This window comes from bacterium, from assembly GCA_021372535.1.
GTDB lineage: Bacteria > Latescibacterota > Latescibacteria > Latescibacterales > Latescibacteraceae > JAFGMP01.
This window is the reverse complement of record JAJFUH010000135.1, coordinates 1-57,671: the sequence shown is the minus strand read 5'-3', so window position 1 is coordinate 57,671 and position 57,671 is coordinate 1. Positions and strand designations below refer to the sequence as shown.

General features: G+C 48.4%; 37 protein-coding genes (1 of these 37 running past the window's edge). 14 read left to right on the top strand and 23 right to left on the bottom strand.

The features are described from left to right. From LLG96_12465 to LLG96_12430, 8 genes are all read right to left on the bottom strand, one after another. A protein-coding gene (locus LLG96_12465) for an ABC transporter permease (GenBank protein ID MCE5251024.1) crosses the window boundary here: on the bottom strand, positions 1–679 show its 5' portion. Its footprint begins 170 nt before the window's first position; 679 of the gene's 849 nt are visible here — the first part of the coding sequence; its start codon is at positions 677–679; its stop codon lies off the left edge, out of view. Between the two features lie 17 nt (positions 680–696). Then, positions 697–1,356, bottom strand: a complete 660-nt coding sequence (locus LLG96_12460) for an ATP-binding cassette domain-containing protein (GenBank protein ID MCE5251023.1) — start codon at positions 1,354–1,356, stop codon at positions 697–699. Between the two features lie 36 nt (positions 1,357–1,392). Next, positions 1,393–2,175, bottom strand: coding sequence for a class I SAM-dependent methyltransferase (locus LLG96_12455; protein MCE5251022.1), 783 nt, complete (start codon positions 2,173–2,175; stop codon positions 1,393–1,395). 57 nt (positions 2,176–2,232) lie between these two features. Further along, positions 2,233–3,576 (bottom strand): peptidylprolyl isomerase, encoded by a 1,344-nt coding sequence (locus LLG96_12450; protein MCE5251021.1) that lies wholly within the window; start codon positions 3,574–3,576, stop codon positions 2,233–2,235. A gap of 14 nt (positions 3,577–3,590) precedes the next feature. Continuing rightward, positions 3,591–4,439 (bottom strand): peptidyl-prolyl cis-trans isomerase, encoded by an 849-nt coding sequence (locus LLG96_12445; GenBank protein ID MCE5251020.1) that lies wholly within the window; start codon positions 4,437–4,439, stop codon positions 3,591–3,593. 68 nt (positions 4,440–4,507) lie between these two features. Continuing rightward, positions 4,508–7,921 carry a transcription-repair coupling factor gene (gene mfd, locus LLG96_12440; protein MCE5251019.1) on the bottom strand — a complete coding sequence of 1,138 codons (3,414 nt, stop codon included), beginning with the start codon at positions 7,919–7,921 and terminating at the stop codon, positions 4,508–4,510. Between the two features lie 88 nt (positions 7,922–8,009). Beyond that, positions 8,010–8,978, bottom strand: coding sequence for a hypothetical protein (locus LLG96_12435; protein ID MCE5251018.1), 969 nt, complete (start codon positions 8,976–8,978; stop codon positions 8,010–8,012). A 618-nt stretch (positions 8,979–9,596) separates the two neighbouring features. After that, entirely contained in the window at positions 9,597–10,412 is an 816-nt protein-coding gene (locus tag LLG96_12430; GenBank protein MCE5251017.1) for an RNA methyltransferase, read from the bottom strand. A gap of 385 nt (positions 10,413–10,797) precedes the next feature. On the opposite strand from LLG96_12430, the gene LLG96_12425 reads away from it, so the two are divergent. Next, positions 10,798–12,078, top strand: a complete 1,281-nt coding sequence (locus tag LLG96_12425) for a fibronectin type III domain-containing protein (GenBank protein MCE5251016.1) — start codon at positions 10,798–10,800, stop codon at positions 12,076–12,078. 38 nt (positions 12,079–12,116) lie between these two features. On the opposite strand, the gene LLG96_12420 is transcribed toward LLG96_12425, so the two are convergent. The 12 genes from LLG96_12420 to LLG96_12365 form a co-directional block, all read right to left on the bottom strand. Beyond that, positions 12,117–12,899 carry a hypothetical protein gene (locus LLG96_12420; protein ID MCE5251015.1) on the bottom strand — a complete coding sequence of 261 codons (783 nt, stop codon included), beginning with the start codon at positions 12,897–12,899 and terminating at the stop codon, positions 12,117–12,119. Positions 12,900–12,977: 78 nt separating this feature from the next. Beyond that, positions 12,978–18,773 carry an Ig-like domain-containing protein gene (locus LLG96_12415; protein ID MCE5251014.1) on the bottom strand — a complete coding sequence of 1,932 codons (5,796 nt, stop codon included), beginning with the start codon at positions 18,771–18,773 and terminating at the stop codon, positions 12,978–12,980. 90 nt (positions 18,774–18,863) lie between these two features. Next, positions 18,864–20,129, bottom strand: a complete 1,266-nt coding sequence (locus LLG96_12410) for a hypothetical protein (protein MCE5251013.1) — start codon at positions 20,127–20,129, stop codon at positions 18,864–18,866. A gap of 14 nt (positions 20,130–20,143) precedes the next feature. Continuing rightward, a complete protein-coding gene (locus LLG96_12405; GenBank protein ID MCE5251012.1) occupies positions 20,144–21,112 on the bottom strand; it encodes a pilus assembly protein PilP in 969 nt (322 codons plus the stop codon). Positions 21,113–21,130: 18 nt separating this feature from the next. Further along, entirely contained in the window at positions 21,131–21,778 is a 648-nt protein-coding gene (locus tag LLG96_12400; GenBank protein MCE5251011.1) for a type 4a pilus biogenesis protein PilO, read from the bottom strand. Between the two features lie 17 nt (positions 21,779–21,795). Then, positions 21,796–22,416, bottom strand: coding sequence for a PilN domain-containing protein (locus LLG96_12395; protein MCE5251010.1), 621 nt, complete (start codon positions 22,414–22,416; stop codon positions 21,796–21,798). 13 nt (positions 22,417–22,429) lie between these two features. Continuing rightward, entirely contained in the window at positions 22,430–23,479 is a 1,050-nt protein-coding gene (locus LLG96_12390; GenBank protein ID MCE5251009.1) for a pilus assembly protein PilM, read from the bottom strand. A gap of 301 nt (positions 23,480–23,780) precedes the next feature. Next, complete coding sequence (locus tag LLG96_12385) at positions 23,781–24,836, bottom strand: type IV pilus twitching motility protein PilT (GenBank protein MCE5251008.1); 1,056 nt, start codon at positions 24,834–24,836, stop codon at positions 23,781–23,783. A gap of 239 nt (positions 24,837–25,075) precedes the next feature. Next, positions 25,076–25,861 carry a prepilin peptidase gene (locus LLG96_12380; GenBank protein MCE5251007.1) on the bottom strand — a complete coding sequence of 262 codons (786 nt, stop codon included), beginning with the start codon at positions 25,859–25,861 and terminating at the stop codon, positions 25,076–25,078. 125 nt (positions 25,862–25,986) lie between these two features. Continuing rightward, positions 25,987–28,890, bottom strand: coding sequence for a hypothetical protein (locus tag LLG96_12375; protein MCE5251006.1), 2,904 nt, complete (start codon positions 28,888–28,890; stop codon positions 25,987–25,989). A 264-nt stretch (positions 28,891–29,154) separates the two neighbouring features. Continuing rightward, on the bottom strand, positions 29,155–32,829 hold the full coding sequence (locus LLG96_12370; GenBank protein ID MCE5251005.1) for a beta-galactosidase: 3,675 nt from the start codon (positions 32,827–32,829) through the stop codon (positions 29,155–29,157). 105 nt (positions 32,830–32,934) lie between these two features. Further along, positions 32,935–33,627 carry an SGNH/GDSL hydrolase family protein gene (locus tag LLG96_12365; protein MCE5251004.1) on the bottom strand — a complete coding sequence of 231 codons (693 nt, stop codon included), beginning with the start codon at positions 33,625–33,627 and terminating at the stop codon, positions 32,935–32,937. 733 nt (positions 33,628–34,360) lie between these two features. Between LLG96_12365 and LLG96_12360 the strand changes: the two genes are divergently transcribed. The 11 genes from LLG96_12360 (at position 34,361) to LLG96_12310 (ending at position 49,857) form a co-directional block, all read left to right on the top strand. Further along, positions 34,361–36,073: an FAD-dependent oxidoreductase gene (locus tag LLG96_12360; GenBank protein ID MCE5251003.1), complete on the top strand. Its 1,713-nt coding sequence runs from the start codon at positions 34,361–34,363 to the stop codon at positions 36,071–36,073. Positions 36,074–36,282: 209 nt separating this feature from the next. Then, positions 36,283–38,958 (top strand): valine--tRNA ligase, encoded by a 2,676-nt coding sequence (locus LLG96_12355; protein ID MCE5251002.1) that lies wholly within the window; start codon positions 36,283–36,285, stop codon positions 38,956–38,958. A 2-nt stretch (positions 38,959–38,960) separates the two neighbouring features. Next, the gene (locus LLG96_12350; protein ID MCE5251001.1) at positions 38,961–39,668 is read left to right on the top strand and encodes a PTS sugar transporter subunit IIC; all 708 of its coding nucleotides are present in this window, start codon (positions 38,961–38,963) and stop codon (positions 39,666–39,668) included. Next, positions 39,635–40,414: a PTS system mannose/fructose/sorbose family transporter subunit IID gene (locus LLG96_12345; GenBank protein ID MCE5251000.1), complete on the top strand. Its 780-nt coding sequence runs from the start codon at positions 39,635–39,637 to the stop codon at positions 40,412–40,414. Before LLG96_12350 ends, LLG96_12345 begins: the two co-directional genes overlap by 34 nt. 111 nt (positions 40,415–40,525) lie before the next feature. Next, complete coding sequence (locus LLG96_12340) at positions 40,526–40,789, top strand: HPr family phosphocarrier protein (protein MCE5250999.1); 264 nt, start codon at positions 40,526–40,528, stop codon at positions 40,787–40,789. 5 nt (positions 40,790–40,794) lie between these two features. Then, positions 40,795–42,585, top strand: a complete 1,791-nt coding sequence (gene ptsP / locus LLG96_12335; protein MCE5250998.1) for a phosphoenolpyruvate--protein phosphotransferase — start codon at positions 40,795–40,797, stop codon at positions 42,583–42,585. 34 nt (positions 42,586–42,619) lie between these two features. After that, positions 42,620–43,786 (top strand): methionine adenosyltransferase, encoded by a 1,167-nt coding sequence (gene metK, locus LLG96_12330; GenBank protein ID MCE5250997.1) that lies wholly within the window; start codon positions 42,620–42,622, stop codon positions 43,784–43,786. Between the two features lie 89 nt (positions 43,787–43,875). After that, complete coding sequence (ahcY, locus tag LLG96_12325; protein ID MCE5250996.1) at positions 43,876–45,126, top strand: adenosylhomocysteinase; 1,251 nt, start codon at positions 43,876–43,878, stop codon at positions 45,124–45,126. A gap of 353 nt (positions 45,127–45,479) precedes the next feature. Continuing rightward, a complete protein-coding gene (locus LLG96_12320; GenBank protein MCE5250995.1) occupies positions 45,480–46,568 on the top strand; it encodes a hypothetical protein in 1,089 nt (362 codons plus the stop codon). A gap of 23 nt (positions 46,569–46,591) precedes the next feature. Further along, positions 46,592–47,947, top strand: a complete 1,356-nt coding sequence (locus LLG96_12315) for a hypothetical protein (GenBank protein MCE5250994.1) — start codon at positions 46,592–46,594, stop codon at positions 47,945–47,947. Between the two features lie 386 nt (positions 47,948–48,333). Next, positions 48,334–49,857: a B12-binding domain-containing radical SAM protein gene (locus LLG96_12310; protein ID MCE5250993.1), complete on the top strand. Its 1,524-nt coding sequence runs from the start codon at positions 48,334–48,336 to the stop codon at positions 49,855–49,857. A 267-nt stretch (positions 49,858–50,124) separates the two neighbouring features. On the opposite strand, the gene LLG96_12305 is transcribed toward LLG96_12310, so the two are convergent. Continuing rightward, positions 50,125–50,961: an EF-hand domain-containing protein gene (locus LLG96_12305; GenBank protein ID MCE5250992.1), complete on the bottom strand. Its 837-nt coding sequence runs from the start codon at positions 50,959–50,961 to the stop codon at positions 50,125–50,127. A gap of 531 nt (positions 50,962–51,492) precedes the next feature. On the opposite strand from LLG96_12305, the gene LLG96_12300 reads away from it, so the two are divergent. Together LLG96_12300 and LLG96_12295 are read left to right on the top strand one after the other, a co-directional pair. Further along, complete coding sequence (locus tag LLG96_12300; GenBank protein MCE5250991.1) at positions 51,493–52,260, top strand: response regulator transcription factor; 768 nt, start codon at positions 51,493–51,495, stop codon at positions 52,258–52,260. Next, positions 52,253–53,659, top strand: a complete 1,407-nt coding sequence (locus tag LLG96_12295) for a HAMP domain-containing protein (protein ID MCE5250990.1) — start codon at positions 52,253–52,255, stop codon at positions 53,657–53,659. The genes LLG96_12300 and LLG96_12295 overlap by 8 nt, the downstream gene beginning before the upstream one ends. A gap of 52 nt (positions 53,660–53,711) precedes the next feature. Here LLG96_12295 and LLG96_12290 read toward each other — a convergent pair whose 3' ends face one another. Continuing rightward, positions 53,712–54,890, bottom strand: a complete 1,179-nt coding sequence (locus LLG96_12290; protein MCE5250989.1) for a PLP-dependent aspartate aminotransferase family protein — start codon at positions 54,888–54,890, stop codon at positions 53,712–53,714. Positions 54,891–55,151: 261 nt separating this feature from the next. Beyond that, positions 55,152–57,671 (bottom strand): hypothetical protein (locus tag LLG96_12285; GenBank protein MCE5250988.1); only part of this gene is annotated, 2,520 nt, incomplete at its 5' end.

Below are 57,671 nucleotides of genomic sequence, written 5' to 3'. Positions count from 1 at the left end.
AACCATACAACAGAAGGAATGCGGCAATACCGGAAATTATCCCCTGTATCAGGCCCTCATAGTAGAACGGACGGCGGATGAATCTGTTGGTTGCTCCGACAAGCTGCATGATTTCGATCGTATCGCGCCGGGCAAGAATGGTAAGGCTGATCGTATTGGAGATGATAAAAAGACAGGCGCAGCCGATGATAGTGAACAGAACCGTTTCGGCAAGCAGAAAAGCGATAAAGAAAATATCCATTTTCGCCATCCATTCCTGACCGTACTCGACCGACTCGACCTCTCCGATTTTCCGTATCCGCGTAGCGACACGTTCGAGGTCGCCGGACATACGATATCCCGAAGCCATGGTCACTATGATAGACCGCGGAAGGGGATTGGAATCGAGCCCCGTGAGAAGGTCCTCCTTGAAGATTCTCTTCAGCTCGCGCGCCGCATCCTCCTTGGTAAGGATTCTCGTCGATTCCACTTCGCTCATCGATGCAATGGTGGTCTCAAGGGCAAGCATATCGGCATCGGCCATCTCATCACTGATAAAAACGTTAATCTCTTCGCTTTTCATGACCGAATCGAGAAATGTATGGGCAAAAAGCGTGGTCAGCGCGAGAAGACCGAGCAGTATCAGGGCAATCGTAATGGTTGCAATGGATACGAAGGTCATGGAACGGGTATGAATCATACCCTTCAGGGCTTCCCTCAAGGCATACAACCCTTAATCCTCCCCTCCGATATCGAGAGCGTCCGTGAAGCGCCTCTCCCGGTAAATTCTGTCTTGTGTGTTGCCATGAGAACGGCAGTGCCGGCATGGTTTATTTTTTCCAGAAGATCGACAATCGCCCATGAACTGTCGCTGTCGAGATTTCCTGTCGGTTCATCCGCGAGGAGAATAAACGGCTCGAGCACAACAGCCCGGGCAATGGCGACACGCTGACATTCGCCTCCGGACAGGTCGCGCGGATAGTGTCCGAGACGGTGAGTCATTCCGACCGTATGAAGAGCCTGGAGCGCCTTCTGTTTTACAAAACGCCCCCTGGCACCGGTCACTTCGAGAGCGAACGCAACATTTTCATATGCGGTTTTATCTTTGAGCAGCTTGTAATCCTGAAAAATGAATCCTACCGAACGCCGTAAATACGGTATCTGCGAACGTTTAACCTGACGGGTATCGTTATTCTGAACCAGCACAGTCCCAACCGTGGGAAGAACATCGAAATGAATAAGCTTCAGAATCGAGCTCTTTCCAGCTCCGGACGGTCCCACCAGAAACACAAATTCGCCCTTGTTGACCCTGAAACTGATATCTTCAAGTATTTTCGTATTCGTCATCAACAGGCCGACATTTTCAAACTGTATCATTGAGGCTCCGTTCAGGCTGTCAACCAACAGAAGTGCTTATAATTTCTGCAGGACGAAATGAACGCGCATCGATTTTTCGGAACCATGCGCAAATGTCATGTCATCAAACCGTCCGAGTTCGGTAAACGGCATATCCGAAAACATGATGTCAATTTCTTCAAGAAGGTATATTTTCTGATAGTGACTTTCGTATGTCTTTTTCCCGCCGGAGCGCTCGATGATGAAATGATTCTCCTGAATCCGTTTACGCGGATCGAACCTGCAGGTCCTTTCGCATGTAATATCGCCGTAATGCTCGACCATGGTATGATTGGTAAAAAAAATTTCGGAATTTCTTACGGTGCAGATATCGAAAATGAAAAGACCGCCGGGCCTGATGACAGATGCCACCTCCCGTACCGCTTTTCTGAAATCGGCGGGATTCCGGACATAGTTTATCGAATCATAGAGACAGAGCACGGCATCGTACTGAAAATCGACGGGGATGGAAACCATGTCGCCGGCAAATACAGTCATCGGCATTCCGGCTTCTCTGAATTTCGCAGCCGCCCGCCTGAGCATGGATGGCGAGATATCCATACAGGTCATTTTATAACCGTATTTGAGGAGCTCGATAGACAGGCTTCCGGTACCGCAGGCTATTTCGAGGACAGAGCGGACATCCACCGAATAACGTTTGAAAATTGAATCGATATAAGCAGCCCAGGCGCTGTATTCCACATGGTCCATGAGAAGATCATAGATAAGCGCCAGCTCGGAATACGGGTGTTTTCGGCGATTATACACTTCACCGATTTTATCCTGTAATCTGCCGAACATGGTGCTCACGTGTCGAATACCTTTGAAAGTGTCATTTCCGGTAAGAGCCGAACCCCTTTATTCCAATCGTATATCGATGTATGTTTCATCGTTGAGACCGCTCAGAATACGGTCGAGCTCCTGCATTGTTTTTTCCTGGTTGAGCTGATTCTCAATGAGAGTCCGGTCTTCTTTGATCGTTACGACATGTTCGGGTTTGTACTCGTCAAGCTCAATAATATGATATCCGTATTTTGTCCTGAACGGTTCGGAAATCTCGCCGGGCTTGAGCTTTTTCGCCTCGGTATAAAATTGGGCCAAATCGATATTCTGAAGCGACTCCCGCGTCTGCCAGTTCAGTTTTCCTCCGAGGTCACGTGAATCCTTGTCATCGGAATACTGTTTAGCCATATTCTCAAAGGTGGATGCCCCCGAAAGGACTTCGCTCCGAATCTCGTTTAATTTCGCGATGGTGGCTTTTTCATCCTCTTCTCCGGGTTCAAGACGCAACAGAATATGCCGAGCCTTTACCTCTTCGCTCTGCTGTCCCCTGTCGTCGACCACCATTCTGGTCGTGTCAACCTTGACTATATGGAGGCCGTATATCGTTTTGACGACATCCGATATCATCCCGGGTTTGAGGGTAAATGCCACATCACTGAATTCCTGTATCATCACTCCGCGTCCGAAAAATCCAATATCACCGCCGTTCGGGCTGGTGACAGGGTCTTCGGAATACTGTTTGGCCAATTGGCCGAAATCCTCACCGGCGCGTGCTCTGTCACGAATGTCTTCGAGCTTTTTACGAACAATCTGTTCTTTTTCAGGCGTTACTTTCGGTGTCAGCATGATGTGGCTCAGTTTAAACTGTTCGGGAATCGTTGGCAAGGAATCCTTGTGGGCATTATACCATGTTTCCATTTCCTGGGGCGTTACCGAAATTCGCCGTTTGATGTCCTGAAGCAGCATCTGTTCGAGAACATTTTTTTCAGCCATGATCCTGAACATGTACCGTAACTGCTGTTCGGTGAAACCGTTTTCCCGAAGGGCTTCCTGATATGCTTCCTCGGTTCCCAGCTGCTGCTTGAGATTAGCGAGGTGCTCGTTCATGAACAGATCGATATCTCTCGGGTCCGCCACGATTGAATCACGGGATGCCTTTTCCAGAAGCAGCTTCTGGTTGATCATATCACGGAGTACTTCATGCTGGAGCTGACGGAGCACCTGCGGAGAGCTGTTCATGCTGAGATTACGGTTCATCATCTGAACATTCAGATTATGCTGGACATCGGACAACAGTATTATTTCATCTCCCACCACTGCGACGACCCTGTCGATCATCTGCTCCTCGGCTCCCGTAACACCATGCCGTATACACAGAACACACGAAACAAGCAACCAGAATAAAATCATTTTTTTCATAATATCGGACTCACTTATTTTACTGATTCGTAGGTTATTTTGGCTTTCTGACTCAACTGTTCAATAAATTCATTTTTGACTTCTTCACGTTTTTCAACAATATACATCTCGCGAACCTGGTCGCGGACGGCTTCGAACGGCTTGACACTACCCTGTTCGTATATCTCGTCGATAATGAGACACGCCCAGCCGCCACTCACACTGAACGGGTCGGATATCTTGACAATGCCCAGTTTTTTATAGGTAACAATGATTGCTTTCCATACTTCCGGTTCGATCATTTCTTCGCTTACTATCCCCAAATCGCCTCCATTCTGAAAACTGGGGTCTTTCGACATTTTCTGCGCCAGATCGGAAAAACTGCTCCCGAGCTTGACCTTTTTCCAGAAATCATCAACGATCTCTCTGCTGTCGAAAAGCGCATAGCGAATTTTATATTCATTATCGGGCAGAACAAAATAATCTTTGCGTTTATTGTAGTAATCCTTCAGTTCATCATCACTGGGGGCTTTAATATCAGCAAAAATCCGTTCAAGCAACTCATTCACGAGCAGATTCCGTTTCGAGTTTTCCAGTATCCGCGCAATCATGGGATCCTTATCAATGTTCCGCCTCAGGGCTTCCTGATAAAGAACCTCATTCTTCGCCCATCCCTTGACAACTTCGCTTTTGTGCATTTCGGTCATTTTATCATACACATCTCCGGGGACCAGCGCTTTCATATCCGACTCGGTCAACCGGGCGCCGTTCACCTTGGCATATACGCGTTCGCGGGTATCGCTTTTTTCATTGCCAGCGGAACAACCGCCGTAAATTATCACAAGAAACAGTACTTCAAATGCGAAAATCAATCGCATGTTCATTTTACTGTCCTTTTTACATGGGGTCATTTTACAAATATATCATCATTATTCCATGTATTAATAATAATTTATTTGGTTATTACCTGCAAGACCTTTTTAAAACCGGAAAGAGCGCCATCGTTTTCCTCGGGAAAAACAAACGAAACTGTCATCCCATCAGTGCCGGAGGAGAACAGTAATTTCACAGGCGATTTTTTAACCATCTCTTCTATGGCGCTGCGTGTCACCCCTATTCCCTCGGGCATAAACATGCTCACCTCATGATCCCTGAGCGTTACTTCCGACACATTGAGCAGAGAGGCATAATGACGGATATAGGTGATATCGAGCAGGTTTCTTACCGGATTCTCCGGACGACCAAAACGGTCCTTCAGCTCTTCCTCTATCGCCTCAACCTGTTGAAGTGTAACAGTTTCGGACAGTCTCCTGTAAAATACCACCCGTTCATTCGAATCCGGTATATAACTTTCCGGTATGAAAGAATCGACTTTCACTTTCATTTCAACTTCCGGCGGTTTACTAATTCTTTCACCTCTCAGCTCGGCAACGGTTTCACGTAAAAGCTCGGAATACAGATCGAAGCCTACGGAAGCGATGAAGCCGGACTGTTCCGTACCGAGAATATTTCCCGCGCCGCGGATTTCAAGATCACGCATCGCTATCTTGAAACCACTGCCGAGCTCCGCAAATTCCTCGATGATCCGCAGTCGCTGCCGCGCAATCTTGGAAAGGGGAACCTTCGGCGGAACAAGGAGATAGGCATATGCCCTCCTGTTCGACCGTCCAACCCTCCCGCGAAGCTGGTACAACTGGGAAAGACCGAATGTATCGGCCCGGTTGATAATAATCGTATTGACCGAGGGAATGTCGAGACCGTTCTCGATAATCATGGTCGAGACAAGAACCTGGAATTTGCCATGATGAAAATCGCGCATCACCCGTTCGAGTTCTTTTTCCGGCAGCTGACCGTGAGCCATTCCGAAGGTCACATTGGGCAGAAGCTTTATCAGATACCGTGTCATGGCCTCGATGGACCGCACCCGGTTATGAACGAAATATATCTGGCCGCCGCGGTCTACTTCTCTCATGATCGCTTCCACGATATGCCGTTCCTCGAAGGGTATGATTTCGGTATGTACGCTGTACCGGTCAGGAGGCGGAGTTGTGATAAACGAGATATCGCGGGCGCCGGAAAGGGATAAATTGAGCGTTCTCGGAATCGGCGTGGCGCTCATGGCGAGCACATCGACATTACGGCGGAGCTGTTTGATCCGCTCCTTGTGCCTGACACCGAAGCGCTGCTCCTCGTCGATTATGAGAAGTCCCAGTTTCCTGAGGTGAACATCCCCGGAAAGAAGACGGTGCGTTCCGATGATAATATCGATATCTCCCACCGCGAGACGGTTTAAAATGTCCTTCTGCTCCTTCGCCGAGCGGAAACGAGACAGAGAATCGACTTTAACCGGAAAATCGGCAAGACGTTCCCTGAAGGTTTCGTCATGCTGGTCCGCAAGAATCGTCGTCGGTACGAGGATAACAACCTGCATACCATCCAGCACGGCCATGAAAGAAGCCCGGACAGCGATCTCGGTCTTTCCGAAACCGACATCTCCGCAGATAAGCCTGTCCATGGGAGAGGAATTTTCCATGTCGGCGCGAACATCTTCCCATGACCGCTTCTGATCGGGTGTATCCTCAAAAATAAACGAACCGACAAGCTCCTGAAGCATCATCCTGTCGGGATTGAACGCATGACCGGAATACGCTTTCCGCTCGGCGTAAAGCCTGAGAAGGTCTTTAGCCATCCGTTCGATGGATTTCTTGGTACGCTCTTTGAGCTTGTCCCAGGCCGTTCCACCGAGTTTGCTGACTACGGGGAACACGCCCTCTTCGGAGGTGAATTTTTTCAGCCGCTTCAACTGATCCACGGGAAGAAAGAGCTTGTCATCGCCCTGATAGTGAATCAGGAGACAGTCGGATTCCGCTCCGCCGACCTGCAACCGTCTGAGACCCATGTATTTACCGATGCCATAATCGATATGGACAACGAAATCACCAATCTTCAGCGACCTGAAATCGGGTATCGGAACGCCATCCTTGAAACGACGGTAACGGATACGTCTCCTGTACCTGCTGAAAATTTCGTGATCGGTAAAGAGTGAGATGCCCGTTGCCGGATCGACAAATCCCCCCGAAAGCCGCGCAACAAATGCGGAATATTCACCCATCGAATCGTCGAGAAGCTCGTTAAGGCGATCGACCTGGCCGGTATTGTCGCAGGCAATATGACATGACAATCCCGAAGCGCGGGCCTTCCGGATGTCTTGTTTTACCTCGTCAATGTTCCCCTGATACTGCCGCGAAGGAGTGATATTGAATTCGATTACTTCTCTGTCCGGGGGACGGAGATAACAGTTCTCGATATACAGCATCCGCTCAAGACCCGCCATGAATGTCACGGGCTTTTCATATAAATACTCGGGGGAGACAATATCCGGGTCTTCATGACGCTGACGCTCCCAGAGTATCCACGCATGATCGAGACGTTTTTCAAGCTCCTCCATACACCGGCCGGGATCGAATACCATCACCACCGTATCATCGGGGAAATACCGGACAAGGGAAGCCCGTGAACCGAATACGAGATAGAGATACTGTTCGATACCCTCCGGCCTGTCGCGGCCATCAAAAGAGCCCCTGATACGATCGAGACTGACGCCCGCATTCTTTTCGGCAAGACTGATGCGGCGTTCATCATCGGTATTCAGCCCGGCTTCGGTAATAAACTCATCGGGAGGTATTATTCTGAATCCGGCGACCTGTTCGAGGGAACGCTGGGTGGAAGTCGAGAAGATACGGACAGATTCTATCTCATCTCCCCAGAATTCCACACGGTAAGGGACCTCGCCTCCGAAGGGGAAAATATCCACAATCCCTCCCCTGACAGCAACCTGACCGGCGGCATTCACCGTGTTGGTACGTTTGAACCCCTTGAACACAAGCGACCGGACAAAATCATCGAAACTGACCCTGCTTCCTTTCACGACATCGACACTGACAAGGGATACAAGACCGGGCGGAGTCGCTGGATCGTGAATCCCTCTGACCGACGAGACGACGATATTTACACGGCCGCGCTCGAGGGCATCGAGAGTTTCCAGACGCTGACATCTGACCTCGATATGACTGTCGCTGTGCTCGTAGGGATTCGTGTCGCGCTCGGGGAAGTATTTAATGAGGTCACGGCCCAGGATGTTTTCCATGTCATCGCGGAAAACCTCCGTTTCCTCTTCTGTCGGAAGAATGACCAGCAGAGAACGTCGTTTCGTTGTGTTCAATTCGGAATGAATCACGGAAGCCAGAAAAGCGGAGGATGATCCGCCCAGGCCATGGACGGCAATCCGCCGTGAGCTCAGCAGCGACTCAAGTGAGGCCTGCAGCGTCGGGTTATCTTTATATTGCGTGAGGATTGACTGTAACATCTATGTCTGAGGGAGAAACGTGTGAGTCAAGATTATGAACCAGAAAGGATGTAAATTGTCCTGCGCCCTGTCACAAGAGCGAATGATATCAAAGCTTGGAAAGCCCTTTTCTGAATATTGTCTGGCTTTTTGCATCGCCCTCGACGAATTTGCTCTGGGCTTTAAATCGTTCCGTAATATCATGAATAAGTTTATAAAGTGAACTTTCGTTATGATCGTATACACGCACATTATAAATGTCGTTAATACCGTTCATGTTGATAAGCTCGGCAATATCGACATTTGTCACATAAAAATGGCAGTATGGCATGTATGAGGCGATTGTTTCCGCCGCGAGGAGCTCACTGTCGCGCTTGCCTGCCTCGACTTCCTCGATGCCGTACGCATCGAGCAGCGGATAGAGCACATTCGAGAGAATGTGAAATTCAGGAATATCCTTGATGTATTCGTATTCGAGAAACTTGTTCATGTGAACCTGCGGCGTGCCGACAGCCGGCAGATACGGAATTATAAGATCGGGGAATTCCTCCCAGAGAGACCTGAAATGAAGACCGGCAAGGCTGTCTACCTGTTTCCCGACCTTATAGCTCTCGATGAACTGGTATATCTGAGATGTTTTCTTCTCGCGTTCAAGAGCAGTCAAGGCATTTTGAGCGCTGATGGAACCATATTTGTTGAATCCGGGTGTATACCGTTCATCGGGATTGCGCACAAATGCATCCCGCCACATGGGTTTCGTATATGTGTTTTCGAAAAACGAATTAATAATTCTGATAAGCTGAAGGGTTTTAAGCGTAAAACGCTGGTGAAACTGGATCTGCCCAATTCCGCCCATCATATTCAAAAACTGCTGGTCAATCCGATTGTCCTTGATAAATGCCAGTATAAAATCCATAGAAAGCGGCACAAGCAGCCAGTTATTAACAAAACCTTCATGTAAAAGCGCATAGAGCTTCTTCATCACCGGATACGAACGCTCATTGGTATAATCAAGATACATATACTCAAGGGTATCAATATCGAGATATACGACAAACTTATCAGTCCGATTGAGCATATTCCACCAGTTTCATTTTTAAAATGCATTTAAAACACAAAATAATCATTTAACAATAAATATGAGTAAAAATTATTATAAAAGCAATAATAAAGATTTATGGCTGGCAACCACCCATTTTTTTTAAGAACACTTTTTTTAGATGTTACTTCCTTTGCGTGCCCAAAGGAAGTAACCAAGGAAAGGGCACCTCGTGAAAAGCCTTTTCCCCCGTTCACTGCCCGTTTTTCGGGAATGTGTGAACTCACGAGCCTTCGGCTCGCTCGGACAGCACCCATTCTTTTTCCGAAAACCGGTTGTGACCGTGGGGCTTTTCAACGGGTTTATAAATTCACAGGCTTTAATGGTCTATATTCTATTTATAATCAATGTATTACAATACAATTCATCGTGGATTTTGGGGGGTCTTATGTAAAGATTTATGGCAACCCCTCATTTTTTAACCCGGATTTATCTGGAAATATTCATAATAAAATTTAACCACGGAGACACGGAGAAAATCTATAATTTATTTGAATATGCTTTTTCATCCTTCGTTGTGACCTTCTATGGTCATGCGGGTTATTATTCATACAAATATTTCACCACAAGGACACAAAACGCAAATAGTTAAAACTATTATTTACCCCTGCGGTTTTCCGAACGCATTCTCTGCCGGTATTCGAACAGTATAATGGAAGCGGCAACAGCGGCGTTCAGGCTTTCCACATCCCGTTCCATGGGGATCGAAACGGTAAAATCGGCCGGAACATTCTCCGGCATACCCGGTCCTTCAAGTCCGGGTAAAAGAGCAAATTTCCCGGGAAATCTGAATTTGTCGAGGGGAACGCCGTCTGCAGCAAGAGCGACAATCGGGATATCCATGGCATCGAGCTTATGGATTGAAGGCCCCTCTGTATAGGTAACGAGAAATATCGAAGTGCCGCCGGCCCGTATACTTTTCGGGTGAAATGGTAAAGCGGCTTCCTCGAGTAAAACAACGCTCTTAACACCGAAGGCTGCCGCCGAGCGGATAACCGCGCCAACATTTCCCGGATCCTGGAAAGGAACCAGCAGAGAAATGCCGTCCGAACACCCGTCAGGCTCATGAGACGGGATTTCGGGTGTTTTCACAAGGAGCAGCGGAAATGCAGTGCCGTGAACATCGAGCTCACGGAACAATTCACCGCTGAGGCTGTACTGCGGAATATCCGGTGGAATATCCGCAAGGTGTCTGTCATCACGGGCGTTGCAAATCAGACCTTCCGCAATACCGGGACGTAAACGCAGCATCTCGGGGACAATTTTTGCACCAGAAACGAGCGCATACCCGGAACGTTTTATACCGCGGCTCCCGATGAGTGTTTTCCATAGCCGGAATTTCGGATTTGCCGGGCTGTTGATATCAAGAGCTCTATTCCTGAATCCAGAACTATTTACATGAAAATCAGTCATAGTATTCCCGTCACGGATGTAACAGTTAGTCGATTTCCCTTAATTATCACATGGTCATGCATGAGCAGCCTATGGTGCTGACCGGCTTCGGACGGATACGCATTCGACGGCCGGTCACCCCATTTTCTTCGGATATTTTACTCTCTCCGGTCATGCGGAATATATTCATGAATCCCTGTTTTGTCAAATATCAGTAAAGGCCCGGTAAAAAAACAGAGATTACATCTTCTAAACAGGCATAAGCATATAAAATTGACGGCGGAAATATCATTCAACCAGTTTCATTCTGTCCGGAAAACCTTTTGCAAGGTTTATTGACATTCAGAGCATAATCAGCTATTATATAGATACTTTACAAAACTCACATTACAGCGGAGAATAATATATGTCAAGAAACACTTTACTCATAGTGTGTATTTTCAGTGCTCTTGCGGCACTTTACGGATGTTCATCTTCAACGAGCAATAATTCTGTCGATGTCACCTCTCCGCCTGTTCCGGCTGAACTGACGATTAAATCCATGGAAAATGGAACGGTATTTTTAACCTGGTCACCCGTAAAAGATGATGAGTTAAAAGGATACTATGTGTATTGGAATGAAGGGGCAGAAGTCGATACACTAACCTCTCATAAACTATTTTCCGAATCCGCAAACGCCGCCATTACCGGCCTTAAATCCGATATAACGTACTATTTTGCCGTTTCTTCAATCGATGAATCGGACAATGAAAGCTCCCTTTCCGTTCAGGTTACGGGAAAATACCAGGACAAGAATGATACTACACCTCCGCCGGTTCCCTTGAATCTTCAGTTGTCAGCCATCGGCAACGGCTCCGCAAGCCTCGTCTGGACTCCGATTACGGTGGATGATCTCAAAGGATACAATGTATACTGGCGCGGCGGAGCAAAGGCCGATCCTCTCTCGGCAAACCGGAAGTTTGTTGAAAACAGTTCTGTCACCATTATAAATCTCGATTACGAAATCATCTATTACTTTGCAGTTTCAGCGGTCGATAAAAACGGCAATGAAAGCGCCCTTTCAAACCAGGTCAACGGGAAACCGCTCAATACCACAAGCCCTTCACCACCTGCGAACATCAACATCTCCGCAGTCAACGATATCATACCGAAAATCAATGTCTTCTGGTCAGAAAATACCGAGCCGGACATAAAACATTACAATATCTATCGCGCCCAGACATCAACCGGCCTCGAAGACAGCAGCAGCTCGTATGTCACATCCGTTACGCAGGAATACTATGTCGATGTCAATGTCGAAGTGGGTGTCCGGTATTATTACAGAATCAGCGCCGTTGACAAGGAAAACTGGGAAAGTACTCCCTCGTCGATAGTCAGCGATCTGGTACTCCCCCCGGTCAGTCTCGTTTCCCCCATCAATTATCAGTATATCGGCGATCATCCTCAGTTTACATGGGAGCCGGTCGAGGGAGCGACAAAATATGTGCTGTTTCTGACATCATCACGTATCGGGGGCGAGATATGGTATACCGAGGTCAATAAAAATACTACGCAGGTTACCTATGCCGGTAATGTAACGCTCATCAGCGGCAACACCTATTACTGGAGAGTCGGGGCAATAACGATAAAAGAGATCAATTCGGAAAGTACTATCGGAACATTCGTAGTCAACACCGGAGGGCTGTGACGTTTGGGGTTTTCCATGGTGTTTTTCACGGAAAGCCCTTATCGCCGTTCAAGCCCCTGAGTCAGGGCTATGGATACTTCCGCGTTATCCAGATCGCGGATTCCCGCCTGAGCCGAAATTCTATATTCGTACGGCAGAATGAAATCGATCCCGAAAAATCCGAACAACGGATTTTTCACTTCGTAGGAATCACGCCAGTCTTTTCTGTCCCAGGTGATTGAATTTCCCTGATGAATTTCATAGGTATCCCTCAACCACCACTGAATCTCGGAAAAACCAACGCCGCATGTAATATCCATGAAATCAACACGTTTGACAATCCCGAGCCCGGCATAATAATCGGCCCATTTCATGTCGCGGTTTTTTATGAGGGTTCTGTCGATATATTCCCATTCAATCGAATCATCCGTTTTAAAGTAAAAACCGCCGCCCTCTAAAAATACACGGGTCTGCGAGTTGGGGAAATTCAGCAGGCGGATACGGGCGCCCATTCCGAAGCCGGCTTTATAATCGCTGTCAAAATTCTTAATTGCGTTGGAATCGTTTTCCATGTAATCAAGCTGAAGGTTGGTTCCGCCGCCTTTAATATAGATGTCAAGCCAGTCTGTCAGACCCGTGGTCACCTTCAGCATGATCCGTTTCGACGAGGTGGGAAGTTTGTCCGTATCGAGCTCATAGTCATGCAGCGAGTATGAGTAACTTATTCCGACAACGAGATTCTTTTTACCCACATTCGTCCCGGGATTGTTGAACAGCTCGGCCGGGCTTGCACCGGGAAAACAGACAATAAGGACCAGAAAAATCAGGAGTGTATTTTTCATATATCTCTTCCCCTTCTATACTCAAGTGCTCCTCGAAAATAATTTTCATATGTGATCGATGTCAATACTCAACGATCATTACGGTGCAGTTCCAAGACTCAGATAGATCGCATCACTCGCGGTCGCTTTACCATTGGGACTCGCCAGGGTCGCAGTAACAACCGTGTTTCCGGCTTTGTCTTTCTCCGGATCGAGATTGTTGGTCAGGCTCACCGTGTACCTTATCTCTCCCGGGGAATTGGTTACGATCTTCGAGGTCGACAATACTCCCTTGGCTGACGCGAAGGTAATTTCAGAACCGCCTACGACCGGATTTCCGTTCACATCGTGAACAACAATTTCGAATATCGCTGTTTCTCCATTGTAAAGAATTTCCGGCTCTGTATTAATTTCGAATGTCGAAACTCCAAGCGAGAAAATAATAGGCACGAAATTCCAGACGGTTACTTCGTTTCCGTTCTGGTTGACACCCTCGGTCTGAGCGGTGACAATGGCAATACCATTATTATATAAACCATCGCCATCGATATCAAAATAGGACTTCAGACTATCGTAAGGTGGCATGTCAAAGCTCGCAGGCGTACGCAGCGAGGTGAGTGGATTATTACTGTTCGGGTTGGCAATGGTATTTGAATTCAACCGTGTCGGGAACGGATTGGTCGAATAGAGTGTCACACTGGCCATACCATTTTTGTCGGTAAATCCCGTATCCGTAGTAATAGTCCCGCCTGTCGTTTTGAACAGGACCGCCGTACCTTCTGGTACAGGGTTGTTGTTTCTGTCCGCCACCACGACAGTGATCGTGGATTTGTTATCATTCGTTCCGATCGCTCCGGCATAAATATTAAGCGGCCCGCCATAGAGTCTCATCCGTGAATTTGTGAACGGATCGTTGAGATTGGTCATATCCATGTATGCCGGTCCGGCATAAACGAGGAACTGTGTCGTCTCGCTCGTGATAGGCGGTGACACGGGCTCACCGTTTTCGGTGACAACCGTAGCCTTTACACGAATAGCTCCGGACTTGGTACCGGCATGGAATGAAACTCTCGCAGCGCCGTTAACGGTGGGAACAGGTTCGCTTTCATGGTTAGTCGCACCGGAAGGCGAGAGCGAGGAATTAGTATCATATGTACCGACGAGTTCGAACTTGACCAGATTGCCGTCACCGACAGGATTATTCTTGTTATCCTTGACCTTGGCCGTAATGAGCAGAGTCTCGTTTCGTCCCGAACCCTGAATGCCCACTGAAGTGGGTTCAAATACCAGATCCACCGACTGCGGCGGTCCGGGGATAATGATAATTGTCGTCGTTCCGGTGACAGTTCCCACTGTTGCGGTTATATTTGCAGTACCGACAACGCCGGAGGTAAAGCGGGCGGTAGCAATGCCCTTCTCGTCGGAACGTGTGAATTTTTCAATATCTCCAACATCCGTTGTGAAAGAAACGGTAGTGGGTGTCGTGATAACTGAACCGTCAAACATCCTGAGCGTAGCGGTAATAATGGATTCCATCAAACCATCCGCAACGATGATCGAAGGCTCGGCGCTCAGCTCGATATCGGAAACCTGATTGACACTCGTCCCTACCTCTGCGAACAAAACAGAAGTATAATCCTGCAGGGTACCTGATTTTGCAGTTACCAACACATACCTGTTGGCGTTTTTATCGCTCGTAAGCGTGGTGGTCGCCACACCGTCAACGGTTGTTGCAACAAAGGGATCGATCGTTCCGCCATCGGTTGTGAACGAAATCGTGGTTCCATCGGGGACACTTGCCGCAGAACCGCTTATATCAAAAATTGTCGCTCTGATAGTACATGTCGATTTTCCATCAGCAGGGATACTCTTCGGCGATGCGCTGACCGAAAGATACGAGACCATGAATCCCGGAAGCGTGAAGGATATCGAGCCTTCCTTGCCTCCCGCGGAAGCGGTCAGGGTGACCTTTCTGCCGGCTGAAGCCGCAGGATAGGTAATTTTGGACGCAGCCACGCTGTTGACTGTCTTTACAGGGCTGATGACAGCGCCTTCAGGAGGTTCGACCTTAAAGTATACGGTGGTACCGTCCACAACGCCGTTGGAATTAACATCAAGCACAAGCGCCGATATGGGAAGTGAATACGTGCCGTCATTATTATCGAGTCCGGTCTGGTCGGTACCGGTCTTGTAACCGGGTCGAATCGTTTCCGGTGCACCGGCAATGGTCAACGCAACGGTATTCGACTGAACCGCTCCGACCTGGGCCTGAATCAACACACTTTCGAATGCACTTGGCAGCTGGCCGGAATAGAAGAATGAACTGGCAGTTCCGGAAGATCCGGTCGTCACAGTCGGCGGCCTGATTTCTTCGCCTCCCGCGGGACCCTTCAGAACCTTGAAACTGACAAGCACATCGGACACGGGATTGCCGTATTTGTCCGTAACAACGGCAATAAGCCGTGAATTCCCTCCGCCGACACCAACAATATTGGCATCGGTTCTCAGAATTACCGAATCCGGCTGGGCATTCACATAGGTAAACCGTTTCTCGGTGGAAATCCTGTCATTACCGTATTTCGTCGATGCCGAAACAGTCACCGAGCCTGCCGTATTGGCGCTCACCAGATCAGCATACGCTTTTCCCTCGGCATCGGTGACATCGCTCTGGGTTATGGTTCCGAGCGTCGTATAAAACTCAACCGTTACACCCTCCACGTTTTTCTCGGAAACCGTATCGTAGAGCTGCGCCCAGAGATGGAGTTTATCGCCGCCGGTCGCAACCGAATCCTGGTCGCTTCCGATGGTGAATCTGAGGCGGGTGAAAGTCACATATGTCGAATCAACAGCGCCTGCGCCTTCGATTACAATTTTCGCCTTTCCCGAATTCTCGCTTGCAAAGGCAATAGATGCGCGTCCCTGAACATCGGTTTTAACCGTTTTTTCACCGATTTTCGTGATATCGAGATACCATGCAAATTTCACATCGGTTCCGACAATCGCAACATCCGCGGCATCCTTGACATATGCGGAAACGACGGTTTCTTCTTCGCCGCCGGCAAAAAGATTCTCCGGTGACGCGGATACATTGATTTTAACCCCGGTGAAGTTAACGGGAATGGTTGTCACATGCTGTTTGAATTTGGCGGTTACGGTTGCCTCACCGTTCCGCCTGTCGCTGACAAGGGTAGCTTCCGCGCGGCCCTGTGTATCGGTCGTATCGGAGGAGCTTATCGTTCCGAGCGTCGTGGAAAAGATTATGTTTTCACCGACTATCGGGTTATAATTATCATCTCTCAGGAGGGCAGTGATTATCGATGTGCTGATCCCATTGGCCGGTATCTGGGACGGATTGGCAAAAAGCTCGATACCCCGGGCCTTTACTTCCTTTATGATAATCGCAACAGAATCAACGAGCGTGGCGCCGTAATTTACTTTAATATAGGCTGTCCCGGGAGCATATCCCGAGGTAAACGTCGAGGTGGCGATACCGCTCGCATCGGTAGTGGCGCTTCCTCCGATAGAACCCTGGGTCGAGCCGAATCTCACTTCCTTGCCCGAAATCGGTATATCGGAAGAAACCTCTTTTATGAGTACGTGAATCGTGGACTTGGACTGACCATCCGACGGAAGCTCGGAAGGGTCAGCGGTTACTGACATCGTGATGCCTTTGAGATATATCTTCACTTTCTGTTCGACTTCGCCTGAATATATTCTCACATTCGCAACACTGTCCTGCCGTAACGCTATACTTGTATAGGAGACAACCGCTTTACCCGGTGAAGAATCGGGAATACTGGGATCGCCGGTAATAGCGGAGGGTTGAATCACCCCGAGGTCCGTTTCGCAATAAACAGTCCGGTTCGAGAGCGGTTCACCATTGGTATCGGTCAGGAAAATACTGAGACTGACCGTGCTGATTCCATCGGCCTGCACATAACTTTCTTTCGGGGAAATACTGAGCGTGGCGACAGTTCCGGCTTTCCCGGGAAGCACGACGCTCTTGGAATTACTGATTCCGCCGGATGAAGCGATGACCTCGACCTCTTTCCCCGCATCGGACGATGCATAAATGAGTGTCGTTGAAGCGACGCCGTCCTTCGTGGGGACTCTGCCCTCGATGACGCCGACATCACCACGAAGAGAGAAGTTCACGATAGTACCGTCCGAAACCTTATTCCGGTTTACATCGGAGACAATGGCGGAAACACCGATTCCATGAGTTCCGTCGGGATTCGTCGTAAACGAGCTCGCGCTGAAACCGACAACAACCGAATACGGTTCGCCGGCAATGGTCAGCTTGATTATATTGGAAAAAATATTTCCGATCCGTGCCTGTATCTCCACACCATCGAGACTCGTACCCTGATTGCCGGACTTGAACGACACAACCGCCTGGCCGCGGGAGTTGGTAACCGCGGTAGGAGGAGTAATCTTTTCGTCGCCGCCCGGGCCTTTCAGTATCGAGAATGTAACCGTCTCATTCGATTTGGGATTTCCGGTCACATCATACACGGTCGCCCGTATTTCGACCTCTTCTCCGCCGATCTTGACCGAGAGTCTGTCAGCCTGGATAAATACAGAGTCGGCGGAAGCAGCGATAAAATTCACCGTGGTCGAAGAGCTGACCGGGGGATTTTTAATCGATGCCGTTACCGTGGCAGTTCCAGCGGATGAGCCGCTCGTCAGCTCAGCAACAGCAGTTCCGTCCGTTTTAATTTCGCTGAACACAATCGTGCCAAGGGTTGTGGAAAAATTCACATCATCGCGGCTGATCGGTTTGATGGCGCCATCTTTATCTTTCAGAGAGGCGTTGACGGTCGTTTTCTGACCGCCGGCGTAAATCTCCGATTCTGCAGCTGCCAGAGAAAATGTATAGTTGGTGAACTGTACGGTGAGACTGTCAAGGGTACCGAGCGCGGAAACGGTGATCGTCGCCTCTCCGTCCTTGTCCGATGTAAGGTATGCGGTTACCTTGCCCTGCGTGGATGTTGAATCGACAATCGACAAACCGTGCGATACGCCGTCCGCGGACATCAGCGTTCCGAGTGTCGTGGATAAACTGACCAGTCCATCAACCACGGGAGAGCCGGAAGCATCGCTCAGCGAAATCGACAGGACCGCTTTCGATGTATTATCGGCAACCAGAACCGTAGGGGTTGCCTGGGATTTGACGACAGCGCCGGAAAACTCGACATAGGTCAGCCTGGTTATCTGGTTGTACCGTGCAGTTACCGTGGCTTTCCCGTTAAAACGCTCGCTTTTGAGGTCGACGGTCGCCACACCCCACTCATCGGTAGTGGCTGATTCCTGAATGATCCCGAGAGATGTCGTGAAATGAATGGTCTCACCCTGAACGGGATTTTTTTCACTGTCGAAAAGCTGTGCCTTGATTACCGAAACATCACTCCCGTTCGCGGGAAGAACCGCAGGTTCGCTTGTGAGATTCATGGACAGATTGGTGTCGATCAATCCTGAATCGGGCGTGACCGTAACGTAAGCGGCATTGGAATAATTGCTGATGGTTGCGGTAATCTTGACCTTTCCCTCCTGGGAACCGGCAAAGAGAATCGCGCGGGCAATACCGCCGGTATCGGTAACATCGTTAACCGTCTGCACCGTTGCGCTGTTGTCGGCGGTAAACTTAACCTTGATTCCGCTCATCGCTTTGGAAGTGTCATCGTCGGCATATACTTTAGCGGAGATATTCACCGAACCCTTATTGGCGACAATAGAGGCCTTATCCGTTAAGATAAGCAGCTTGTTGGACACCTCGACCTTATCATCTCCGGGTCCGGTTGTCTGCTCACAGGAGAAAACAAACAGTATGCCAACAATCGACAATATCGCAATCCAGCTCAGATGTGCCGAGTAATTACCAATTATTCTTTTCATGGTTCACCCCAGTAGAGATCAGTTACACACCAAGGTTACTCAGCGTGTCATATATAAAACCATTAAGATGATACAGCGTTCGTCCGAACATCATTGGGGCGACTCTGTCTTAACCCGTTCAATAATATTCGGTGTTATAAAAATAACCAGATCGGTTTTCTTGTTTTCAATTTTCGTATACTTGAACAACTGCCCGACAAGCGGGATATTCTGTAAAATCGGGATACCCGTATCACTCTTTGTATCCGACATCTGACGCAAACCGCCGATAACCGCAGTTTCACCGTTTGATGTTATAATTTTAACGTCGGCCTTCTCCTCGGTAATTCTCACTCCCGTACCAACGGCTTCTCCCTTTCTCCTCGCAGCCATTACATCAAGGAGAATACGATCATCCGTGAGTATGTGAGGAGTGACCTGAAGCTCGGTCGAGGCATCGATCATATCGAGAACTACATTACGTGCTTCGTCATAAGAAAGCAACGGTATCTGTTGGCCGGACCTGAGGATCGCCTGTTCGTTATCCTGGGTCGTTATATGGGGACGCGATATAACTTCGGCTTTGTTCTTGTCGATCAACGATGCGAGTGTCGCCTCGAGCATCACATCCGAAATGGAACCCGCATATTTACCGACAATCAGTTGATTCGCCACGTTAACCGTATTCTGAGAAGCGGAATTATTGTTTTTCACCGCCGACCAGTTCACACCGAGTTCGGAGAGAAATCCGGAATCAACGGTAACCATCCTGACCTCGATGGAAACCTGCTTTGTTTCCTTATCGAGCTCCTTGATAATATCCTCGATCACAGCCAGGCTGGAATCCGATGCGGTAAACACGAGAGAATTTGTCCGTATATCGACTGATGGCTTATCCGCATCGCCAAGCAGCTGATCGATGGTTGTCTTGACATTTGCCGCATTCGCATGGTGAATTTGAATTACCCTCACCTTTTTGGGGGCGGCAAGTTTTACTTCGACAGATTGTTTTTTCTGAATCTCTTTGAGAGAATTGATCTGCAAGGTGTATTTTTCACGGGGAAGAACCTTGATATACCCGTTATCTTCGTACCCGACGAGATTTTTCATGTTGAGTACCGCGAGAAGCGCCGATTCCCATGTTATATCCTTAAGAAAAATCGTACACGCGCCGGTGATATCCTGATCGAGGATAATGTTACGGTTACCTATCTCCGCAAGGGTTTTGATGACCTGACGGATATCCGCATTCTCAAAATCAAGCCGTGATATCTCTATTGTAGTCGGACTCTGCGAGGTTTCGCATGTCCCTGTTCCGTACAAGAAAACCGCACATACCCCGAAAAGCAGTGCAGCATAAACCATATGTTTTTTCATAGCGGTCACCTCGATCATTTATTGCCGGCTATCCTGAATGATAAACAGGACTGACGGCAGGGAAGCTCAATTCCGGAACTGTCAAGCGCGATAACCTTCCAGTACAGTTTCTTATTAAGCGGTAACTCCATATCCTCTATCAGAATATATGATGTTTCCCTGACTTTTTCCCTTATGATATTCGGAGGGCCAAAATCCGGATTGTCATCGACAAGAAGTATATACGTTACAGAATCGCCATCATACCTAGACCATTTCAATACATGGGGCAGCCTGATCCACGAGTCATCGGGAGGATCGTAGAGCGAAAATGCTTTCACATTCTCTTTGGAAGTACTTTCGGTCTGCTGTTCGACCACAGGGAACTCACCACTTGTACTCAGCCATTTTTCCTCAAGCGTTTTTGTTGAAAGTGACGGTATGACAATATCCTCTATCCTTATTGTCTTCTGAGGCTGGCTGCCTGTCTCATACACGATATCGATTCCGGGTCTCTTGATGACATTCTTCTCGTCCTGCTCGACAAGAACCGTCGATTTCGAGGATTCGAGGAACATGTCCACAGAAATCGACCGCCCATATTTAACTACATGTATACGGACGCTGTCATCAGTGATGTCCGTCACATACCCGCCATAAACCATGTAACCCACGCGAAGCACATGCCCGAAACCATCGGCGTCCAGCACAAGCGCATATATGTCGTCATCGGTTTTAACGATACCCTGCAACTTTGCTTTCTCGTAATTAAAAAGCCCCTTGATCTTCTTGTTTTCTTCAACTTCCGCGGGAGCGAGAGAACCGAAAGGATCACGTTTCCCCTGGGCATCATATACAGGCGCAGATCGTGTGAAATCAGTGAGTCCCTCGGCTTTTACCGTTGAATCGGGAGCCGGGGAGGCCGGAGTTTTCGCCTGAGCACACACATCTTGAGAAAGCGCCGTCTGAAAAACAAGGATTATGAGTACCATTACTGTTTTCATAGCATCAACCCGTCACATCTATTTTTTGGCAGGGCTTTTTTTAGACACCGGCTCTTCTGCCTGTACTCCCGTGAAGATATACGATGACAGAATACATTCAACGGTGAGATTTCTCGGCTGGTCTGTCTGAGCCTCGGCTTCGTTTTTTTCTCCCTGAACCACATCGGCATTAAGAGACATCTTCAATTCCGAAACGCTCAGGATTCTCGGCAGAGTCATAATTCCGCCCATAAAATCGGCAAACTGATGATACCCGCACTGAACGGTCATCTTGTATTTATTCTGTTTGTATGGCTTTCCTTTGCCTTCTATCGTCTGAGTGGCATCAAATCCGACAACATATACTTTCGCCGTGTACTCCACTTCAGAGAGCTGATCAAGAAGCCTGGCGACGTTTTCCGTATCGGGAAGATACTGTTCGAGCTCCCTGTATTTTTCCTGAAGCTGCTCTTTTTGAGCGTTGAGCTCTGCAGGGCTATGGAGGCTTTTCTTTGTCGCTTCAAGCTTTTGTGTCAGCGTGACAATCTCGGCTTTTTTCGACTGTAATTCGGTCACTACCGGTTTAATCATAAAATGATAGAAAAGAACCAACAGGACAACCGGGACCATAAAAATCGCAATCATCTTCTGATTTTTAGGGTCTTTTATGTCAAAATCTATTGCCATGGTTCAATCCATCCCGATTATTTTTTAGCCGCAGCCTGCTTGGAGGGAAGCGCTTTCTCCTTCGGAGGCGGAGGAGGCTCGAATCCAGCCAACTCGACACTCACGACATATTGATACGCATCCCTGATTTCCATCGGCGACGGTTTTATCGACTGTAATGCCACATTCCTGAATTTGTCGTATTTCTCCAGGCCCTGGAGAAAACTGGAAATGTCTTCCTTTGAATAAGACATACCCTCAAGTGTATATAAAATAACACCTTTATCCTCTTTTTCCACAATACTCGTAAGCCACAGGTTCTCGGGTAAAATACTGTTAATGTGCTGAAGCATGGCAAACCGAAGATCGCTGTCCGAGGTGAGTTCCTTTATGATATTAATACGTTCTCTGACCTTTACGGTAAGCGTATCGACTTCTGCCTGCAGGTTTATTGTTGCCGAAAGCAGTATCTGTTGTTTCGCGAGCGACTGTTTTGCACTGTCCTGATACCTGATGGCCCCCTTGAGGTAATAATAATATGCTCCCAGGCCGGCAGCGGCAACGATAATAACCACCACCATGAGGGTACGGATATTGAAAAGAAATGACGTTTTTTTGGGTCTTAATTCCCGCGGCAACAGGTTTATGTTAATGTACACTGCTTCCTCCGCCTTAAACCTTACGGGTAGCCAAGCCCATTGCGGTTGACAATACCGTACCGATTTTTTTCGGATCAATTCCTTCCATGATTCCTTCGGTAAACTGGACATGATTGAAGGGATCAAGAATAACAACCTCAGCTCCGGTACGGAGTTCGAGCACATTAATGAGACCCGGAATCCATGCAAATCCTCCGGTCAGAACAACAAGATCGATCTTATCGACCGCATCGGAGGCCTGAAAATAGGAAATGGCAACTCCTACAGCGTTAGCAAATTCCTTGCTCGTTGTATTCAGCGTATCCGCAATGACTTCAATATTGCTTTCTGCGCCGATGTCTCCCCTGATAATATCAAAAATCTTGTTTTTGGGGATTTCAGAGATCATCTCGAGTTTTTTAATAAAGGTCATCCCCGCAACCGATATATCGCGCGAAGAATGGAATACACCGTTTCTGATAAATGCAGCGACCGTGCTTTCGGAACCAATATTAAGAAGCACACTCGCTCTGTACTTTTCAAAATCGTAATTGATATGGGCAATGTTGGTCAGGGCAAACAGGTCAACATCGAGAATAACAGGCCGTAATCCCGCCTCATTGAGAAATTCTATATACGCATAAATAATATCGTTCTTGGCGACCACCATGAGTACTCTCATTTTCTTGGCGGCCTCGTCACGCTCCAGGACGGCGTAATCTATCTCGACATCGTTCATGTCAAACGCCGACATCTGCTCAGCCTCGATAATGACAGCCTCGCGCATCTCCTTTTCGGGCGTTATATTCATTGTAAGAACTTCCGAAAGTATGGCATAATTGGGCAAGGCTACCACAACATCCCTGGCATGAGGATCACAGCGGCCAACAGCTTTTTTAATCGATTGCGCTATGATGGACGGGTCTTTTATCTCTCCGGATTGTACAGTACCTTCCGGAATCGGCTCCAGAGCAAAGTTTTCCAATACATGGGCCTTCCCTTTAACTGACATTTTCACCGCCTTCACCATGCTGGATCCGATGTCGAGACCTATCGTACTCACTTGCTTTTTAAGCAGTTGCATACCGGGCTGTCCTTTATCACAACCAATGTTCACTTCCGGAAAAAGACAAAAAAATGGGGGCAACTCACCCCCATGAGCTTATTATGAAAATGCTTTGTGCGCCATCACTCTCATATATGCCATTTATCAGCTTATTACAATTAAATTTATCTTTCTTTTTTGAATCTGTCAAGATAAATATTTAACAACTCCCTGTGAAAATGAAACTTATGTGTGAAGACAACAATATATGACGTCATAAACTAAAACACACACAACTTATTGTATATTATAAAAAACCAATCAAACAACAAATTTATCGTTATTGTCCGAGCTGAGCCCTCATAACTTTCTTATCCGACGCAAAATCGATACAATCATTAACGGTTATAAGCTTCTTCTGATACAGTTCGATAAGCGCCATATCGACTGTCTGCATGCCGTCACTCTTCGATGTCTGCAAAACCGATGGAATCTGGAACGTTTTACCCTCACGGATAAGATTTGCAATAGCCGGGGTTCCAGCAAGTATCTCGATGGCTGCTACACGTCCACCGCCGACTTTCTTGAGGAGGGTTTGCGCCATAACGCCTTTCAGGGACTCTGAAAGCATCGAACGAATCTGGCCCTGCTGAGCGGCGGGAAATACATCGATAATACGGTCGATGGTTTTCGCGGCGCTGTTCGTATGGAGCGTTCCAAAAACGAGATGTCCCGTTTCGGCAGCCGTCATCGCCAGCTGAATAGTCTCCTGGTCGCGCATTTCTCCGACAAGAATGACATCGGGGTCCTGACGGAGCGCAGACCTGAGGGCCGCGGCAAAGGAATCGGTATGGGCATGCAGCTCACGCTGGTTGACGAGGCATTTTTTGTTCGGGTGAACAAATTCGATGGGATCCTCGATGGTAATGATATGCTCCGAGCGGGTATTATTGACATAATCGACCAGAGCAGCGAGGGTAGTCGATTTTCCGCTTCCGGTGGGACCGGTACACAGTACGAGCCCCCTGTGGAGTTTGGCAAAGTTCAGTATCTGCGGAGGACTTTTAAGCTCCTCAATGGAAAGAATCTTCTCGGGAATTATGCGGAAAACCGCGGCAATCCCACGGTGCTGCATAAAAACATTGGCCCTGAACCTTCCCGTGCCTTCAAGGGCATAGGCAAAATCGACTTCCTTGATCTCCTCGAATTTCTGCTGCTGGTACGGCGTCATGATTTCATAGAGGAGTTTTTTCGTTTCTTCCGGCGGAAGCAGCGTATTTGTGACCGGTGTCAGATCACCTGAAATTCTAAGAAGCGGCGGAGCACCCACGCTGATGTGCAAATCAGAACCTTTTCGTTCTTTTAATAAGCGAAACAGTTTATCGATCTGAGCCACTTCATGCTCCCTTCATATAAAATTCTTTCACCGACCCGTTATTAACCGATAATCAGACCGGGATGGCGTGAAAAAGTATCTTTTCAGTCGCCCTATAATACAATATCTATTGTATATCTATTGTTTGCCGCTGTCAAGAGCAAGTAAGCCGGTCCCCAAATCATCAATCGGGGACTCGTGCCGACCTTTGACAGGTTTTATCATCGGGACGGCGTTTTTCGACAGGTTTCAAATATATTTTATAACATCGCGAGATAGCGGTCAACAATAAAAAGTATCTGGTGCCGAAAAAATAATACACTGTAACCACCAAGCGCGATAAAAGGGCCGAAAGGGACCTCCTGTCCTGTCTTGATTTTTCCTGAAATAATCTGAAATGTCCCCCATAGTCCGCCAATAATCACTGCATGGGTAAAAGTTATAAAACACCAGAAAGGGCCGACAAATAATCCGATGACCGCTGCGAGTTTCATATCTCCCATTCCGATACCCTGACGTTTGAAAAACACCTTTCCCAGCAGCATCATGATACCCAGAAACACCAGCCCCACACCGGCGCCGGCAGCGCCCCTGAGAATACCGTAAGTCCCCCATCGGAAGGATAACACAAACGCCAGCACTCCTCCGGCTATGTTGAGGCGGTCAGGAATAATCATATGCCGGAGATCGATAAAAAATACCGCGAGAAGAATCAAACCGAGCATAAGGTCGGCCGTAAAGTTCAGCCAGGAGTCATTGAGCATAAACAATATCACCGCCATGCAGGCGGTCAGTATCTCGATCAGGGGATATATCTTCGATATCGGGGCTCTGCATGCTCTGCACCGACCACCCAGCACAATATAGCTCAGAACAGGTATATTGTCACGATACCGTATCGGTACTCCGCACAATGGACAGCGGGAACCGGGAAAAGCGAGCGATTCCCCGCGGGGCAGCCTGTATATGACAACATTGAGAAATGATCCGAGTGCGGAGCCGAGTAAACCAACAAGTACTATCGTAATGATGTACTCATGATTCATACAGTCTGAAATCCTTGATTGAAAAAAACTTCAACACCGATAATCTCTTGCTGATAAGCTCATAAAAGCAAAAAAAACGAGACGTCTCATCGAGCGCCTCGTTTTTTTCACGATTCGGCATATTTTTACCAGCCGAGAAGAATATTCACGTACAGAGTAGAACTCTTGTAGTCCTCGAATGCGCGGGTTGTTTCCTTATATGTCTGCTCATCAAACCGGAATCCTGTCGCAGCCCAGATTTCATATCCGAAATATGTCGTACGGTTTTCGAGCTGCAGAGCATAGGTTTTCTGATCATAGTCATTTTCTTTCTGAACCAGATCCTTGAACTGGAACTCAAATCCGGGAATACCCTGAAGACCGAGCGTAAAATTGGTCCTGGGCGAAATGATATATTTCAGCATGATGAGCGGAATCCGCGTCGTATAGTAATCATTGGGACGCGCGACATCGTCACGGTCTTTCTTATAAAACCGGAATTTCACACCCGGCGAAAAGACAAAATTTCCGAATTGCTTGGTATAGACAACTTTGTTAACCATTGCGAAGGTGTTGATGGTCTGTTCAGGCTGGTACGTGTTGTCGTATAAAAAACCTGTAACCCAGTCGTTTTTCTCAAATTTCACGTGATTTTCGATAGTTATCGAAGGTACGGCTCTGATTTTCGATTCCATGAAAAACCGGTTGACCTTCGAGTCCTTATATTCAAGTTCGTCATAGAGAAATTCACGGGTAAAACGGCCGATTGTCGAAGTAATACCGGGAATAAGGTAATCGGTTCTGAACTTGTTCGACACCTGGATATAGGGATCGCGCACATTGTCCTGTATTTTTTCGTACCGGTATTCGGCATACAACTTACCGACATCAAACACATTGTAATTGACCTGAAGTTTGAAGTAATCATCATTGGTTCTCGAATCGAGACCGACACCCTTGGTTTTAAATGATCCGAAAAACAGGTTAACACTCCTGGCCGGTGTATACCTGAAGTAAACATGATGTCCCTTCCGGTCCAGGTCATAGGGAGTGTCGAATTTCATATCGTCTTCACGGAAATCGGGGATGTTGTTGTTATTGAAGTCATTGCCGAAAACAAATTCATCGGGATCCACATCAAACATAAGAAATGATTCGTTGTAATCGGCAATTTCGTTATTGTTCTTGTTGTTATCCGCAATACCGTCGTTATCCTCGTCATTGCCGGGAAACACACCATCGGGATCCTCGTGTGAATAGATGTTATAAGCACCGATGGTACGGTTTACAGGCATGGTATCGGGATATACATCGTTATCGTCGTTATCCTCGATAAGCGGCAAACGCATGGTATCGTTACGGGTGTTCAACTGTGACTGCCCGCCGGTACTCGATGCAACTTTTGCGGGCATATAGTAATCAAGCCACGGCCGGTAGAATTTGCCCATTTTAAAGAGCTCAGCCGCAAACCCGAACTTCGACCAGTCCTTCTGGGCCGTTATATAATATGCGTCATCGATTTCAGCCCACTTGTGGCCAGTTCTCGGCGGCTGTCCGGAGACGATATTTTCCGGCTCGCCTGTTCCGGGAAGTCCATCGGGATACATATAATGACTCGAATTGGCAACATATTCCGCATTGACTTTAAGTCCGTACAGATTGAAATTGGCATCCAGACCATAAACAATCGACGCAACCTGGAATCCGAAATCGAGGGTGAATGTTGTCAGGTTAGAACCATCCTTGACATTACCCTCCGCCTGTGCCATTGTTCGCCAGTATGCACCATTATAAAAACTGGTCACCTTACCGGCTGTATCGTTACCGCCCTGTACTTCTTTCGTATAGACCATCGATGTCTGAATTCTATAATCATTGGCAACTGTTATTTCCGCCTCCACGCGAGTCACTTGTTCTGTAATACTGGTAATATCAAACCAGTACACGACCGTCTGGGTACCATTTACATTAACAACACCCGATCCCGGATCGAGAAATTGAAAATACTGTTGAGCGAGATTGAGATCATAGTTATTCTGAACGTTTTTGAGATTGGCTCCCTTAACATAATCCAAATAATAATAAAAATCGGCATATTTAGGCATATTCTCAAATAAACGGAGCGTATCAAACTCGGGTCTGCCGTTACCGGCCGTTGACATCGGGTCCACATAAGCCTGTTCGGTAACCTTTGTAATTGCCGTTGTACGGTCACGGGTGACATCATCAAGGATAATCTTGGGCTTGATATCGTCCCTGTACTTTCCGTTTACCTTGAGTCTTACATTGTAAATAGAGGGTCCGCCTTCATTATCATCCGGAGAATCATCCATGAACCGCAGAGCATAAATGAGCGGCGTCGGAGTAAAATTACTGACCGTGCCGTACCAACTGTCGCCACCTTCCCTGTTCCCCTGTGAAGCGTACATGTTCGCATAGGTCGCACCGATCGTAAGAACACCGAGTTTCCGGCTGAAACGTCCGCCGCGCAACAGAACACCACCCCTGCTTACCAGCATTCCATCACTGATTATCTGATTACTGTTGACAATACTCATGGTATTGTTTTGCGACTGCCAGTCGATTCTCATACCGGGCATATTGGGAAGGCTCAATGTCAGCGGAGAGTACTTCGTTCGTATCGCACCGGCACCGATTACCGATATTGCCCAGTCTTCAGTGGATTCCCGTGCAAGCCACACGCCATCGACCTGACCCTGAGCGATCGAGTTGATATAATTATACGGCATCGTAACCGTGTAGGTTCCATCCCCGGAATACGATTCGTTCCATATATTACCATCATAACGCATCCTGGCGATTCTGTCGCCGAATTCATTGTACGACCATCTCAATCGCCGCTCTTCGATGATGTTGTAGTTTTCAAATCCACGGAAGGAGTAATTCTCATACCGGTCTTCCATTTCATAGAAATCATATCCCCATTTTCTATAACTCTCATAATTCGTCCCGAAATTTCCAAGATATGTCTGGTTCTGAGCTTGCGCATTGGTCCTGCCGAGGGCATTCAATCTCTCCTCGGTAGACATGTTGAGCCAATCCTGCTCGGTTAATTTACGAAGGTCGTAAATATTTTGTCCCGTTACCCTTCCACACAGAAAAACAAAAAACAAAAAGCAAACTATCCGCATCGACCGTTTCATTTGCGCCCTCGCATTTATACATTTTAACTTATTGTATTTATTAAGGCTCTGAGAATAATTCTAACAGTAAATACGCTGACCCTCACTCCTACCACGATGAAATTTAATATCATATGTATATATTGACAAGAGAAAAATCAACTGAAATCATCATTTTGGCAACATTCTTCCTGTTGTCATCACCATAAAACCCTTCTCGGCGGTCTTTCCCGTGGTAATATCCTTGACTTCAAGAACCCATCGACCGGGCTGATCGCCTATAGAAATATTCAACGACGACTGTAAAATCCCGTTCACCGATTCCCTGCTTTCCGAGAAGAATGGCTGGATACTGCCATCAGGCCCTTTTACGGTAATAAGGAACACATGACGGCCAGGTTTCATGTTTATTCCCTGAGGAATTACTGCAGCCGTATACTCAAGTGTACCGCCTGCCTGAACGACCGGGGTTTTCAATCTCAGTTCGATGTCTTTCACCCGGTAAGGCAGAAGAGCGTACAGCTCGGCTTTGCCCGGCGCCGGAGTTACCGATATCCGCTGATTGGCTCCCAGAAAAGCGCCGCTGCGGACATCGTAAACGAAATACGATTTCCCGATCTGGGACAGATCGAGATAATAACCATCACGGAGATAGTATTCAGCCGTCATACCCGGATCGGGTAAAATGCCGACATATTCGATCTGATCATCCCTGAAAACCGTGGCACTGATTTTCCGCGCAAGAGCCTCCGATGAATCGCGGACGGAGATATAGGGCTTACCGGCTCCACCCGTATAGAGACACCACGAAACAATATCCCTGAATACCTTTTCATGGTTTTCCATGCGCATGTTTTCATACATTCCCATCCACATATTAAGGAATATACCGTTTCCGTTTCCATATCTGTTGACAATAACAGCCGGAGTTTTCCCGGAACGGGCCAAGACATGAACACCCTCAAGAGCCCTGATTGTGGGGTCGCTCAGACAGTTTTCGAACGTATGTTCCGGCAGAAACCCGCCATCGACCTGCAGGGGCTCGAATGTTCCCGGAGCCAGCGAAACTGTCCTGTCAGTGCCCTGCGCAACGCCGAACACATCATCAAGCGCGCCTTTTTCGCGCATGAAGAGATGATCGTTCATCACCCCCGGCCGCATGTCGGCTATCAGGGTACCGCCATTAAGAACAAATTTTCTGAGGACCTGCGCAGTCTCATCCCCCATCGATTGGTTATACGGCAGGATGAGGATATCGAATTTCTCTTCCGCAAGCCATTCCTCGGTCAACTGATCTTCGGAAATAAACATCGGGGTAAAACCCGCGTCCTGACATGCTAGATAAAACGACCGTACGGACTTCGATACCGACGGGACAGTATCGGTGGATGAGCCGGTAATCCCTTTCCCATCCGTTAACGAGCCTTCACTGGAAACCTGTTGCGCCGAAGTATATGCCGCCATCCTGGAAAGGGGACTGTAGAGGATACCGACCGTATCGACAAGCCGGGTGCTTCCGTACAGGAGGAGATCGATACCACTCATGATTTCACGGGCTTCTCCGGCAAGCACCGAAAACGCCGGCGACAGTGTATACTGAGGGGTAAGCGCCGCATCGATACCGCCGAATGCCGAGTTCCACCATACACTGTTCATGCCGAGGAACAGACTCTGCCAGGGCGCAGCGCGAAGCAGTTCCTCGCTGCCCAGAGGATACATCTCGCCGCCAGCTAAAAGACCGGTCATCGAATCGCGCTGAATAAAGGATTCAAGCGCGGCGGAAACACTTACGTCACCGGGATATCCGGCTCCTGTTTCCTGCCCGGAAACAGCCAGCGTCAAAAAACCGGTCAGATCAAAAAGGTTGTACCCTCTGAACGGACTCCATGAGTTACCGAACCCCTCGATGCCGACTTTCATGCCGTTTTCCGCGCTGTTAAAGGCTTCAAACGCCCCGTTATGAGCCTGCGTGAATACATCTTCCATGTGAAGCCTCGTGTCGAGCCATACTGCGTATTCGCCTGTTTTCCGGGCCTGCGCGAAGGGTACGGGCTGAATGTCGGTAAATGACGGATAAGCACTCCCCCATGCTTTGTTTACATTCTCGACCGATGTGTATCTGTTTTGCAGATAATTACGGAACGATTCACTGTCGGTTTGCGAAAAACTCACATCGACATCGTAACCGGTAAGCATGTTGTCGCGTCCGATCGAGTAGGCAGGCGGGGAAAAATGACGTAATGTGTCAGCCACCGCCCTGATTCTTTTTTCCAGGGTCTCATAAAAATCCACCGTCGTCATCACCGGCTCCATGACAGGGCCGGATGAGGAACTTGCGATCCGTGTAATCCGCGGAATAATCCCCATTCCGCCCGATGCGGCATGAGAGGCGGCCCTGAATATGCTGTCCATATCATGAAGAGCGGTCATATCGATGTCCAGCATGGTGACACCAGCATCGCGGAGTACCGTATAACGTTCAACGCTCGTGGATTCCGAAGCCCGGTTATCACAGACCACAAGTGAAAATCTCCGCGGATCGTGGAGACGGCTGATATAAACCGGTTTTTCGACCATCTGGACGGTTTTATTGCTGTGGACCAGATATGCCCTGACATACATGATCCGCTCATTGATGTGTCCGACCTTAAACACAAAATCGACATTTTTCAGGTTGAGATCGGGTACCGGCTCATTTCTGCCGATCAGACGTCTTCTGCAGTCAAGAAGATCGAACCTGACACTCATCGCGTCGGTGAACTTCGTCGAAACCTTGAGTTTACCGATTATCAGTCCACCCTCGGGTGCGGACATTTCCCAGAATTCAAGGTCAGTGATGTACTTCTGCCCGGTGACAGAAATTGATGTCCCGCCCAGTGCGACAACGCCATCGTCGTCGGAAACCGAAATATCGAGTGAATAAGAGCCTACGGGAAGAAAAGGATATTCAACGATAACATAACTTCTCCCGTTTTCGACCTTGTATACGGTATTCGTTTCTTCTATCTGTTCGCCCGTCTCATCCCGGTATCGTCCGATAATTCTCATCGGCTTCGTTTCGCCGCTGTTGAAGAAGTATATCCGGTAATTCATGATCGCTACGGATTCCTGCTCGATGGTCTTTCCGGGGTCCGGAATCTTTGTGATCATGAGACCATTGTCACGGCCTGAAGCAAACATGATCGTGTTGATTGCAAGGGTGAGGAAATCTCCCCTGTCTCTGAAACTGCCGTTACGGTCGAGAGGAGGTAATACGGTCACGATTCCCTGTTTCCTCATTCCGATACATTCCGGCCTGTTTTTCCCGAAAGAGACAGCTTTCAGCCGTGCGTCATCGAGTTTTCCCGATGCACCGATTTTTTCGATTTCCCGGGATTCACCCACATATACGAGACCTGTTCCCTTTTCCAAGCGATCGATAAGCGTAAGACGAAATCCCTCCGGTAAAGCGCCGAACTCGAAATCGAGCCAGATGACATCCCATTCCTCGCGGAAAAGCTGTCCGGCTCGCTTTTCAACAGCCTCCTGAGAGAGAACGGGGGACTTTGAATTCATTTCGTTCGCGGGAATTCCGAGCTTCTTACGGTTTTCGGTCAGCACAGCCTCAAAACGACAGTCAAGCCGGGCTGCCACACTGACGCTCAATCTTCCCACAGTATCGCGCTGACCGATGAACAATACCCGCAGCGGACCTCCCTTGAGGGGAATCGCAACGGGGTATTTGTCGAGGGCAACAGTGGGATCGACTCGTATGAAGGGAGTACATGCATCGTCAAGAAAGTCGGCAGCGGATGTGTGTATGATGCTTACGAGGAATATAAAAACGAGGTAAAACTTCTTCATCATCATTTCAATCCGGTGGATAAATAACTCTACAGAAATATTGCGGATTTATAAAAAATCAAATCACTGGCTCACCGTAAAAATACCTGCACTGCGGAAAAACACTCCTTACCGGACAAACAGCTTCCTGAGCCCGTTCATGTAAGTTTCATATATCAACCGGTGCCCTTTTGCGGAAGGATGGGTCGGATCGACATACATCGTCTCGGTATTCCTTGAATCATGGCGAAGATACTCTTTCCATGCTGCATGGACATCGATGAGTATATATCCTCGTTCGCGGGCTATCGACCGGATCTCATCCATATATATGTCGAGCGTGCTGTTGAGTTCTTTCCACAGAGGCTGTCCTGTTTCCATGAACGAGTTGGATGTCGCCAGGACAATCCGTGTTTCCGGAGGAAACGAATCGCAAATCCGGATGAGATTATCTCTGAACTGACCGGGAGTGATTCTTGAAACCTGACAGTCATTCAATCCGAACGCAATAATCACAATATCGGGATCGAGGGCTTTCACCGAATCTATCCGCGTAATCGCCTCAAAGGTATCATCGCCGTTGACACCTGCATTAAAAGGTTCGACATTGACATAGACACCCTTTTTCATGACGCTGTTTATTCGGGCAAAGAACGATTCCGTTTTATCATTCACCCCGTAACCGTATGTCACGCTGTCACCGAAAAATACTATCCTGAGCGGCTCCACTTTTTTTACCGATTTCCTTCCGCATCCCCCAAAAAGAAGCAATACTCCGGCAACAATACATACAATATAATACGTCACACCTGTTGATTTCATATGCTTCGCCGTACCCTCTTTTCTACTCAATATATATGTAGTTTTTTTACTTTTCGCGCACCGTTTCATCCGGCACCGTAACAATAAGTGTCAATATCGGTGATAATGCAAGAGTAAAATACTGTTCAGACAACCTAAAAACTCCTTTTGAGATACTCTTATCCTTATATACTCTCCCGATTTTCATTATCCGGTATACTATGAGGTTTTCTCCGTGTTCTCCGTGACTCGCTGCGAAATCCCTTTCCCCGGTTATCCAAATGAGAGTCCGGGAAATATGCTTTTTTTAAAAGAAAGGGAAGAAATAGGAATAAAACATGATATATAATATTATTTATATAATTATTGTTGTAATATGATATATTTTTCATTATCTTATTTGTGTTTTTTCAGAGAATAAACGTTTAATATTAAGAACGATTTCATATCAGTAGTGACGGTTAAATTTCATATCAAACGTCATAATGTATTGAAAACGCTATGGTTTTTAAATGAATCTCCACAATTTTCGATACACTGTCTCTTATTCTTTACAACAGCCTCCTTCGGCGCTTACGCGCATGTTTCCCCCGCAGGGGGCAACATATTATGGCGTTTGCAGTTATGTCCTGCCCCCTCGGGGGAAGGATGTCACGAAGTGACAGAAAGGGGGCTTTTTAAAATTAACCGGACAGTTCTTTCATATATTTAAACATCGTTATCATAAAAAAGCACACTGTTGAAAGGGTATCCGATGAAACTGGTAATTATAGGAGGTGTTGCCGGAGGCGCGGCTTCGGCAGCACGGGCGCGACGTCTCTCCGAGGATGCGGAAATTATACTGTTCGAGCGCGGAGAATACATTTCCTTTGCGAACTGCGGCCTGCCTTACTGTGTCGGCGGCGAGATCAAAAACCGGTCGATGCTCCTTGTCGCCACACCCCAGCTGTTCAGGCAGCGTTTTCGTATCGATGTCCGGCTTAAAAGCCTTGTAACATCGATCAACCGTGAAAGGAAGACAGTATCGGTGACCGGCCCCGACGGCGGAGCCTATGAGGAGTCATATGACAAACTCATCATATCCACAGGCGCAGAACCCGCCCGCCCACCGATTCCGGGTATCGACTCGCCGCAGATTCTGTCGCTCCGTACGATTCCGGATATGGACAGGATTATCGAGGCGATCGAGAAAAAAAACGCCCGAAAAGCCCTCGTGATAGGCGGCGGATTCATCGGCCTCGAAATGGTGGAAAATCTCAAGCGCCGCGGGCTCGAAGTCGCGGTGATCGAGATGCTCGACCAGGTCATGCCTCCGTTCGACCACGAAATGGCGGCGCTCATCCGCAACGAGCTTGAAAACAACAATATTGCGGTCTGGCTCAACGAGCGGGTGAATGCATTCGAAGATACCGGCGGTGGAGTGCGCGTTGCTCTTCAGAGCGGCAGAACGATCGATGTGGACTTCGTCCTTCTCGCCACAGGGGTCGTTCCCGAGGGCGAGCTCGCCGGGAAAAGCGGCCTGAGGATGGGGATAAGAGGCTCGATCGTCGTTGACGACCGCATGAAAACATCCGACCCCGATATTTACGCAGTGGGTGATGCGGTTCAGGTTTTCCGCTTTGCGGACGGCTCTTCGACGCTCATTCCCCTCGCGGGACCCGCCGCAAAGGAAGCCCGTGTGGCAGTGAATACTATTTTCGGTATCGACACCCGCTTCCGTGGCGTTCAGGGAAGCTCAATATGCCGTGTATTCGGCATTACCGCGGCCTGCACCGGTCTCAACGAAAAAACACTCCGGTCTCTCGCTCAGCCATACGGAAAAGTGTATGTCCACCCCGCGAACCATGCCGGTTATTATCCCGGTGCATACCAGATGACCCTCAAGGTGCTCTATAACAAAAATACCGGTGTGGTGCTCGGCGCCCAGTGCATAGGCCCGGATGGTATCGACAAACGGATCGATGTGATTTCCATGGCGATTCAGGCAAAAATGACCATACGCGATCTTTCCGAGGCGGAACTCTGCTATGCGCCACCGTTCGGATCATCGAAAGACCCCGTGAATTTTGCGGGATATGTGGCGGTTAATGACGAAGATGGCGTGATGCCCCTGACACACTGGGATCAACTGGACGAACGAAACCCGGACGATTTTATTCTCCTCGACACACGGACTTCCATGGAATACAACGGCGGTCATGCACCGGGTGCGGTCAATATTCCGGTCGATGCGATACGGAACCGCCTCGATGAGCTCGAACCGTACCGCGACCGTGAAATCCTCATTTACTGCGCGACGGGAGTCCGGTCGCATGTGGCAGGCTGTATTCTGAAACACCACGGATTCAGGGCTGCCAACATTTCCGGCGGGTACCGAACGTACTGCCAGTTCCACCCGAAAGCCTGTACCGGCGAGACAAAAATCCAGGAGCTTCAGGAAAGTTTTTGCGGAACTCCCCGTCAATGATCTGCTCAATTTCATGAAGTACAGGCGATATCATCATGTATTTCACGGACATGAGTGTTCCTCCGTTTCTCAGATCGCCGTTGAACGAATACCCCAATGTCATTGACTTTACGATGGCTGATTGTTATATTTTCATACCTTTGAAATAAACAGACATAGCCCGAAAATCAGCCGGTATACAACAGGAGTATCGCGTGGACAATTCCAATATGGACAAGATGTACGATCATAAGGCCGTCGAAGCGCAGTGGAAGGAGTTCTGGGAAAAAAACCATTTCAGTCATGCCGAGCCAAATGAGGGTAAAGCCTCGTATTCACTGGTTATTCCCCCTCCGAACGTAACCGCTGTTCTCCACGTCGGTCATGCCCTCAACAATACCATTCAGGATATTCTCACCCGTTTCAAGCGGATGCAGGGGTATGTGACGGAATGGATGCCGGGCACAGACCACGCCGGAATAGCCACTCAGAACGTTGTCGAGCGGAAACTCCTTGCCGAGCGGGGGAAAACCCGCCACGATCTCGGGCGGGAAGCTTTTATCGAGGAAATGTGGAAATTCAGGGAGGAAACCGGCGGCACCATTATCGAACAGCTCAAATACCTCGGATGCTCCTGCGACTGGGACCGTGAACGTTTCACCATGGACGAGGGCCTGTCGAAAGCGGTCACCGAGGTATTCGTACGGCTCTATGAAAAAGGACTCGTCTACCGCGGCAAATACATCATCAACTGGTGTCCGCGCTGCCATACCGCGCTTTCGGACGAGGAAGCGGAACACGAGGAGCTCCAAAGTCATCTCTGGTATATACGGTATCCCCTGAAGGGTGATTCCGGCGGAATAACAGTTGCAACAACGAGACCCGAAACCATGCTCGGCGATGTTGCGGTTGCGGTGAACCCCACCGATGAACGCTACCTCGGCTTGATTGGGAAAACCCTCATACTCCCCCTTGTCGAACGCGAAATACCGGTAATAGCCGATGATTTTGTCGATCCCGGGTTCGGCACCGGCGCGGTGAAAGTCACGCCCGCGCATGATCCCAACGATTTCGAGATCGGGCTCCGGCATAAGCTCGAGCCGATTGTGGTCATGAACGGGGACGGCACCATGAACGGCATGGCCGGCGCGGACTACGACGGCCTGCCCCGCGAGCAGGCTCGCGAAAAAGTGATCGCCGACCTCCGCGAGCGCGGACTTCTCGTGAAAATCGAAAATCACACCCATTCCGTGGGCCACTGCTACCGATGCCACACGATTACCGAGCCGTACCTTTCGACTCAGTGGTTCGTGCGGATGAAGGAGCTCGCCCGCCCTGCCATCGAGGTGGTGAAGGACGGAAGGGTAACGTTTCACCCCGACCGCTGGACCAAGGTCTACCTCAACTGGATGGAGAATATCCGCGACTGGTGCATCTCCCGTCAGCTCTGGTGGGGGCACAGGATACCGGTTTATTACTGCGGCTCGTGCGACCATGTGATGGTTTCCCGTGAGCCCGTAAAGGTATGCACCGCATGCGGCGGGACCGATATCATCCGCGACCCGGATGTGCTCGATACGTGGTTCAGCTCATGGCTGTGGCCGTTCTCGACATTCGGCTGGCCGGAGAATACACCGGAGCTGAGGGCGTTTTATCCGACGAGTACGCTTTCCACGGCGCCGGAGATCATCTTTTTCTGGGTGGCGCGTATGATCATGGCCGGGCTTGAATTCATGGGCGACATTCCGTTTTCACAGGTCTACCTTCACGGCACCGTGCGGGACGACCTCGGCCGCAAAATGTCAAAATCGCTCGGAAACGGAGTCGACCCGCTCGAGGTTATCGACACTCACGGCGCCGATGCGCTCCGTTTCAGCATCATCAATATCACCTCCCAGGGTCAGGATGTGTATATCTCATATACCCGTAAGGGAGAAAAACAGCAGAAAGATCACAATACGTTCGATATCGGCCGTAACTTCTCCAATAAAATCTGGAACGCGGCGCGCCTGATTCTTACGCTTGCAGAGGGCCCGATTGAGCCGGTGGATGATGTCGAGCCAGAAATTGCCGACCGGTGGATACTGTCGAAATACAACCACACCATAAAATCCATCACCGAATCGCTCGATGCTTTCCGGTTCAACGATGCCGCCCATGTGATCTACGATTTTATCTGGCATGATTTCTGTGACTGGTATCTCGAAATAATCAAACCCCGCGTGGCGCAGGGCGGAAAGGACAAGGCTTATGTTCTCGGCAGCGCCGCCCGGATACTGGCGGGTTCGATGCAGCTCCTCCATCCCGTCATGCCGTTCATTACCGAGGAAATCTGGCAGCGTCTCACTGATGCGCTTGGCGTCGATAAAGCGCCGAGTATCATGGTTTCACGGTGGCCTGAAGCGGAGGACACTCTCATCGACCTGAGCGCGGAAGAACACATGGAATCGGTCAAATCGCTGATCACGGTCATCCGTACGATACGGAACGAAATGAACGTGCCGCTCGGACAGAAAGCCGATGTGATCGTTGCTCCGGCTGACGACACCCTGAAATCAGTGTTTTTCGATAACCGGGCGTATATTCTCGATCTTGCGAAAGTCGGTAACCTGCGCCTCGACAGCACCGCTGCCAGGCCTCCGAAATCCGCCGCGGGAATTTCGGAAAAAAACGAGGTTTTTGTCCTTCTCGAGGGTTTAATCGATATCGGGTTCGAGCGCACGAGGCTCGAAAAAGAAATCAATCGCCGCAGCACATTCATCAGGAGCATCGAAAACAAGCTCCGGAACGAAGGATTTCTCTCCAAGGCTCCGCAAGAGGTTATCCAGCAGGAGCGTCGCAAGTTAGAGGATTCACGCGAAGAGCTTAAAAAGCTCGAGGTGAATCTGGCATCGCTCGGGGATTGATCATGGATACATTCGCGATTCTGGTTCTTTTCGCCGGTATTGTCGCCATGGATACCACGAGCGGCCCCCAGCTTCTCATTTCGGAACCGGTCGTTTCCTGTTCCCTCGCGGGTTTCATTTTCGGCATGCCCGAGGCCGGTCTCAAGATGGGTATTCTGTTCCAGCTCTTCTGGCTCGGGTATATGCCGCTTGGGGCGGCGCGCCTGACAGACGGGAATATGGCGGCATTCATATCGTCCGCTTCGCTGTTGTGGGCATCGCGGATTTCAGGGCCGGAATCCCGTATTCTCGAATCGGGAATTATTCCCGCGGTACTGTTCAGCATACTTGTCGGTTTTATCGGGCTCCACATGACACAGGGAGTCCGGAAACTGAACGGTATACGGAACGACGCAACCCGTCAGCGGCTCGAAAACGGGGAACCGGCTTCGATTACCTGTACCCACTTTCGGGGGATCGGCTCCTCGTTCATCCGGGGCATGTTCATGGGCATTGTTCTCATTCCGTCCGGGGCGGCGGTGTTCGGAACCATTCGTTTCCTGCCCCCCAAAGCTGTGGATGCCCTTGTCCGGGCATCTTTTCTCATCTGGGGAGCTGTATTCGCATCGGCAATTATTTTTTTCTGGTTTAAAGGTATAAAGAGGTATTTCATTCTCGGTTCAGTCTGTGGTATATTATGGATAATGTATCTCGTTCTACAAAAAGGTTGAATTTTCTGACACTTTTAAATATATACCTGAGAAGCTTCTTTTTTCAGGGTTCGTTTTCGATAAAAGACCGTCAGAACATGGGCTTTGCTTTTTGTTTAGATCCGGCCGGACGTATTCTGTGCAAAGACCAGTTGCATCATAACGCGTTTCGTTTCCGGCATTCGGAACACTTCAACTGTAATCCGTTCATGGTGACGCTTCTTTTGGGAGCTGTTGCCAATATGGAAGAGCGTCTGCTCCTCGGTGACGGTGTAACGGTTGAAGACATATCGCGTTTCAAACAATCGGTCGGCCAGGCCACAGGCGCTGTCGGAGACCGTTTTTTCTGGAGAACGCTCAGACCGTTCGGTCTCCTTATGGGATTGCTGGCGGTCATGTATTTCGGTCTCTGGGGCATCCCGGTTTTTCTGGCGGTTTTCAATATCCCGACTGTGCTCCTGAAATGGCACTGGCTTACAACCGGATACAGACTCGGCCCCAAGGCTGTCATTGAAATTACCAATCATCGTCTCGACCATGTTTCAAAAATCATGGCGAATATAGGCGGTGTTGTTCTTGCATTTCTCGCCGTCGTGTTTCTGACATGGGACGATTATCGGTTGAGCTTTCTTTCTGTGGGAACATTGATTATTTTTTCAGTGAGCATGCTGTTGTTCAAACGGAAGATTTCACATTCCGTCGTTTTCCCTCTGGCCGCCTTTCTGGCGGTTATTCTGGGCATAGTCATCGATACTGTTACCCGGTGAGAATTAAAAGGGACAGGGCGATAAAGGGACAGAGAGACAGAGAAATAATCCTGACGAAAATACATTGAACAAGGCCATCTGCATCGCCAAAAAGAGGGTAATGTGCCTGTTATCACAGATACCGTGAAAGTAATCAACAAACTGGGAGTCCATGCTCGCCCGGCTGCCATGCTTGTCCAGAGGGCATCGAAATTTTCCTCTAAAATCGAGATCGAATACGACGGCACTAAGATCAATGCCAAATCGATAATGGGTGTCATGATGCTTGCAGCCGCATGCGGCAGCGAATTAAAGATCATTGCGGATGGTGATGATGCGCTTGAATCCATTGAGGGAATAAAAGCCCTTATTGCCAGTAAATTCGACGAGGAATGAATTGAATGATTTTTTCGGAAGGATCGACGGTGAACCCGGCAGCGGAGTCAGAAAAAGGATCGCATGAATTTTCCGGTATCGCGGCATCTCCCGGTATTGCCATCGGGAAAGCCCATATCTATAGTTCCACAGACTACTGGATTGAAGAACGAGATATCGCGCCCGGTGAAATCGATGCGGAAAAAGCGCGTTTTGCAGCCGCAGTGGAAAAAGTCATTCACGATATCAAGGAGCTCAAGTATAAAATTCAGACCCGGGTGGGTGAAAAACACGCAAAAATTTTTGAACCCCACATAATGCTGCTTCAGGACCCGGAACTGATCAAGGAAACAAACGATCTCATCGAAACCGGCAAAAGCGCGGAATTTGCTTTTTTCAGAACGACCCGTAAAATCATCAAGGCATACAAACACGCCAACGACGATTACCTTCGTGAACGGATTGCCGATATTCAGGATATCCTGAGGCGCGTGTACGCGAAACTTGTCGGCAAGGAGTACATGCATCTTGCATCGGTCGAGGAGCCGGTAATCGTTATCGCCTCCAATCTCACCCCATCCGATACATCGAATATGCATGCAGGCAAGATCAAGGCGTTTGTGACCGACTTCGGAGGAATTACGTCCCATGTGACCATTCTTGCCCGGGCTCTCCAGATACCCGCCGTTGTCGGTACCAAGAACGCCTCCAAGACGGTCCGGTCTGGCGATATTGTCATCGTGGATGGCGAAAACGGTATGGTATATATCAATCCCACCGTCAACACCATCGAAAAATTCCGGAAAGAGCAGAAACAGATACTCATAAACCGTCAGGCTCTCGCCGATTTGAAAGAGCTTCCGGCCGTAACAACCGACGGAGTCCGGATCGGTCTGTATGCCAACATCGAATTCTTTGAAGAAGTCAGCGCCGTTCTGGAAAATGGTGCAGAGGGTGTTGGTCTCTACCGGAGCGAATTTCTCTATCTTCTGAGCGATAAAGCTCCTGAAGAGGACGAGCAGTTCACGGCATATTTCAAAGTTGCAGAAAAACTTGCGCCGGACCCGGTTGTTATCAGGACATTCGATCTCGGTGGCGATAAAATCTCCCATATAATCCCGACCGAACCCGAACAGAATCCGTACCTCGGATGGAGGGCAATCCGTCTGAGTCTTTCATTGAGGGAGCTCTTCAAGGTGCAGCTCAGGGCGATTGTCCGGGCTTCCTCACTCAGAAATGTCAAGATACTGTTCCCGATGATTTCCAGCGTCGATGAACTCGATGAGGCGCTGGCGGTACTCGATGAGGCAAAAAAGGAAATAAAGAGCGAAGGTCATGATTTCAATGAGGATATTCCGGTCGGAATCATGATCGAAGTACCTTCGGCTGTGATGATTGCCGAACACCTGGCCAAAAAAGTCGATTTCTTCTCGATAGGCACAAACGATCTGATTCAGTATTCTGTAGCCGTCGACCGCGCGAACGACCGTATCGCGAATCTTTTCGATCCGTTTCATCCCGGTATTATCAAGCTCATAGCAATGACCGTCGAGGCCGCACACAATGCAGGCATCCCGGTCGCCGTGTGCGGTGAAATGGGCGGGAACCCGTCTGCCGCCATCCTGTTTACAGGTCTCGGAATAGACGAGCTTTCCATGATACCGGCATACATCCCTCCGATTAAACGAATAATCAGATTAATACGAAAGGAATATGCCCGTGAAATTGCCGAAAAAGTCCTGAAACTGGAAACAGGCACCCAGGTGAGAGAACTTATTGCACGAGAAATAGAAAAATTAAATCTGACTTCACTATAATCCTTTACCAAAATAATTCATAGAAAGGTTACACATGAAAGGGAACTACACGTTTACATCCGAATCTGTTTCAGAAGGCCACCCCGATAAAGTGAGCGACCGTATATCCGACAGCGTCCTCGACGCCGCTATGGCGCAGGACCTGATGAGCCGCGTCGCCTGCGAAACACTCTGTACGACAGGTCTCATCATCATATCCGGTGAAATCACGACAAAAGCCGATATCAAATACGCCGATGTAGCCCGTCAGGCATGCAGGGACATCGGATACACCGATTCCGATATCGGATTCAACGCCGATAACTGCGGAATACTCGTGTCGATACATCCGCAGTCACCCGATATCTCGCAGGGAATCACCGAGGGAGAGGGATTGTTCAAGGAACAGGGCGCGGGCGACCAGGGAATGATGTTCGGATTTGCCTGCGATGAGACACCCGAGCTCATGCCCATGCCGATACAGCTTGCCCATCAGCTCATGTTCAGACTCGCTAAACTGAGAAAAGCCGGAGATCTCCCCTACATCAAGCCCGATTCAAAATCGCAGGTCACCATTACGTACAAAAACGGCAAACCCGTCCATGTGAATGCGGTAATCGTTTCCACCCAGCACAGCCCCGATGTCTCGCTCGAAAAGATACGGAAGGACATGGAGATCATGGTGATACGGGAGGTCATCCCTTCCGGCCTCATTGACGGCAAAACGAAAATATATGTCAACCCGACCGGACGGTTTGTTGTCGGTGGACCTCATGGCGATACGGGACTCACCGGACGTAAAATCATTGTCGATTCCTATGGCGGAATGGCCCGTCACGGCGGCGGCGCATTTTCCGGCAAGGACTGCACCAAGGTTGACCGTTCCGCGGCTTATGCAGCCCGTTACGCCGCAAAAAATGTCGTTGCGGCCGGTCTTGCGGAGAAATGCGAGCTCGCCGTTTCATATGCCATCGGAGTTGCAGAACCCACGAGCGTCAATGTCGATACATTCGGCACGGGAAAAGTGGATGACAGCGCTCTGTGCAAAGCCATCCATGAGACTTTCGACCTCACTCCGAAGGGGATTATCGACATGTTGAACCTGCGCCGTCCGATTTATGCAAAAACATCGGCATACGGTCATTTTGGCCGTAACGATCCCGATTTCACCTGGGAAAAAACTGACAAGGCCGATGAACTGAGAAAAGCACTTAAATTATGAATAATCTGCCGTACACGTGATACCTGTCACAGATTATTCTCATCGCACCTGCAATAATTAACGAAGACATTAAAAAAAGAAGGTAGAAGATGCCTTACGAAGTAAAAGACATCAAGCTTGCGGACCAGGGTCAAAAAAATATCGAATGGGCTGAACGGCAGATGGGTGCTCTCCTGAAAATCAGGGAGCGTTTTGAAAAAGAAAAACCGCTTGCCGGTCATAAGATCGGTCTCGCACTGCATATAACGAAGGAAACGGCCGCGCTGGTGAAAACGCTGCTTGCCGGCGGCGCAGAGGTTGCCATCACATCGTGTAATCCGCTTTCGACTCAGGATGATGTCGCTGCCGCTCTTGCTGTCGACGGCGTTCCGACATACGGATACAAGGGCGAATCGGTGGACGATTACTATCGTTTCATCAAGGCCGTTCTCGATTTCGGCCCCGATATCACGATCGATGACGGCTGCGATCTGGTAACCGCGGTTCATCTTGACCGTAAAGACCTCATCGGGACCATGGTTTGCGGCTGCGAAGAAACGACAACAGGGATCATCCGCCTTAAATCCATGGAAAAGGAAGGGGCTCTCCTCTACCCCATCATTGCGGTGAATGACTGCGACACCAAACATCTCATGGATAACTACTATGGAACCGGTCAGTCGACGATAGACGGCATTCTCAGGGCTTCGAACATACTGATTACCGGTAAAACGGTCGTGATTGTCGGCTACGGGAACTGCGGTAAAGGAGTATCGCTCCGCGCGAAGGGTCTCGGCGCTAATGTCATCGTCACCGAGGTCAAACCCTTCAGGGCACTCCAGGCGGCCATGGACGGTTTCCGGGTAATGAAAATGGAAGATGCGGCCCCGCTCGGCGATGTTTTCATCACCGTAACCGGGGATCTCCATGTCATCACCGTCGATCATATACGGAAGATGAAAGCCGGCGCGATTCTCGCCAATTCGGGTCACTTCGATAACGAAATCGATGTCAAGGGCCTTCATAAGGCAGCATCCTCACACAGAACCATACGATTCCTGTTCGACGAATATATCGTTGGGGGAAAACCGGTTTATCTGTGCGGTGAGGGCAGGCTTGTGAACCTTGCCTGTGCCGAGGGGCATCCTTCGACTGTTATGGCAATGTCGTTCTGCGACCAGGCACTCGGCGTGGAATACGGTATCAGAAATCAGGGAAAACTCAAGCCGGGTGTTCATACACTCCCAGCCGAGCTGGACATACATGTGGCAGAGCTTCAACTGGAAGCGATGGGGGTTGCCATCGATGTCCTGACACCCGAACAGGTTAAATACCTTAATTCATGGCAGGAAGGAACCTGATTTTATTATTAAACCGGTTATTCTGTCAATTTACCCGGCTATTCGTAAAAATTCAATAGAACGTGGTTTTTAGCGGTTTTTTAATACATGACGGAATTTTTTATTGCATTTATTTCCGAAATAGATAACGAAACAATTTCACATGACCGTCAATCCGAAGTTGTTTCGTTATCTTATCGCTGATAAAATGAGCTGTTTTTTATACCGTCATGTAATTCTATTAATAATATTAATATGGACTGTTGATTATTGCTGATAATAATAATCATTTTTTTTAATTATATGCGGCTTTAGGTTTCGCGGGCATTTTTTACGAATAAACCGGGTTTAAAATCTGAAAAGGAGTAGTGGATATGAAAGTATCGCTGAAACTGTTGCTGTCTCTGGGGATTCTGGTTCTTCTGGTCATTTTTACCAGCGGCTGTGTCAACATATTCGGATTTACATCCAGCAAAGAAAAGACTCCCGTGGAAAAGGCGGAAGCGGAAATACGGGACGGTAATTACGAAAAAGCACGTGCCGAACTCGATGACATTATCGATACGACCGATGATTCCATGGTCATTTACACCTATGCCAAAGCGACGCTTCTCGAGGCCGATGTCAATGTGGCATATCTCGTTGACCTTGTCCAGGGCAATATGAAGGTCAGCGACGGTTTCAATAATCCGCTTTTACAAAAAATCGACACACTTGATGTAAAAAAACAGAACGCCTGGTACGGCGCTAACATCAAGGTGTCGAAGCTTCTTACAAGAATCATGAATAAAGAGACTGTCGGCAATCTCAAGGATGACGATATCGCGCTCGATTATACTGTCTCGACCGTATTGTCAACGGTTCTGGGCCTGCGTGATACCAACCAGGACGGTGTCATCAATTATGCGGAAGATATCAAGCTCGACCTGATTGGCTTCGATAAATCCCAGGGATTTGTTCTCGGAGAAATTGCTAAAGATGAGAATGACCAGCCAATCATGGATACCAGCGGGAAACCGATCAACAAAGGACTGATAGCATTTTTAGGCGGCTGGACACCCAAGGCGGCAAAGGGGGGTAACAGTGCGGAAACGTATATGGCTCCGTCTCCCGATGATATCAACACGCTTGTTTCATTCGTTCTGAGCAAACTCGACGAGGGCGAGGAAGGTATCACATTCCTCATCACCATGTATGCCAATCCCGATGACAGAAAATCCTCGATATCCTATGAAGACGTTAAAGACTATATCGTTGAGATCGGCAAATACGTCAACTATTTCTGGTACAACGACGGTATCGACAATGACGGAAACAACGGTGCGGACGAGGAAACCATCGACGGTATCGATAATGACGGCGACGGTCTCATCGATGAAGATACCGGGTATCATCCGATTGACAGCACCAATATTGTCAATAATCAGTATTACGATCTCTTTTATACATGGTATAATCGATAACACTGTCATAGGGAGATATATTCATGAAGAACAGAGTTTTTTCATGTATCCTTGTATACGCACTCACTCTCAGTTTTGGGGGTACGGCCTTTGCAGTTGATCCAACCATCATGTACCGTAATACCAAAACTATCGGCATGGGCGATGCCAAAATCGCTGGCGGATACGGATATAACGGCTTTATCAACAACCCGGCTCTTCTGGCGCGGGTACCCGTATTACGGTTTTCCATCCCTAACCTTCCCTTCACGCTGAACAATGATTTCTGGGAAACCGCGAAGTTCATCAAGAATAATTCGGATAAATTCCAGGATTATGGGGATTTAACAGAATCAGACAAACAGGAGTTTCTTAAAGATCTCGAAGAATATGACGGCAAATGGTCACGGTTAAGAGTCCAGCCCCTTGTCGATCTTTCGATATCGTTTTTCGATAAAACGGAATTGGCAAAAATTACCGATTCCAAGGAAACGACATACAAAGACGATATGGAATCGGTTCTGAAAGCGATTGAAGCCAATGAAGTTATCTTTACAACATATTACAATGATACCATATCGTTCGGGAAAGTAAAAGACAAACCCGGGATGTACTATGTTTCCGGACTCGACCCGGAATCTCTGAAAGAATTTGATTCATATGAAAAAGCGTATGCCTACTGGACAAAAAAATATCGCAGGCAGATGAACGATGGATTTGGCGTCGGCCTTGCGGTCTTCAATAACACGATGGCCGGCCTGAAAATCGATCGCGGAGTATTCGAACCGCGCGTATGGGGAGAAGGAGATTCCGACACCGCAGTCATACTCGGTTTCGCACAATCCCTGAACATGGTTTACCCGGGACTGACTGTCGGGGTCAATCTCAAGTATTTCGACCGTCGCCATGCAAACATGTTCCAGATCAAGGCAACCGATCTCGGTAACATTCAGGATACCGCGCAACCCATCATCGATGATGCCAAAAACAGCTCGCAGAAAACATATGCCGCAGATATCGGCGCTCTCTGCGAAGTACCATACATCGGCGCGGATGTCGGTATGAATCTTAAATCCCTCGGCGACGGCAGAGGGTCCTCTGTTGACTTCGGAATCGCCAAACACCTGTACGGCGAATCGGTACTGCTTCTTGCCGATTACATCGATTTCCTCGACAACAACCGGGAAAATATATTCAGAAAACTTCATTTCGGCGCACAGTACAAGGCAGATTTTGTTTATCTGAGAGCCGGTATCAATTCCGGTTATCCCACCGCGGGACTGGGGCTCAATGCCAGACTGGTTGATATCGATGTCGCATGGTTCTCCGAGGAGCTCTCGAATGCGCCAGGTGTGGAACCGGATACGCGGTATGCGGCCCAGATTAAATTCGGCTGGTGATTCATACCCATATATTTAGTTATAAAAGCCCTCCAGGCCAGGAGGGCTTTTTTATGCATCATCCCATATTTCACTAAATAAACCCAAACAACGCTTTCATAAGTTGCCATACATGTTATATTATAACAAATTAGAAAGATATGCTAAAAAACGTATAAAAATCTATTATTCACACAATATATAAAAGCGTTGTGATAAACACAATTTACGTGGATATAAGCTGTCAAGGGTCGGCACAAAGTGCCGATTTACATGCCCTTGGCAGCAACAAAACAATACATTTCATTATCGGGCTCGTGAAAAATATACTTTTTCACAGCCCTCATAAGAGCACTATAGATTTACTCCGATATTTTACCCATTACGACACCCCATGATTTTGAAACATGGAATATCAGGCAACAAGAACAGAGAGAAATATGGATATAATACTGGTGAATCCGGGAGGGAGCAGAGAAGGCAGAATTTCCCGGGATTTAGAATATGATGAAGAGTATATGTATCCATATAGCATCATATTGTTACAGAATTATTTACTCAAGCATGGAATTGCGTCAAGGGTTATTGATCTGTACGATACTGATCCGGAAGAATTGTATGGATACTGTAAAAATCTGGAAAAACCACTTGTTGGTGTTACAGCTTTTTCAAATAATGTGGGCTATGCAGTACACATAATAAAAAAAATAAAAAGCATAAATCCATCATCGATTATCGTAGTTGGTGGAAAACACTTCAGTTACTGTCCCGAAGACACCCTGAAAAATGTGAGAGAAATTGATATTATAGTCAGGGGTGAGGGTGAAATCACTTTTTATGAGTTGATAAAGGCTCTCCAATCGGGTAATGATTTTGAAAATATCGACGGATTATCATTGAGAACAGGCACCGGGATAAAGCACAATCCCGAGAGAAAACCTGAGCAAAATATTGATGTTTTTTCTCTTGATTACGGGAAATTGCCCGAGTACGGTTTTTCGAGAGGAGTTCTGCTCAGAAACTATGAGAAGGAAAAAATCCGATCTTTACCGGTGTTTTTAGGCAGAGGGTGTTCTCAGAAATGTGTTTTCTGTTCCTTTAATAAATTCAAGTACCGTGTAAGAAGTATTGACACGGTAATGCAGGAAATTTCCTATTTAAAAGAAACATATAATCAGCGGTATTTTTTTTTCATCGATCCCTCCTTTTGCGAAAGAAGATCGTTTGTCAAAGACTTTTGCCAAAAGCTGATCCGTGAGAAATACGATATTAAATGGTATTGTGAAGCCAGGGTGGATACACCGATAGAATTGCTTGAACTGATGGTGCGTGCAGGGTGTATCAGCATCGATTTCGGTCTGGAATCAGGATCCACCAGAGTATTAAAAGCACTTCGCAAAAACATCAACATCTCTCAAACGGTTGAATTTGCTAAAAACTGTAAGAGACTCGGAATCCGAAGCCTTGTGTTTTTCATGGTTTCACTTCCCGAAGAAACCGAAGACGATGCATATCAAACGCTCAAAATGGCCCGAAAGTTATCCAAATATTGTACCTATCTTACAGTATCACCCCTTAAAATAATTCCCGGAACGGAAATCGAAACGATTGCTTATGAAAAGGGTATTTTACCTCCTGATTTTTCCTGGTATGAAGAGAGATTTTATCACAATTATACAGATTTGGCAGAGAGGAACATACCGCTCTATATTGAAAATTTTTCCGTGGATTTTATCAGAAAAATACTGAGAGAATTTGATCTTATAGCGTTGTCAAATTATACCACATTCGGTGATTTTGTTAAAAGGTCCCTTCGTGGAATTAAAAAGATACCGAACCAGTCATATTCTGAGAACGTTCGAGATATTCGCCGTTTTTACGGAGGACTTTCCGGGAAGATAAGGAGTAAATTCATTCGTTTGCACGTGTAACTCCAAATGTTCGTGGTTTACGACAGTTCGTTTAATTCACGGTCTATCCATACTATATTTAACGTAAAACGCACTGGTGTGATGGCATATAATGAATTATGGCAAATACGGGAAATAATTTTCCCGCATTATCCGGACAGATAAAAAAAGGGCGCTGCGAGGACGACTTTTAACATGCCTCGCAGCACCCTTGAACACGGGGATTATACTGGTATTGCTGGTTATGAGATCAATCAATTTCGCTGTCTGAAACTTTTCAAACGATTGTCATCCGAACAGGTCCATGGACCCATTTCCGGCCGCATCCGTCTGATCGTTGAACATGCTGTAGGCGTTCAGTTTGACCTGCATGAGTGCGACTTTCAGTTCTGATGCATCGATTGAGCCATCTCCGTTCGTATCGATGCTGCTCATCAATGAATCTGTCTCCTCTTCAACAAGGCTTGTCAGGTCCGATTCGGTTACCGATCCGTTTCCCATCATTCCCATCATCGGGGGCGGCCCCTGAGGACGGAACTTATCCATTTCACTCCTGGAGAGGAGACCATCGCCATCGGTATCGGCTGATTCGAATGTCGCATCGATATCGATGGTCATTCCGGTCATCTGGGATATTTCATCGGCAAAAACCTGAAATTCGCTCTTGCTGAGCATGCCATCGCCATCGGTATCGAGCTTTGCAAACATTCTGTCACCCGGATCCTGCATATTCAGCTGGGTCGTTTCACTCGTATCGGAAATGAAATCCAGCACATTGACGACACCGTCGCCGTTCGTATCGAGGCTGTCAGTCGTTTCGGAGTCAGTCATTTCCATCATCGGAGGAAGAGGAGGCGGACCCTGCGGCCGTGCACTTTCCATCTCGGTCTCGGTCAGAAGACCGTCGCCATCAGTGTCGGTCAACTCGAACATTTTATCGGTATCGGGAATAATGTTCGTTTGATCGGAGATTTCATTCATGAGAATCTGAAACTCGTCTTTACTGAGCGCGCCGCTGCTGTCGGTATCGAGTCTCGCGAATTTCTGATCGGTCTGCTTCTGCATATTCACTGCATTCAATCGTGAGTACAGGCTGCTATTGTAACTGTTAATTCCACTTATCATCGTCATTTCCCCTTTCTTTGAGTTTGTTTACTCACGGTGCTTCTTTACGGTGTCTGTTTACTGTATCGGGAATATTCCCCATCATATTAAGTAAAGAATTGTTAATAATTTGATATAGGAATCGATAAATAATCATAAACCTTCGATACCCTTTATCCGTCAAACGGGAACATGGTAATCGCACGGTCATAAATATTGCCAAAACAACGAGCAACGCATGTGCCATACGAGCGATAATTGCCATGAATTAACAAAAATTTACAATGCTTTAATGGACGTTCGGGCGATTGTTCCATATTTTCTTAAGAAATATTGTAACAATGAGATAATCGGGGACGGTACACAGTTCAGGAGAAATGATGATGTTTTTTCACATTTCTTTACAATCGCCCGGTGAATCGCAATCTATCGGATTGACTTGACCAGTTGTGGTCGGCAACTATTACCTTCTCACCATGGCAACAATTGCCCATTTTTTAAAAAACGCTCGCGGAGCCATATCATGTTCGCGAAAGGAATACGGAATCACTGATGGAAAACATTTTAGTAATCGATGATGACAGGGAATTGTGCGAGTTATTAAACGAATACCTTACACCGGAAGGATTCGAAGTTGAAGCGGCATACAACGGCGAAACCGGTATTGAAAAAGTATTGCATAAACAGTATTGTATCGTGGTACTCGACATCATGTTACCCGGGGGACAAAACGGTTTCGATGTACTTCAGCGTATCAGAACCAGGACCGGCATACCGGTCATAATGCTTACAGCGCGGGGTGATGATGTGGATCGTATTGTCGGTCTGGAGATGGGTGCGGATGATTACCTTGCCAAACCGTTCAATCCCAGAGAGCTTCTTGCCCGTATCCGCGCCATTCTCCGACGGTCGAGAACAATGCAGGAGGAGATGACACAAAATCATAGAACAAAAAAATACAGATATGGCGATCTTGAACTTGACTCGGGAGCCCGTATCGTGCTTAAGGCAAACAAAGTTCTCAAACTCACGAACGTAGAATTCCAGCTCCTCGAGAATCTGATGCGTCACAGCGGGAATGTCGTATCCCGTGATGACCTGGCGAATGATGTTCTCGACCGGCCTTTATCGCCCTATGATCGAAGTATCGATGTGCATGTATGCAAACTCAGAAAGAAGCTTGGCGCTGAACCGAACGGATCGGAGCGAATCAAGGCAATCCGCGGCACCGGATATATTTTTGTCTCTTCTTCCTCCTCCGAGGAAGAGACTCCCGGTCGTGAGGATGGATTGCCGGAAGAGGCCGACCATCATGCCTGAGCATAGAATTTTCATAAAAATTTACCTGTGGTTCTGGCTTGCAACGTTTATCATTGTGCTATCGCAGATCACCATAGACAGAGTAACACAATCGGACCAGATGGTCAACCACATGCGGCATCCTATCGGAAATGCCCTGTCACTTTACGGGCAGACAGCCGCGGAAGTCTATGAAGACAAAGGTGTTTCCTCCTTTCACAGTTTCGTCGATCATATAGATAATTCCAACGGAATACAGATTTTTCTTTTTGATGATACAGGGCATGAGGTCGCCGGACACACAGGGGGGACTGAAATCTCGAACCTCGTCAACCTTGCCGAAAAGAGCGGGAGGACAGAGCTCATAATCACCGGAATAAACGACCTGGGAGCTCAACGATTCAGCAGCCGGAGCGGGAAAACATATGTCGTTGCAGGAGAATTCCCCAAACCGCCGAGGAGAGGTGATTTCGGTAAACCTCCAAGAGGAGGTGATTTCGGTAAACCGCCTCCTTTACTGGTGCGGCTGTGTGTTTTCGTTATCGTTTCCGGCGGCATCTGTTACTGGCTTGCCCATTATTTCAGCGCACCGATTATCAAGCTCGAAAATGCAGTCCGTCAATTCGCGGGCGGCAACCTTTCAGTCCGCGTGAGCTCGACAATAGGCAAGAGAAATGACGAGATTTCCGGATTGGCGCAGGCTTTTGACCGTATGGCCGGCCGTATCGAATCCCTGTTGACATCGCAGCGAAATTTACTGCGTGATGTTTCTCATGAACTGCGCTCGCCCCTGGCCCGTCTCAATGTCGCATTGGAACTGAGCCGTCAGAAATGCGATCCGGAAACGGGCAAAACACTTGATCGCATTGCACGGGAAGCAGACAAGCTCAACGAACTGATAGAACAGATATTAACCCTGAATCTATTCGAGTCGGGGATATCCGCGATAGGCATGACCATTGTCGATATCGAAAAGCTGATCCGTGAAATCACCGATGATGCCGATTTTGAAGCGCAGAGCCGGAACCGGGGAGTGAAAGTCGTTGTAAGTGAAGCGTGTACCATACTGGGCAATGAAGAATTACTGCGCCGCGCGGTCGAGAATATTGTGCGAAACGCCGTTCTCTATACCATTGAAGACAGCACGGTTGAAGTTTCGCTCATCAACGACAAGAATGGACATAATAAATCCGTTTCAATAACGGTACGGGATTACGGTCATGGGGTGCCGGAGAATGAAATCGAACATATTTTCAAGCCTTTCTACCGGGTAGGCGAAGACCGTGACAGAGAGTCGGGCGGCGCTGGTATCGGCCTTGCCATCGCAGAAGCGGCCGTGCGATTCCACGGGGGTACGGTCAAGGCATCGAACGCGCCTGGCGGCGGTCTGCTCATCGAAGTTACAATCCCCGCAGCGTAAAGGCGATACACTACAGTCAACAAAAAAGCCCTCCCGCTCGGGAGGGCTTTTTTCAGCCGATGCTCTTCATCGCTTCATCCAGATCTGCAATAATGTCATCCGTATCCTCGAGACCGACCGAAAGTCTGAACAGGTTATCCAGAATTCCCAGCTCATAACGCTCCTCGCGGGTACAATTGTAATAGGTGACCGTTGCAGGATGGGTAATGAGCGTTTCACATCCCCCGAGCGAGGGCCCGATGTAGCAGAGCTTGAGGTTGTCGAGAAACCGTTTTGCATCATTGATATCGCCATTTATCTCGAATGTGACAACGGCGCCGAAACCGTTCATCTCACGTTTTGCGACATCATGGTGGGGATGACTTTCAAGCGCGGGATAATAACAACGTTTTATCTTCGGATGAGACTCCAGCCATCTTGCCACCTTCTCGCCCGATTTGTTGAGCCGTTCCATACGGATACTGAAAGTTTTCAGCCCGCGGATAAGGAGATAGGCGCAGTGAGGATCGATTACCCCGCCCATGATCTTCTGGAAATCGACGATTTCATGGATAAGTTTCTCGCTCCCAAGCACTACTCCGGCCAGAATATCGTTATGTCCCGCAAGATATTTCGTTGCGCTGTGAATAACAATATCCGCTCCGAGTTCGAGAGGCCGCTGATTGTACGGCGTGGCAAAGGTCGAGTCGGAGATTACGATCATTCCGGAGTGACGGCTTTTAATTTCCCTGAGCCGGGAGAAATCCACGATATTGAGGTAAGGATTGGTTGGCGACTCACTGAAAAAGAGACGGGTGTTGGGCCTGATGGCCTTTTCGATCGCCTCGTAATCGCCCATCTTTATTATGGTACGCTCAATTCCCCACTTGGGAAGCCAGTTTTTGCAGAATGACAGCGTCTTTCCGTATGCATCATCGGTGATTATCATGTGGTCGCCGGCTTTGAGGACGGCAAGAAGCGTATTGATTATGGCGCTCATTCCCGAAGCAAATAGTACGGCCTCCTCAGCGCCTTCGAGAACAGCGAGCTTTCTTTCAGCCGCTTTCTGGGTGGGATTCCCGTAACGGCCGTATTCGTACCTGAAATGCTCTTTCTGAGTAAACCGTCTTATTTCTTCGGAATTCTTAAAAACAAACGTCGACGCCTGTATAATCGGGGTGGTAATAGAGTCGTGGGGCTTAAACCTGTCCTCACCCGCATGGACGCAATCGGTTCCCAAATCCTTTTTCATATGGCACTCCGCATTCTTTCACAGATAATGTATTTCATATAGAAACAGTGTGTTATAATTTATTTTCACATGTTTCAACACTTGATTTGTAAAAATATACATAATATTAAACTTTTTTTCAATATAAAAAACACCGCTGTAATTCAATAAAACAGTGTACAGTGATTTCATGGGTATAACAGCGACAGAAAAGCCGTATGACTTTGTGTTTCTCAGGAAAGAATATTGTTTATAATCCATAGCAGAATATTATATTGTGAATCAATGAACCGATACCGCATTCCTTATATATATGACGGAATAATATGTCCCGGTCTTATGACCCGGATATCCGAGGAAATAGGGCTTATCCTCGATGTCACGGTATACGGTGCCTTTCTGCCAGCGGGCGAGCTTCTTCTGGCTGTCGGTGAGCTTGAGATAAATGCAGTGAAGGGCGAGATTACCGTTCCCGTCGAGGGCGATGCCCTGAAGAACCACGTTGGTCAGCCATTCCCCTCCGAGCGTAAGGGTACCGAGGCAAGTTCGCGTCTCCGTTTTCGGGTCCCATGCCATAACCGCCACCGGGCCCTCCTCGCCGTACGACACTCCCCAGTACATGCGGCCGTCCGGGCCAAGCTCGATGCAGTTCATATATCCTTTATCGTCCCTGCCACCGAGGCCGGTGTCGCATATTCTCCGCACATGAAGCTTGCCGTCCTTTCGAACGTCGAGGTCCATCTCCCATGCATCGGGAGCCCAGTTTGCACCGTAGAGCTTGTGCGAACCGACAGGCCCGCAGGCGACAGTGTATGAATGACGGTATTGAAAGCTCCCGTCCGACACGACCTCGTAATCCCTGAGCCTGAACTCTTCGGGATCCCATACAGTCATATAGCTCTTCCCGTCAGGGGTAACCTCTCCGTTGTGGTAGACCCTGCCGGTATCATAGTCGATAGCCATGTATCGGGCGGGATTCCGCTGCGCGATTGAGCCCGCGTTCCAGATACGCCCTGTTTTCATGTCATACACGAGAAAATATACACCCGGAACCGTTGTCCCGTAGATGTACCCCCGGTCGACATCCACGCAGAAACCGACTATTCCGCTCTGCGGCAGTCCGGGGCCGAGATCGAGCGCCGTATCGGTCTTGGGGTCGTAGCTGAACCAGTGGGCCGAATACTCTCCGCCGCGTTTTCCTTCGGGTGACTCGCCGACATCGGGGCGCTCGTCATACCCCCACTCCCACCCCTGTTTCATAGCACCGTATATTTTACCATCGGTGCCGAGACGGAGTTTCGTGTGGATTTTTCCGGGAATCCCCTGCCCTCGACCGTACTGGTGGGTCAGCTCGTCGGTTCTGAAAATGCGCCGCCATACTCCTGTCACAGGATCGAGCTGCACGAGCGATCCGCATTTACCGTAATAAGCGGTTCCCACGTACAGTCTGCCGGCCTCATCGAACTGGATCGCGGTATATCCTGAGCCTCCCTGATATTCGGAAGGTATGGGGAACACCTCGGCTTCGAGTTTTTTTGTATGGCCGGCAAATTTGTCAGGAATTTCACCCCGTTTATTGGCAAAGAAGTACGGTTCCATGATTTCAGATTTTTCCCACTCCTTCGGCTCGCCGGGGGACAGCACCCAGAGATTCGCCACACGCTCGGTTTCCGCCATTACGATGGTGCCGTCCGCGGTACAGACGATGTCGCTCATGGGCCGTTTATTGAAAGCCTTGACCGCCGGATAATCGACCTGGAATGTCTTTTCACAGGGATTGAAGCACCAGAAACGGCTGACACCGTCCAGATCGCCGCCGTTGATGCCGTAAAGACAACCGTCGAGAGGCGAAAAGGCAAGTCCCATGACCTCGATTGCCCGTATGGGCTTGCCGTAATTCCTGACTTTGTTCGCGGACGGATCGAATTCGATGATATACCCATCCGATGAACCCATGAAGAGCACCCCGTCACGTTCGACTATTTCGTCGACGCGGTTCCAGTACTGCCGTCCGGGAACACCGGGAATGTAAGCAGCCGCCGTAAAGCGATCTGCGGGTTTTGCGATACGGGGATCATACCTGATTATCTGCCCGTTCCAGCCGGAGGTATAGAGGGTGCCGTCGGACATCACATGCATCGCTCTGGCGATAATCTTGTTGTTGAATTCCCCCTCGCCGGGAGTAAAATCGGTCAGGTCTTTCACCACTTCGGCAAAATTCACCATGTGGTTCGAGACAGAGGTATATGTTGTCCCGAATGTTATGACCTCAGTTGCGGCCTTTTTGATGTCGTAGATGAAAAAGCGCCCGGACGGCGTGGTTAAGCCATAGACAAGCCCGCGCCGGTTGTCCATCGCCATAGTATGGATTCCTTCCCCCTCGACCGGGATACCGAGATCGGAAAGGGCGGGTTTTTCGCTGTTTATACCGGTGATTCTGTAGAGATGCCCGGTATTCCATGAGGCATCGAGCCGATAGAGATTGGCATCATCGAGTTCGTACGTTCCGCCGCGCTTCCGTCCCTCGAACCAGAGCTGGCGTTTTGTGAGCATCGTTCCGACATACATGGTGGAGCCGTCAAGCACCATGCCCTTTAAAATCGTGTTGGGGCCGTCAATTGTCGCAAGAATTTTCAGATTTCCACTGCGGGGTTCGAACCGGAATATATGGCATTTGTCTCCCGATGTCGCTCCATATACGACATTCCCATCGGCGATGAGAATGTTCGTCGAACGCTCGTCGGCAGGGATACCCCTGTCCCTGAGATTGACCTGTTCGAGCTTATTATATGTCATTGTTTC

What these genes read in the sequence shown, in the direction of transcription:
- metK (MCE5250997.1), top strand. Translation starts at nt 42,620, where the DNA reads ATGAAAGGGAACTACACGTTTACATCCGAATCTGTTTCAGAAGGCCAC.
- ahcY (MCE5250996.1), top strand. Translation starts at nt 43,876, where the DNA reads ATGCCTTACGAAGTAAAAGACATCAAGCTTGCGGACCAGGGTCAAAAA.
- LLG96_12460 (MCE5251023.1), bottom strand. Translation starts at nt 1,356, where the DNA reads ATGATACAGTTTGAAAATGTCGGCCTGTTGATGACGAATACGAAAATA.
- LLG96_12445 (MCE5251020.1), bottom strand. Translation starts at nt 4,439, where the DNA reads ATGAACATGCGATTGATTTTCGCATTTGAAGTACTGTTTCTTGTGATA.
- LLG96_12305 (MCE5250992.1), bottom strand. Translation starts at nt 50,961, where the DNA reads ATGATAAGTGGAATTAACAGTTACAATAGCAGCCTGTACTCACGATTG.
- LLG96_12290 (MCE5250989.1), bottom strand. Translation starts at nt 54,890, where the DNA reads ATGAAAAAGGATTTGGGAACCGATTGCGTCCATGCGGGTGAGGACAGG.
- LLG96_12410 (MCE5251013.1), bottom strand. Translation starts at nt 20,129, where the DNA reads ATGAAAAAACATATGGTTTATGCTGCACTGCTTTTCGGGGTATGTGCG.
- LLG96_12435 (MCE5251018.1), bottom strand. Translation starts at nt 8,978, where the DNA reads ATGCTCAATCGGACTGATAAGTTTGTCGTATATCTCGATATTGATACC.
- LLG96_12375 (MCE5251006.1), bottom strand. Translation starts at nt 28,890, where the DNA reads ATGTCTACCGAGGAGAGATTGAATGCCCTCGGCAGGACCAATGCGCAA.
- LLG96_12345 (MCE5251000.1), top strand. Translation starts at nt 39,635, where the DNA reads ATGGATAATGTATCTCGTTCTACAAAAAGGTTGAATTTTCTGACACTT.
- LLG96_12415 (MCE5251014.1), bottom strand. Translation starts at nt 18,773, where the DNA reads ATGAAAAGAATAATTGGTAATTACTCGGCACATCTGAGCTGGATTGCG.
- LLG96_12315 (MCE5250994.1), top strand. Translation starts at nt 46,592, where the DNA reads ATGAAGAACAGAGTTTTTTCATGTATCCTTGTATACGCACTCACTCTC.
- LLG96_12350 (MCE5251001.1), top strand. Translation starts at nt 38,961, where the DNA reads ATGGATACATTCGCGATTCTGGTTCTTTTCGCCGGTATTGTCGCCATG.
- LLG96_12390 (MCE5251009.1), bottom strand. Translation starts at nt 23,479, where the DNA reads ATGCAACTGCTTAAAAAGCAAGTGAGTACGATAGGTCTCGACATCGGA.
- ptsP (MCE5250998.1), top strand. Translation starts at nt 40,795, where the DNA reads ATGATTTTTTCGGAAGGATCGACGGTGAACCCGGCAGCGGAGTCAGAA.
- LLG96_12430 (MCE5251017.1), bottom strand. Translation starts at nt 10,412, where the DNA reads ATGACTGATTTTCATGTAAATAGTTCTGGATTCAGGAATAGAGCTCTT.
- LLG96_12320 (MCE5250995.1), top strand. Translation starts at nt 45,480, where the DNA reads ATGAAAGTATCGCTGAAACTGTTGCTGTCTCTGGGGATTCTGGTTCTT.
- LLG96_12370 (MCE5251005.1), bottom strand. Translation starts at nt 32,829, where the DNA reads ATGATGAAGAAGTTTTACCTCGTTTTTATATTCCTCGTAAGCATCATA.
- LLG96_12400 (MCE5251011.1), bottom strand. Translation starts at nt 21,778, where the DNA reads ATGGCAATAGATTTTGACATAAAAGACCCTAAAAATCAGAAGATGATT.
- LLG96_12355 (MCE5251002.1), top strand. Translation starts at nt 36,283, where the DNA reads ATGGACAAGATGTACGATCATAAGGCCGTCGAAGCGCAGTGGAAGGAG.
- LLG96_12365 (MCE5251004.1), bottom strand. Translation starts at nt 33,627, where the DNA reads ATGAAATCAACAGGTGTGACGTATTATATTGTATGTATTGTTGCCGGA.
- LLG96_12295 (MCE5250990.1), top strand. Translation starts at nt 52,253, where the DNA reads ATGCCTGAGCATAGAATTTTCATAAAAATTTACCTGTGGTTCTGGCTT.
- LLG96_12310 (MCE5250993.1), top strand. Translation starts at nt 48,334, where the DNA reads ATGGAATATCAGGCAACAAGAACAGAGAGAAATATGGATATAATACTG.
- LLG96_12405 (MCE5251012.1), bottom strand. Translation starts at nt 21,112, where the DNA reads ATGAAAACAGTAATGGTACTCATAATCCTTGTTTTTCAGACGGCGCTT.
- LLG96_12425 (MCE5251016.1), top strand. Translation starts at nt 10,798, where the DNA reads ATGTCAAGAAACACTTTACTCATAGTGTGTATTTTCAGTGCTCTTGCG.
- LLG96_12455 (MCE5251022.1), bottom strand. Translation starts at nt 2,175, where the DNA reads ATGTTCGGCAGATTACAGGATAAAATCGGTGAAGTGTATAATCGCCGA.
- mfd (MCE5251019.1), bottom strand. Translation starts at nt 7,921, where the DNA reads ATGTTACAGTCAATCCTCACGCAATATAAAGATAACCCGACGCTGCAG.
- LLG96_12300 (MCE5250991.1), top strand. Translation starts at nt 51,493, where the DNA reads ATGGAAAACATTTTAGTAATCGATGATGACAGGGAATTGTGCGAGTTA.
- LLG96_12450 (MCE5251021.1), bottom strand. Translation starts at nt 3,576, where the DNA reads ATGAAAAAAATGATTTTATTCTGGTTGCTTGTTTCGTGTGTTCTGTGT.
- LLG96_12360 (MCE5251003.1), top strand. Translation starts at nt 34,361, where the DNA reads ATGAAACTGGTAATTATAGGAGGTGTTGCCGGAGGCGCGGCTTCGGCA.
- LLG96_12420 (MCE5251015.1), bottom strand. Translation starts at nt 12,899, where the DNA reads ATGAAAAATACACTCCTGATTTTTCTGGTCCTTATTGTCTGTTTTCCC.
- LLG96_12380 (MCE5251007.1), bottom strand. Translation starts at nt 25,861, where the DNA reads ATGAATCATGAGTACATCATTACGATAGTACTTGTTGGTTTACTCGGC.